The following is a 57,671-nucleotide window of genomic DNA, read 5'->3' as shown; positions in this document are numbered from 1 at the left end:
GCACCTCCATCGCATTAGGCTATTCTGATGTCCCGCCGGGACATGTGGCATCGGTCGTCACCTGTCTCGAAATGCGTTCCAAACCGCAGCAGGAAACCTTACCCCTGCCCGAGGGCATCACCCTGGCGCCGCTGGTTAACGTGGATTTGATCGCCTACCGCGCGCTGTTTCGCAAGATTGGCGCTAAATGGCTGTGGTTTTCCCGTCTCTATATGGCCGATGACAAACTGACCGCTATCCTGAACGACCCGAACGTTGAAGCCTGGGTTATTCGCGATGGCGCAGAGGATATCGGTATGCTTGAGCTGGATTTTAGTGAACCCGGCCAGTGTGAACTGGTGTTTTTGGGGCTGGTAGAGGGCACAACCGGCAAAGGGCTGGGCCGCGCCGTTATGAGCAGAGCGACAGAACGCGCCTTTGCGAAACCCATCGAACGTTTCTGGGTACACACCTGTACCTTTGACCACCCGTCGGCGCTCAATTTTTATATCCGCTCAGGCTTTGTCCCCTACGCTTTTCAGGTTGAAGTACAGGCCGACCCGCGCCTGACAGGCCATCTACCTGCCGACGCCGCACCGCACATTCCGCTGATCAGATGACGTTGTAAGCGGCGCGAAGCGTATTAAGCAGCGCCTGCGCCGCCGTGGAAAGCTGCGCATGGTCGAGGCGAAGAATCCCCACGCGCCGTTCAATCACCGGGTTTATCAAGGGTACGCACACCGCCCCCAGTTCGATCATCTGTTTTTCGCACAACGCAGGCACCGCGCTTGCGCCAAGACCACTAGCCACCATACGACCGACCGTCACCAGTTGATGACTTTCAAAGGCCACTTCCAGCTTATGCCCACTGCGGGCCAGTCTCTCTTCAAGCATGATGCGTACCGCTGAAGGCCGTTGTAGCGTAATAAAATCGAGCTTGAGCAGTTCACGCCAGCTAACCTGCTCCTTTTGTGCCAGCGGACAGTCGCGCGGCACCACGGCCAGAAAGCGATCCATGGCCAGCGGCGTAAAGTGCAGGCTGGACGCGGGCTCCGGCTCAAAGGCGATCCCCATCTCCACCCGCCCGTCGCTTATCATTTCGATAACCTGTTCGTTAATGACATCGTGCACCGTCACGTTAATGCCCGCATAGCGATCGCGAAACGCCTTAAGCACAGGGGGGAGCGCATTGGCAGCGAAAGATGGCATCGCGGCAACCGACACCTTGCCTCTCTGTAACGTAAAACGCTGACGCAGCGCCTCTTCGGCGTTATCGCAATCGGCAATAAGCTGGCGCGCCATCGGGAAAAGCGCCTCGCCTTCCGGCGTAAGGGTGACCCGCCGCGTGGTCCGCGTCAGCAATGCGCCCCCCAGAACCTCTTCCAGCCCGCGAATCGCCAGACTCAGGGCCGGTTGCGACATATTCAGCTTTTCGCTCGCATGGGCGAAGTTAAGAGTGTGAGCTACCGCTAAAAACGCGCGTAACTGTTTGATGGTCATTCTCATTTATCATTTCATTAACTTATTGAAAAAGATTAATTAACAAAAGATTAATAAGAAAAGCAAATCAATCCGTCACAAAATCAAAATTAACAAATCATTTTTCGCCCCGGATGATGCCGCAAAAGGACAACACAGGGGCAAGCGAATGGCTGGACTGGATAAACGCGTCGCAAGTTATCAAGAGGCGCTCGAGGGGCTTAGCAACAACATGACGGTACTGGCAGGCGGCTTTGGCCTGTGCGGTATTCCGGAAAATCTCATCGCCGAAATCCGCCGCCGCGATGTCCACGGCCTGACGGTGGTTTCCAATAACTGCGGTGTCGATGGCTTCGGCCTTGGCGTCCTGCTGGAAAGCCGCCAGGTACGTAAAGTTATCGCCTCTTACGTTGGCGAAAACGCCCTTTTTGAAGAGCTGGTGATCAAAGGGGAGCTTGAAGTGGAGCTGACGCCGCAGGGCAGCCTGGCCGAGAAGATCCGCGCTGGCGGTGCCGGTATTCCGGCCTTTTTCACCGCCACCGGTTATGGCACCCCTGTCGCTGAGGGCAAAGAGGTGCGTGAATTCGCCGGTCGCCCGTACATTCTGGAAGGGGCCATTACCGGCGATTTCGCCATCGTTAAAGGCTGGAAGGCCGACTGGTACGGCAATGTCATCTATCGCCACACGGCACAAAATTTCAACCCGCTGATGGCCACCGCCGGAAAAATAACCGTAGTGGAGGTGGAAGAGATTGTGCCGCCAGGTGAACTCGACCCCGCCGCCATTCACACCCCCGGAATCTATGTGGATCGCCTGATTCAGGGCCGATTCGAAAAACGTATTGAACAGCGCACGCTGCGCGCATAAGGAGCCGGTATGTTGACACGTGAACAGATGGCGCAGCGCGTGGCGCGCGAACTGCGTGATGGCTACTACGTCAATCTGGGTATTGGTATCCCAACACTGGTAGCGAACTTTGTCCCGCCTGGCGTTGATGTGATGCTGCAATCCGAAAACGGCTTGCTCGGTATGGGGGCGTTTCCCACCGAAGCTGAGTTAGATGCCGACATGATCAATGCCGGAAAACAGACGGTGACCGCCAGACCCGGCGCGGCCATTTTCGACTCGGCGCAGTCCTTCGCCATGATCCGTGGCGGCCACGTGGATTTAACCGTTCTTGGCGCTTTTGAAGTGGATGTCGACGGCAATATCGCCTCGTGGATGATCCCCGGCAAAATGGTGAAAGGCATGGGCGGGGCGATGGATCTGGTGGCGGGCGCGGAAAACATTATCGTGGTGATGACCCATGCCTCAAAAAGCGGTGAGTCCAAACTGTTGGATCACTGCACCCTTCCGCTGACCGGGGCGAACTGCATTCGCCGCGTTCTCACTGACCTGGCCTATCTGGAAATTGAAAATGGGGCGTTCGTGCTTAAAGAGCGCGCGCCGGGCGTCAGCGTGGACGAGATCGTCAGCAAAACTGCCGGGCGCCTCATCGTGCCTGATGTAGTCCCCGAGATGCGTTTTCAATGAGGAGCGAACAGATGCAGGACGTGGTAATTGTCGCAGCAACCCGCACACCCACCGGTAATTTTCATGGCGCGCTGGCCCTACTCCCGGCGGTTGAGCTTGGCGTCGTCGTGGTGAAAGCGTTGCTGGAAAAGAGCGGAATTCGTCCCGATCAGGTAGACGAGGTCATTTTTGGCCAGGTGTTAAGTGCGGGCTGCGGGCAAAACCCGGCGCGTCAGACGGCGTTGCATGCAGGGATCCCGGTGACCACACCTGCGGTGACCATCAACCAGGTTTGCGGCTCCGGGCTCAAAGCGGTGTTGCAGGCGGTGCAGGCGATCCGCAGCGGCGATGCGCACATTGTGATCGCCGGCGGTCAGGAAAGTATGAGTAACGCGCCCTATCTGCTGGACGGCGCGCGCGCCGGGTTACGCCTTGGTCATAGCAATATGCTTGATAGCGTGATTCACGACGGTTTGTGGGATGCGTTCAACGACTATCACATGGGCATTACGGCGGAAAACCTCGCAGAAAAATACGCGATTGACCGTGCGCGTCAGGATGCCTTTGCCCTTACCTCACAGCAAAAAGCGGTCGCAGCCCGTGAGGCCGGGCGATTCAGCGCGGAAATCACACCCGTTAGCGTTCCGCACGGCAAAAAAGAGCCGCTTGTGGTCAGCCAGGATGAGCCGCCGCGCCCGGAAACCTCGCTGGAATTATTAAACCGTCTGCGCCCGGCGTTTCGTCCGGATGGCGGAACGGTGACGGCGGGCAACGCGTCATCACTCAACGACGGTGCCGCGGCAGTGCTGGTGATGAGTGCGGAGAAAGCCCGCGAGCTTAACCTTACCCCAATGGCCCACATTGCCGGCTATGCGGTGGCGGGCATTGATCCGGCGGTAATGGGGCTTGGCCCGGTTCCGGCAACGCGTGCGGCCCTGAAACGCGCAGGCTGGGATATCAACGACCTTGATCTGATTGAAGCTAACGAAGCTTTTGCCGTCCAGGCGCTGGCCGTCGGCGACGAACTGGGCTGGAACAGCGAACGCGTCAATGTGAATGGCGGCGCGATCGCCCTCGGTCATCCGATTGGCGCGTCGGGTTGTCGCATTTTGGTGACGCTCCTGCATGAAATGCAGCGCCGTGATGCACATAAAGGGCTGGCGACGCTTTGCGTCGGCGGCGGTCAGGGCGTCGCGCTGGCGGTGGCCCGATGAAGGAGAACAGCATGCAGCAGCCCGTGGTCATCGGCGCAGGCCTCATGGGGATCGGCATTGCCACCCACTTCGCCCGCTTTCATCAGGACGTTCTGATCTACGATACCGACCCGGCTCGTCTGGCAGAAGTGGCAGGCGCCGCGAGCGCCATCCTCAGCGAACTGCGGGACGCCGGGCAATTCAGCGACGCAGACAAACCGGCGACGCTGGCGCGGCTTCACGTGACAACGTCACTTGACAATCTTGCGGATGCCCGCCTGCTTATCGAGGCAATTCCTGAACGCCTGGAACTTAAACACGCGCTTTATGCCGAGCTGGAAAAACGCATTGCCCCCGATGCGATCATTGCCAGTAATACCAGCGGCCTGCCACCGGATGCGCTGGCGGCAAAACTGGCGCATCCCTCGCGTCTGCTGATCGCCCATTTCTGGAACCCGCCCCACTTTATTCCGCTGGTCGAAGTGGTTCCCGGCAGCCAGACCGACCCGCAGTACGTTGAGACGGTGTATCAGCTTTTACGCCGCCTTGAACTGGAGGCGGTAAAGCTTGACCGCGCCGCTCCCGGTTTTATCGGCAACCGCCTGCAGTTTGCCCTGCTGCGGGAAGCCTTACACATCGTCCACAGCGGCATTGCCAGCGCCGGGGTGGTGGATCAGGTGATGCGTGCGTCGCTTGGTCGGCGCTATGCCATGGTGGGCCCACTGGAAGCGGCGGATATGACCGGCCTTAACACCGTACTGGACATCTATAGCCACCTGCTACCAGAGCTTGCCCAGGGCGATGCGATGCTCGAACTGATCAAGGAAAAAACGCAACGCGGCGATACCGGCGAGCGTAGCGGAGACGGATTTTATCACTGGGATGAGGCGCGACGCGTACGCATCCAACAACGACGCGCCTGGCAACTGCGTCATGCCCTAAAGCCTTAATGACCGGTTCTGTCCCCTACAAAAACAAGATTCAGGAGTCATGATGAGCGTAATAATTGCCCTGGCTGCACTGGCCTTGCTGATGGTCGCGGCTTATCGCGGCTACAGCGTCATTTTGTTCGCCCCGATTGCCGCGTTAGGCGCCGTGCTTCTGACCGACCCCGGCGCGGTTGGCCCGGCCTTTACCGGCCTGTTTATGGAGAAGATGGTCGGGTTCGTTAAACTCTACTTCCCGGTCTTTTTACTCGGCGCGGTATTTGGCAAGCTGATCGAGCTTTCGGGTTTTTCCCGTTCGATTGTCGCCGCAGCAATCCAGTTATTAGGCCGTCGCCATGCCATCCCGGTGATTGTGCTGGTATGTGCGCTCCTGACCTATGGTGGGGTCTCCCTGTTTGTGGTGGCGTTTGCGGTTTATCCGTTTGCGGCAGAACTGTTCCGCCAGAGCGGCATTCCGAAACGGCTTATCCCCGCCACCATCGCACTCGGCGCATTCAGCTTCACGATGGATGCCCTGCCCGGTACGCCGCAAATTCAGAACATCATCCCTACCAGTTTCTTCGGCACCAACGCATGGGCAGCTCCCTGGCTTGGTTTGATCGGTTCGCTATTTATTATTGTGGTCGGCCTTTTTTATCTCGAACGTCAGCGACGCAAAGCGCAGGCCAATAATGAAGGTTACGGCACCGACTTACAAAATGAGCCGGAAACGCCGGATAACATCAACCTGCCCAACCCGATTATCGCCATTGCGCCGTTGATCCTGGTGGGTGTTTTCAATTTGCTGTTTACCCGCTGGATCCCGGTCTGGTATGGCGCCACGCATGAACTGACGCTCCCCGGTCTGGCGAAGCCTATTGTCACCGAGGTGGGTAAAATTAACGCCATCTGGGCGGTGGAAGCGGCCCTGTGCGCAGGCATTTTAATGGTGGTGATCTGCGGCTTTCGCAATATTCGCGGACGGCTGGCAGAAGGCAGCAAAACGGCCGTGGGTGGCGCCATTCTGGCGGCAATGAATACCGCATCTGAATATGGATTTGGCGCAGTCATCGCCGCTCTGCCAGGCTTTCTGGTGTTGTCCAAAGGACTGGCGGCGATCCCCAATCCGCTGTTGAACGAAGCCATCAGCGTTACGGTGCTGGCCGGGATCACCGGCTCCGCGTCCGGGGGGATGAGTATCGCGCTGGCGGCCATGGCCGATACGTTCGTTGCCGCCGCTCATGCGGCCCACATTCCACTGGAGGTGTTGCACCGCGTGGCATCAATGGCCAGCGGCGGTATGGATACCCTTCCGCATAATGGCGCGGTTATCACCCTGCTCGCCATTACGGGTTTATCACACCGACAGGCGTATGGCGGCATTTTCGCCATCACCCTGATTAAAAGTCTGGCGGTCCTGTTTGTGATCGGCGTGTTCTACATGACCGGTATTGTTTAAGGAGAACAAGATGCATCTGAACGGTAAAGTCGCGCTGGTAACGGGCTCCACCAGCGGCATTGGTCTGGGGATCGCCTGCGCGCTGGCAGAAGCGGGCGCAGAGCTGATTCTCAACGGTTTTGGCGAGGTAGATCGCGCCAAAGAGAAAGTCGCTCGCTATGGGGCAAGGCCCGGTTATCACGACGCGGATCTTAGCGACCCGGCGCAAATTGAAGCCATGATGCAGTATGCGGAAAGGGAGTATGGCGGCGTGGATATTCTGGTCAATAACGCCGGGATCCAGCATGTCGCTCCTGTCGAACAGTTCCCGGTCGAAAAGTGGAACGCTATCCTGGCGATCAATCTGTCGTCGGTCTTTCACACCAGCCGCCTGGCGCTACCGGGAATGAAAGAGCGCAACTGGGGGCGCATTATCAATATTGCTTCGGTGCATGGCCTGGTGGCCTCGAAAGAGAAATCCGCCTATGTCGCCGCCAAGCACGCGGTGGTCGGCCTGACGAAAGTGATCGCCCTGGAAAACGCCCAGACCAACATCACCTGTAATGCCCTGTGCCCCGGCTGGGTGCTGACACCACTCGTACAACAGCAGATTGACCAGCGCATTGCCTCCGGGATCGCCCCCGACGTGGCTCGCGACTCACTGCTTGGGGAAAAACAGCCCTCCGGTGAGTTTGTCACCCCGGAACAACTGGGCGCGCTGACCCTCTTTTTATGCAGTGACGCCGCGTCCCAGGTTCGCGGCGCGGCATGGAATATGGACGGCGGTTGGATCGCTCAGTGATCGGAAAAGGCTCGTCCCCGCTGGTGCGCGGGACGAATCTGTGACTAACGGTGTCGGTACCCTTCAATCCCCTGAAAAAGCAGCATCCCGGCAAGCATGGCCAGCACGAAGATTAGCCCCTGCGTGAAACCAGCCCCCAGCAGCACCAGCCCGGGGCCGGGGCAGATACCCGCCAGACCCCAGCCAGTGCCAAATAACAGCGACCCACCCACCAGACGTTTATCAATGTGACTGGAGGTGGGCAGATGCATCTTATCGCCACAGAGTGGCCGTTTGCGTCTGGCCGCCGCGCGAAAGGCAAAGAAGCCAACGCTAATGGCCCCGCCCATCACAAAGGCCAGCGAGGGATCCCACACGCGGGTGATATCCAGAAAACCAATGACTTTTGCCGGATTGGCCATACCGCCGACAATCAGCCCGATACCAAACAGCAGACCCGACAATAAGGCAAAAACTTTGTTCATCAGAGCACTCCTTTTACGCTCAGCCACGCCAGAAACCGACCAGCCACACGGTAATAAACGCGGCGGCCATAAAGGTCAGCGTGGCGACCAGTGAACGCACCGACAGACGCGACAGGCCGCACACACCGTGGCCGCTGGTACAGCCGGAACCGTAACGTGTTCCCACCCCGACAAGAAGACCGGCCACGACCAGCATCGGCCAGGACGCCGTGATGCTAACCGCTGGTAGCGGCGCCACCAGACGCCAGAGCACCGGGGAAAGCACCATGCCGAGCAGAAACGCTATTCGCCAGCCCTTGTCGTTATTTGCCCGCGACAGCACGCCGCCGAGGATGCCGCTGATCCCGGCGACCCGTCCACAAAACAGAATCAGCATTGATGCCGCCGCACCAATCACCACCCCACCGATGGCGCTTTCCAGCGGCGTGAAATGTGTCCAGTCAATCATCATTCCCCCTCCTCGTTTTCCGGTGTCGGGCAATAGAGTGTGTAAAGGGTGTTGAGCAATATCAGCACATCCGGTGCCGCGACCCGGTAGAAGATCTGCTTTCCTTCGCGCCGGGTTTCCACCAGTTGCTGGCGACGCAGCACCCCCAGTTGTTGCGAGAGTGTCGGCTGCGTAATGCCCAGCGCCTGTTCTATCTCGCCCACGGACGCTTCGCCCTGGCTGAGATGGCACAGCAACAGCAGGCGGTCTTCATTGGCCATCGATTTCAGCACCCCTGCCGCTTTGGCGGCAGCGGCGTACATGTGTTGTTTATCGGGTGTCTTCACGGGTGACTTACCTTTATCTACAACCGCATACAATATACTTTTTAATATATTATTAAATTATATATTGTTCAATGGCATTTTGGACCAGCAGAAACACCTTCACTGCTGCCTCAACAACCCATGAAATACACAATTCTCCCCATTGTCGGGCTTTGTTACAGATAAAGCAGTAGGGCTAAAATTGAATAAACCGAATTAAAAACAGAAAGATAAGAAAGAAATGTCTGTTATGAGACGGTGCCATTAATGTCGGCTTAAGGTTGTTTATTTATATCTGGTTCACCGTTATCTATGAGGGACATTCCGGTGAAAAATACATTTGCTCGCAGCCAGCGCATCATGCACTGGCTGGTGTTATTGATGATTGTTATCGCCTACGCAGCAATGGAATTAAAAGGTTTTACCACCAAGGGCAGCGCGCCGCACGCGTTGCTGGTTCTCACCCATTACACGGCGGGGGTAAGCGTGCTGATATTAATGGTGGTGCGTGTTGGTCTGAAACTCACCCATCATGATCCGGACATTATTCCGCAGCCGCCGCGCTGGCAGACCATCTCCGCCAAAGCCGTACACGGTTTGCTTTATCTGATGTTTTTAAGTTTGCCGCTGTTCGGTGTGCTTTCACTCTATGTCGGGCAGGTGGAGTGGTCATTTTTGGGCCTGCAAATGCCCATCGCCGCGGCGAAAAACCCGGAGCTTCAGCACAGCCTGAAATCGGTCCATGAATTGATCGCCAACGCCGGTTATTTCCTGGTGGGCCTGCATGCCGCCGCCGCGCTGTTCCATCACTATATTGTTCGCGATAATACCCTTGAGAGGATGCTGCCTTTTATGCACCCACGCGCTAACCGAAAATAGTATCGGCTAACAGGGCTCATCACTTTCTGTCGCAGAAGGGTGATGAACCCTGTTTCAGTCTGCCTTCACCACCACGACACCGGCCTTTTCAAGCGCGGCGATTAGCCCGGCATCGGCCTCTTCTTCCACCACCATCGTATTCACCATCGCTAACTCACCGATGACATAAGAAGAAGCCGCATTTATTTTTTCTGCGGATGCCAGCACGATGGTCTCTGCCGCACGGCGGGAGAATGCCCGTTTGACGCTGGCTTCTTCGTAATCACCAGTGGTCAACCCCGCCTCGGCATGTATTCCCGTTACCCCCATAAAAAACAGATCCGCATGGATGGCGGAAATCCCTTCAATAGCGGCAGTTCCGGTAGTGACAACCGAGTGTTTAAAGAGCTTTCCGCCAATCAGAATGACATCGATGCACGGATGTTCCACCAGCGCGAGGGCAATGCTCGGGCTATGGGTTACGACGGTGATGTGCAAATCCGGCGGCAAGAAGGTGATCAGCTCCGCCGTCGTCGTCCCGCCATCAATAATCACTACCTGGCCTGGCAGGATAAGTTCAGCCCCCTTCTGCGCCACCCGCTTTTTCGAATCCAGGCGCAGGGATTTGCGCTCGGCGAAGGTGGCTGTCGCTCCCGATGCGGGGAGCGCCCCGCCGTGGACGCGCTGTAATTCCCCCTCTGCCGCCAGTTCACGCAGGTCACGGCGAATGGTGTCTTCCGATACCGCAAATTGCGTGCTGAGTGCTTTCGACAGCACCTGTCCTTCACGGGCGAGTTGTTCGAGGATAAGACGCTTGCGTTGGCTGGTAAGCATAAGGCTATTCCTGTTTTTGCACGATTGATCTTGATCATGCACGAAATTGCTGTTTATGATGCCTACTCTACGTATGGAGGTGGTATTGTGCAATCAAAACGTGCAGAAGTACGCATTAAGGACAGCAAAATCCTGTCCGACGACTGGTATACGCTCACCAAATATACCTTTGACCTGCGCCGCCGCGACGGAGAGTGGCAACGACAAAATCGTGAAGTGTATGACCGCGGCAACGGCGCAACGATCCTGCTGTATAACCGCCAGAAACGGACGGTTATCCTGACCCGTCAGTTTCGTTTTCCGGTCTTTATCAACGGACATGACGGTTACCTGATTGAAGCCGCCGCTGGCCTGCTCGATAACATGGATCCGGAAAACCGCATTAAAGCAGAGGCCGAAGAAGAGACCGGCTATCGCGTGGCGAATGTACAAAAGGTCTTCGAAGCCTTTATGAGCCCCGGTTCTGTCACTGAAAAACTGTTCTTTTACACCGCAGAATACCAATCGGGCGACAAGATAAGCCAGGGCGGGGGTATTGAAGCCGAAGGCGAAGACATTGAAGTCATGGAACTGACACTGGATGACGCCCTTGCGGCCATTGACAGCGGCCTTATCTGCGACGGTAAGACCATCATGCTGCTCTACCATGTCGCGTTAAAAAAAATACTGTGAGGGCATCATGAACCGACAAATCATTCTTATCGCTGGCCCTTATCGCAGTGGGACACAGGGCAAGGCTGACTTAATCGCGCAGAACCTTGCCAGACTTGAAGAGGCCGCGCTGGCGGTCTGGCAACGCGGCCATATTCCGGTGATTGGTGAATGGTTGGCCCTGCCACTGGCAAAAGCCGCGGGTTCCACATCGCACGGTGATGAAATCTGCGAGGCGATGCTCTATCCGGTCGCGCATCGGTTGATAACCCGCTGTGACGCACTCTATCGCATTGCCGGAGAATCCCGCGGGGCGGATATGGATATCGAGGTCGCCAGACAACACGGCCTGACAATTTACCCGTCGCTGGAGAGCATTCCTGCCGTTTAATCGACAAAACCGCTATCCGCCTCAGCGCGGGTAGCGGCTCATGCGCTTTTAGCGATTTACCGAACGTGCAATACGCGTATACGTATGTCTGACACCGCGAATGGCCACGCTATAGGCCAGAATATTTTCCGGCAGCGCCATCCCCATATAGCCCGTATCGCCAATATGATGCAGATCGGCTCCCGCCATTTTACTCATCAAGGCAATCTGGCGAATGGTGTTGATATCGGCCCCTTCCTGTGACGTTCCGATAGCCGTCATCGCCAGGACGCCTTTAGCATGTGCGCAGTCAATAAGCGCGGCGACCTTTTCCTGACTCATGCCTGGCACAGTACCGGGGGCCGGGATCAACACAATATCCGCGCCTTGCTCAGCAAACCAGCTTACATCGTCTTCGTTAATAATGGCGCTTCCACTTTCCCGTACCACACCGGCACCATGCATTTTACCGGTAATCAACACTACACTGTCGCCAATCGCATCGCGTATTTCTTTAAGCGCCAGCCCAAGCGCCTTGTTGCTCACGCCATTATTGGGGTTCCCGGTAAGTACAAGGATTTTAGCCCCCATCTCCACCAGCTTACGTGCATTATCCGCCGTCGCCGCGCGTCCCGGATTCATTTTCCAGATGTCATCATGATTGCGGGCAAAGTTGGGGTCGACCGCCTCCAGATTTACGCCAATGATTCGCCCGGTCAGATGCGCTAAACGATGTAACACCTCTTCCGGTTGGGTATCCGCAGGCATGCCCTGAATCTGTGGATGTTCGCTATCAAACATATTGATAAGCAGAATATCCGCCCCCTGTGACGCCGCAAGCTCTGCATTGGTCACGTTGTTAAGCAGCGGCTGCGTGATCGCGATCGTTTCACTGATCAACACGCGCCCTTCACTGGCACGAATCGCATACAGCAACGCCGCTTTGTCCATCTGTACCAAGTCAGAAGCACTGCAGTCCAGTAAACGTTTGGTTGTCATATCTCCACCTTTTGTTTGTGTACCATTTATGTACCACTTAACCACCTTAAATAAATCATGCGTTCAAAAACCAGCCTGAAATGTCTATTTCGCGATCAATTTCACGTTTTTATCGGCATTGATTACACGTAACCATGATGACAAGTGGCGCAATATGATTAAGGATTGGTACACTAAAGATTGATGCAGAAATTCATTCTGGAGATGCAATGCCCATTGTCTTTTCCCTCAATCCATCAGACGGCTTGCCGCTGTATATTCAATTGATCAATGTCATCAAAACAGCCATTGCAAAAGGAGAACTACAACCGGGTGATGGCATACCTTCGGAACGTGAGCTCGGGGAAACGCTGGCGATAGCACGGGGTACGGTACGAAAGGCATTCCAGCAGTTGTTTGATGAGGGGATCCTTATTCGCCAGCAAGGTGCGGGCACTTTTGTCGCCCCCCACCTGCGCCAGTCACTCCCCTTGTTGGAAAGCTTTAGCGAGATGGTCGATGCCAGCGGAGGTCAGGCACAAAGCGAGTTGGTTGGCTATCAGCGTCGGGTTGCTTCATCGCTGGAGCGTCAGATCCTGCAAGTAAGCCCAGGGCAGAACGAGGTGGTTGAGCTGACCCGAGTACGCAAAATCAATGGCATTGCCATCTCCGTACAAACGGCGCTGTTACCAGCCCAGTTGCTGGAAAAAATAACCGATCTGCCTGAATCGCTTTATCGCTACCTGGAACAAAAAGGTATGCCGGTACTTCGCGCGAATCAGCGTTTTGCCGCCGTCGCGGCTGATGACAGGCTGGCACATTATCTTGGCGTTCAACAAAAAACCCCCCTTTTATTGATCACCCGTACAGGTTACAGCCATAACGATATTCCCGTGGAACATACCTGTACCTGGTGCCTTAGCGATTACCACGACTTCACCCTCGAACTCCGCAGGGCAAATTACAATGAAAACGCATGATTTTGCGCGATAAAAAATCGCCTTAACCGGTTAATTCCGGCAAATGACGAACGCCCTGGCGTATCGCTTAAACAATGAGACACGCTCGCCTATCACCCGCCAGAATTGCGCCCATTCTGCACATTTCATAAGTGACACCGTCACATCACTTTTCCCATTATCGTCTATGATCACCTTCGTATGCATTGAGGTGTCGCGTTCTTAAGGCACTTTTTGGCCATTGATCGCTTTTGCATTAAACGAGGTAACTGAATGGAGTCAACATCATTTCATAAAAGCTGGGGTGCCGAATGGCTTGGCAACGGTACCGTCCAGTTTCGTCTCTGGGCATCCGGTCAACCCGGCATCACCCTACGGCTTGCAGGTAAAGACCTGGAGATGCGTCCGTGCGACGAGGGCTGGTTTGAACTTACCGTTGAAAACGTCGCGCCCGGCACGGAATATCAGTATGTTCTTAACGATGGTATGACGATTCCCGACCCGGCCTCTCGCGCACAGAAAGCGGATGTCAATGGTCCGTCGCTGGTCATTGACCCCACGCAGTACCGCTGGCAGCACCCGCAGTGGCAGGGGCGTCCGTGGGAAGAAACCGTTGTATACGAACTACATATCGGCACATTTACCCCGGAAGGCACCCTCCAGGCAGCCATCAGGAAACTGCCTTATCTTGCCGAACTGGGAATTACCCAAATTGAAGTAATGCCCCTGTCGCAGTTTGGCGGCAACCGGGGATGGGGCTACGATGGCGTACTGCTCTACGCACCGCATTCCGCTTACGGTACGCCGGACGATTTCCGCGCTTTTGTCGACGCCGCCCACGGTCTTGGGCTTTCTGTGGTGCTTGATATTGTGCTCAACCACTTTGGCCCGGAAGGCAATTATCTCGCCTTGCTGTCACCCGACTTCTTCGATACCTCCCGTTCCACCCCCTGGGGGGCGGGGATTGCTTATGATGTGGATGCGGCCCGTCGCTATATCGCGGAAGCGCCGCTCTACTGGTTGACCGAGTTTCGCCTTGATGGATTGCGCTTCGATGCCATCGATCAGATTAAGGATAAATCCGAAAAACACATTCTCACTGAGATCGCGCAGCGCATTCGTCAACAGGTAACCGACCGTCCCGTTCATCTCACAACAGAAGACAGCCGTAACATCACCGACCTGCACCCGCGCAATGAAGACGGTTCCGTCCCGCTTTTTACCGGTGAATGGAACGACGACCTCCACAATGCCGTGCATGTACTGGCGACGGGCGAAACCCACGCGTATTACCAGGATTTCGCAAACGCCCCTGAACAATGGGTTGCCAGGGCGCTCGCCGAAGGGTTTGCCTATCAGGGTGAAGTCTCCCCGCACAGTGGCGAACCGCGCGGTGTGGACAGCCGAAGCCAGCCACCCACCGCCTTTGTCGACTTTATCCAGAACCACGATCAGGTGGGTAACCGCGCTTTAGGTGAACGACTGATTAGCCTCGCCGGGCCGGAACGCAGCCAGTGTCTGCTTGCTGCCCTGCTGCTCTCACCGCATATTCCGCTGATCTTTATGGGTGAAGAGTATGGCGAGACGCGGCCTTTCCTGTTCTTTACCGATTTCCATGGCGATCTCGCCCGCGCTGTACGCGAAGGCCGCGCAAACGAATTTTCCGGCCACTCCGGCTATGACGGTGTCGATGTCCCCGATCCCAATGACGAACGCACCTTCACGATGTCGAAACTCAACTGGCAGGCGCAGCAAAGCGCGGAAGGCAAAGCATGGTTGTCTTTAACCCGTGAACTGTTGTTGCTGCGCCAGCAGTACATTGTGCCGTTACTCGCCCACGCGACGGGCCATAACGGTACGGTCGTGGATACCGCGCCCGGCTATCTCGCCGTACGCTGGACGTTCCCTGGCGGCACGTTATCGATGGCGCTCAATCTTGGCGAACAGGCCCGGCCCGCTCCCGAGCTTCCTGGCAAAACACTGTTTGCCCGCCCCGCTATGACAACCGAACTGCCTCCACACTCGATTGTGGTTCGCCTCGCGTCAGGAGATGCGCAATGACCATTCCAACGGCAACCTACCGTATTCAGTTTCGTAACGGCATGACCTTTGATCGCGCCGCGGCGCTGGTGCCCTATCTTAAACGCCTCGGTATGAGCCACCTGTATGCCTCGCCGGTTTTTACTGCCACCACAGGGTCCACCCACGGTTATGACGTAACAGACGCCAATGAAATCGATCCGGCCATTGGCGGGCGCAAGGGGTTTGACCGCATGGTCAACGCGCTCAAAGAGGCCGGGCTGGGTCTGATCCTCGACATTGTGCCAAACCATATGGCGGCATCGCTGGAAAACCGCTGGTGGCGCGATGTTATCGAACACGGTCCACAAAGCCGTTACGCCCACCATTTTGATATCGACTGGACGCGCCCGCTGACACTGCCTTTCCTGGGCGATACCTTTGAAAATGTGCTGGCGCGTGATGAGATCCGCGTGCAGCCGGACCCGGAAACCGGACATCCCGCCTTTGCCTATTACGACAGTTTTTACCCATTGACGCCGGAAAGCTGGCAGGACGACCCCGCCGCGATATTGAACCTGACGGATAAATCAGCCATCAGCGCGTTGCATGAGCGGCAACCCTGGCGACTCACCTGCTGGCGTGACGCGCCCCATTCGCTCTCCTACCGTCGCTTTTTCGAAATAACCGGTCTGGTGGGGGTACGCGTTGAAGATAAAACCGTCTTTGATGACACCCACCGGCTGATCCTCGAACTGGTGCATAGCGGCATTGTTGACGGGCTGCGGGTCGACCATATTGACGGGCTGGCAGACCCGAAAGGCTACCTTGACCATTTGCGCCAACAGGCCGGGCCGGACTGCTATATCACCGTGGAGAAGATCCTGGGTGAAGGCGAACAGCTACCCCAGGACTGGCCCATCTCCGGGACCACCGGTTATGAATTTATCGCCGCGTTATCCGACGCACTGGTCGATGGCGACAATATGGAGGCCCTGAGCCAGACCTACGAAGAGGTGCTGGGCAGAACGGTTGATATGGCAAACGAGCTGCGGGCCGCGAAGCTGCTGATGTCGGGGCGCAATTTTGAAGGGGAGTTCAACACCCTGCTCAGGCTCAGCCTGGAGATTGCCACGGCGGAAGGTGTCGCGCTCGATGAAACCGCCCTCAGTACGGCCCTGCGCGAATTGCTGGTCGCCTTCCCCGTCTACCGTACCTACGGCACTGACAGTGGACTGCCCCCGGCGGACCATGCTCTGCTGCAAAAAGTGGCCGATTCGGTGAGAGCGCTCGGTACCCTGCCGGATCCTGAGGCGCTGGATTTCCTGCAACGGATTCTTGTTGGCGAGGTGAAGGAGAGCACCGCTCATAATGTGCTCACCTTCCGCACCCGCTTTCAGCAACTGACCGGGCCGCTGATGGCGAAATCAGTGGAAGATACCCTCTTTTTCCGTCAGCACATGGCGCTGGCGCTCAATGAAGTGGGCTCTGAACCGCTACCGCGACCGTACGCGCTGGCCGCGTTCCATGAGGCAATGCAAACCCGCCGCGAGCGACAGCCGGATGCCCTGTCGACCACCTCCACCCATGACACCAAACGGGGTGAGGATACCCGCGCCCGGCTCTATACCCTCACCGAAGCGCCCGAACACTGGGCGCAGTGCATTGTTCGCTGGCGCGAAATGAACAAGTCCAAAGTGGTGCTGATAGATGACGGCGCCGCCCCGCGCTCCGGCAGCAAATGGATGATCTATCAGGCGCTGGCCGGTGCCTGGCCCGTTACGTTACGCCCGGACGATCATAAAGGCCTCAAAGCCCTTGAAGCCCGCTTTCTCCCCTATGTGGAAAAAGCGCTGCGTGAGGAGAAACTGCGTACAAGCTGGGGTGACACCAATGACGCCTACGAACAGGCGGTGCTCGGCTATGTCACTCATCTGCTCTCGGCGGAAAACCAGCCGTTTCTGGTCGATTTCCACCGCTCCCTGCAACCTTTTATTCGCGCCGGACTGGTGAACAGCCTGACCCAGGCAATAATTAAACTTACTGCGCCCGGTGTACCGGATATTTATCAGGGGAGCGAGGCGTTTAACTTTAGCCTTGTGGATCCCGATAATCGCCGCGAACCGGATTTCTTTGCGCTGGCCAGCGCGCTTGACGATGAGGAAAAGCCGCTCACTACCGATAAAGACGCCTGGTTTAGCGGCAGGACGAAACAGCAGGCCATCGCACTCCTTGCCCGTTTCCGTCAGCAAAAACCGCTGCTGTTTCGCACCGGTGACTATCTGCCGCTTTCAGCGTCAGGGTCGCAGGCGAAAAATGTTATCGCCTTTGCCCGTACCACTGGCAAGGAGGCGCTGGTTGTTATCGTCCCGCGCCTGGTCTTCGATTCGCTGGCCGCTCACCCCGACCGGCTCTACCCGCCAGGGTTGGAGACATCGGTCACGCTGCCGGATGCGCTTGCCGGACGGCGCTATCGGGATCTGTTTACCGGAAAAGAAGAAGACCTGAACGACGGCGTTAACCTGGCGTCAGGTGATGGCAGTCTGCCCGTACGCGTTTTGTATAGTTCATTTTAACCTTTTGTATTTATGGCAAAATCTTAATTCGCGGGAGAAGGAAAAAATGTCAGACGGAAAGTCATTTACCATTACGGCAGGAAATTATCACCAGCTTGGTGCTAATTACGATGGTGAGGGTGTCAACTTCGCGCTCTTTTCCGCCCACGCGCAGCGCGTTGAGCTATGTCTCTATGCTCCCGACGGCAAACAGGAGATTGCAAGGCTCGATCTGCCGGAGTACACCCATGAAATCTGGCACGGCTACGTTCCCGGACTGAAACCCGGCGCACTGTATGGGTTTCGCGTCCATGGGCCTTACGACCCGGAAAATGGTCACCGTTTTAACCCGCATAAACTGCTGGTTGATCCGTACGCCCGCGAACTGGTTGGCAATGTGGAGTGGAATGAATCGCACTTTGCCTACGACCTGTTACATGAAGATAAAGATCTGACGTTTGATACCCGCGACAGCGGCCCCTATATGCCCAAATGCCGGGTGATCGACCCGAATGAATTTGACTGGCAGGACCAACATCGCCCGGCCATTCCCTGGTCCAGTGCGGTTATCTATGAAACGCATGTGAAGGGCTTTACCCAGCTCAACTCCGCCTTGCCGCAGGAGCTGCGCGGCACCTTTGAAGGCATGGGCCACAAGGCGACGGTGGATTACATCAAAAATCTCGGCATCACCTCGGTTGAACTGCTGCCCATCCACTGGTTTCCGGATGATCAGCACCTTCTGGACAAGGGGCTGAAAAATTTCTGGGGTTATAACACCCTGGGCTTCTTTGCCCCGGCTTCGCGTTATTACGGTCCGAAAGGCATTCAGGGCGTGCGCGATATGGTACGCGCCTTTCATGATGCCGGTATCGAAGTGATCCTCGATGTGGTCTATAACCACACGGCGGAAGGCAACGAACTGGGCCCGACGCTCTCGTTTAAGGGGATCGATAATTTCTCCTACTACCGTACCTTGCCTGAGCAGCATCGCTATTACATTAACGATACCGGTACGGGTAATACGGTGAACACCTCGCATCCACGGGTGCTACAAATGGTGATGGATTCGCTGCGTTACTGGGCAGAGTCGATGCATATCGACGGCTTTCGCTTTGACCTGGGGACCATTCTGGGGCGTGAACCGGAAGGCTTCGACCAGCGCGGCGGCTTTTTTGACGCCATGATGCAGGACCCTTTGCTGTCACGACTGAAATTGATTGGCGAACCCTGGGATATCGGTCCGGGCGGCTATCAGGTAGGTGGGTTCCCGCCAGGCTGGGCCGAGTGGAATGATAAATATCGCGACACGGTGCGTGAATACTGGCATGGCGATAATGTCTCCAGCGATTTCGCCGCCCGCCTGCTGGGCTCCGGCGACCTGTACGATCTGCGCGGACGTCGCCCGTGGGCCAGCGTTAACTTTATTACCGCCCATGACGGCTTCACGCTTAACGATCTGGTGTCATACAACGACAAGCACAACGAAGCCAACGGCGAAGACAATAAAGACGGCCACAACGATAACCGCTCCTGCAACTATGGCGCGGAAGGTCCAACAGAGGATGAAGGCATTAACGCCGTGCGCGAGCGGCAGAAACGTAACTTCCTTGCCACACTGTTCTTCTCACACGGCACGCCCATGCTGCTTGCGGGCGACGAGTTTGGTCGCAGCCAGTTGGGGAACAATAACGGCTATTGTCAGGACAGTGAAATCTCATGGGTGCACTGGGATAACCTGCCGGAAACGGCCAGAACACTGCATGAGTTTACCCGCCACGTCATTAAACTTCGCGCCGACCAGCCGCTGCTGCGCCGTGAAAACTGGCGCGATGGCATGGTGATCGAGTGGTTTAACGCCGGGGGCGGTTTCCAGCAGCCGGAACAGTGGGATGAGGGTTCGACGCTCGGTGTCTATATCGGTCGCCCGGACCTGCAAACGGAAAAAGGTATCTGGCACGATGTTCTGATGCTCATTAACCCGTTTGAAGGCAATGTGCCGTTTCGTATTCCGCAGTTTGGCGAAGGTGGCTGGGTGCTGGAGATTTCCACCGCAGAAAACGCCAAACGTGGGCTGGTTATCACCAAAGAGATGGATTTTGAACTGGAGGGCCGCTCTATCGTCCTGTTCAGGCGTCCATAGCGATACGCACCTTCGTTTAGGGTAAAAAACACGTGACACCGTCACGTTAAAAGCCGTTGTTCTGAGCAGGCCACGCGCCTGCTCACTTTTAGCCCGCCTGCTTCCTGCTGCCGTTTACGCCCTGCCTGCAACTCTATACACTTCCAGCTTCGCACGACCATACAAGCAAAAAACAGATGAACAAAACGCGTATTAACCTTCCCGCCGGTTATTTTGGCATGGTACTGGGCATTATCGGCCTGGGTTTCTCCTGGCGATTTGCCGCCACCATCTGGCCTGTCACCACCCTGCCTGCCGATGTGCTGGTCATTCTCGCTATTCTTATCTGGGCGCTGTTGATGTTTGCGTTCATCACCCGTCTGATACGCCATACAGGCACCCTGCGTGAGGAGATCGGCCATCCGCTGAAAAGCAGTTTTGTCAGCCTTGCGCCTGCCACCAGTATGCTGGTCGCCATTGGCCTGACACCCTGGTGTTATACGCTTGCCCTGATCCTGTTTCTGGTTGCCGTTACCGCCCAGCTAACCTATTCCGCCTGGCAAACCGCTGGATTATGGCGCGGCACGCACCCGAAAGAGGCCACCACGCCGGGGCTGTACCTGCCTGGCGTGGCGAACAATTTTATCAGCGCCATGGCCTGTGGCGCGCTGGGCTTTACCGATGTCGGCCTGCTCTTTTTAGGTGCCGGTGTTTTCTCCTGGCTGAGTCTCGAACCGGCCATTCTGAGTCGCATGCGTAATCTGGAAGAGATGTCGCCTGCGGTTCGCACCTCGCTCGGCATTCAGATGGCCCCGGCGTTCGTTGCCTGTAGTGCCTGGCTGATGCTGAACGGCGGTCAGGCGGATGTCTTTGCCAAACTGCTCTTTGGTTATGGTCTGCTGCAAACGCTGTATATGATTCGCCTCATCCCCTGGTACAGCGCGCAGCCGTTTAATCCCTCTTTCTGGAGCTTCTCGTTCGGCGTGGCATCGCTGGCGACCACGACCCTTAAACTGGGGCACAGTTCTCCCGACGGCGCACTGCACTGGATCGCCTTCCCGCTGTTTTTCGCCTGTAATCTGGTGATTGGGCTACTGATGGTGAAAACCTTTATGCTGCTGGTACGCGGCAAATTGATCATCCGCGAACCACACCCATGAGTGATAACACCGCCCTTATCTATCGCACCTTTGGGGCGCCAGAATCAGTGCTGTCCCTGCAAAGGGTAGAGGCAGAGGAACTGGCGGCTGACAGGGTGCGGGTCGCAATGGCGCTTTCCCCGGTCAATGCCTCCGATCTGATCCCCATCACCGGCGCATATCGCCACCGGATCACCCTGCCCGCCATTGCCGGTTATGAAGGTGTGGGCACCGTTATTCAGGCACCACCGCAGGCCGCCCATCTGCTGGGAAAACGGGTGTTGCCGCTGCGCGGACAGGGCACCTGGCAACGTCTGGTTGACTGCCCGGCGGCCTTTACCGTGCCGGTACCGGACGATATCAGCGATACGCTGGCGGCCAGGGCGTACATCAACCCGCTTGCCGCGCTGTTAATGCTTAATCTCTACCCGCCAGCGGGAAAACATGTGCTGATTACCGCCGCCGGGTCGGATTGCGCCGCTCTGCTCGGCCAGTGGGCGCTCAAGCGTGGCGCGCTGAGCGTCACGGGCGTTCATCGCTCGCCCGTTCATCGGCAAAAGCTGGCTGAATGCGGCATTCGCCCGCTTGAGGAGACGCGCACCGCGGAAATCGAGACCCTGGCGCAAACGACAGATATTGTGTATGACGCCACCGGCGGAAAACTTGCCGACTTACTGCTCTCATCCATGCGCAAAACGGCGCTGTTTGTCAGCTATGGCCTGCTTTCCGGCCAGCCTTATCGCGTTCTTCCCCACCATCCACCGACCCAGTGGTTCCATATTCGCAACGTTCTGGATGCTGTCTCAGCGGCGCAGTGGCAGGCGCTGTTCGCTGAACTCTGGCCGTTACTGCGCCAAAGCCAGCTCAATGACGCCAGCTTCTTTCCGCTGGCTCACTGGCAAGAGGCCATCGCGTTGTATAAAACGCCGGGCAGGACGCGCAAACCCCTGCTCGCTTTTTCCGTTAAGGCGTAGCGTGACGTAAGAGGCTACCGGGCGTTGAAATACTCAATGGTTTCTCTGACTTTGCGGGCAGCACTTTTCAGGGTGTCGATGTCAACCGAGCCAATAGCCATGCGCAGCGCGTGCGGTGTGTGAATAGAAGTACTGAACGGTTCTGCGGTGGTCAGTGAAATGTTCTCTTTAAGTAACGCGCTGACCACACGATCCGCGCGCACCTCTTCCTGTAACGGCAGCCAGACAAAATAAGAAGACGGATGGCTTACGCAGTGCAGCGGCGCCAGATACTCGCGCGCCACGGCCTGCCGGTAGCGGGCATCCTCCCTTTTTAACTGCTCCAGCCGCGCCACTGTGCCATCCAGCACCCAACCGCAGACAATCGCCGTCATCAGGGCGGGCGTATTCCATGTGGTTGCCCTTATGGCACGTTCAATACCCTGCTTTTTATCCGCGGGCGCGACCACCATCCCCACGCGCAGCCCGGAGGCCACATTTTTCGAAAAGCCCGCCAGATAGAGCGTTCTTTCAGGCGCATAGTGGTGGATGGGCAGCGGCGGGTTATCCACCAGCCAGACATAGGTGGCATCTTCGATAATCAGCAGGTCGTGTTCGCAGGCGATAGCGGCTATTTCGCGGCGAAACGCATCATTTGCCACCCACCCCAGAGGATTATGCAGCGTGGGCATGGTGTAAATGGCTCTCACCCGACGCTTTTTGCACAGCTTACGCAATGCCTCAGGATCCATCGCCTCCCCGCAGGCCGGTACCGCCACCAGTTCCAGATGAAACTGTTCGGCCAGCACCTTAAAGCCGGGGTAGGTCAGCGCGTCAACCGCGACCACGTCACCGGGTTTGAGCAACCCCATCACCGCGACCGCCAGCCCGTGCTGCGTCCCGTTGACAATCATCAGATTCTCAGGGGCCGTCTTTACCCCGAATTGCGCCAGGTAATCAGCAAACACGCTACGTTCGCTGGTTTTTCCCCCGTGCGGCTGATAGCGCAGCAGCGATTCAATATCACCGCTGACCGAAAGCTGGCGCAGCGCGGTTCTCAGTAACTCCGCCTGTTCGGGCAGCGCCGGGTAGTTAAAGCTCAGATCAATCACATCGGAGGCGATCGCATGACGATCGATACCCTGCCCGCGCGGCAGCATAATCTCTCTGACAAACGTCCCGCGCCCCGTCTCACCGCTAACCAGCCCCATGGCCTCCAGTTCCGCATAGACACGGGTCGCCGTGACCAGCGAAATATGGTGCTGCGCCGACAAAACGCGGTGCGTCGGTAACCGTGTTCCGGCTACCAGTTCACCGGATTTAATGGCCCTGGCAAACTCGTCAACGAGGCTTTTGTAGCGTGCTTTCACGATTGTATCCATGACAATAATTTGATTGTCATGAATTCTCGGCCGTATGCTCAGTGCTGTCAAACAAGTTCAGATAACAATAACCACACATTGAGGTGCACTGTGCAAGAGAAGCAAGACAACCCGCCCCTGAGCGGCTGGATAAATGGCTTTGTCGGTATGATCATTTTTAGCGGTTCGCTTCCGGCCACCCGCGCCGCGGTGCTGGATTTCGATCCCCTGTTTCTCACCGTCGCCCGCGCCTCTATCGCCGGTCTGCTGGCCTTATTTCTGGTCATCACCCTGCGGGGAAAACGCCCGAACGGCGCCCAGGTTCTCTCTCTGATGGTGGTCGCACTTGGCGTGGTGGTTGGCTTTCCTCTGCTTACCGCCTTTGCCCTGCAACATGTAACCTCGGCGCACTCCATCGTGTTTCTCGGTCTGCTGCCGCTCGCTACCGCCATTTTCGGCGTCCTGCGCGGCGGTGAAAGGCCACGTCCGGCCTTCTGGATTTTTTCAGGTCTGGGCAGTTTACTGGTGACCGGGTTTGCCTTAAGTCAGGACATTGCCGTTTCGGCGGTGGGCGATTTACTGATGCTGGCGGCGGTGGTTGTCTGCGGCCTGGGCTATGCTGAAGGTGCCCGCTTAACGCGGGTACTCGGCGGCTGGCAGGTGATCAGTTGGGCGCTCATCATTGCGCTGCCGTTAATGTTAACCGTTGCCGTGTTAACCCGCCCGGCCAGCTTTTCAGGGATCAGCGAACCCGCATGGTTTTCATTGGGTTATGTCTCATTATTCAGCATGCTGATTGGTTTTGTGTTCTGGTATAAAGGGCTGGCGCAAGGGGGCATCGCCGCTGTCGGGCAGCTACAGCTCCTGCAACCCTTTTTTGCACTGGCGCTGGCAGCGACGTTTTTACAAGAGTCCGTCAGCGTCATGATGATCCTGGTCACTATGGGGGTCATTGTTTGCGTGGCAGGATCACGCAGGTTTGCACGTTAACCGGTTTATCTGAGCACTTATGCCCTGGTATAAGTGCCTTTTTCACGGCAGGAGGAGCAGTATGCTAAGAGGTCTGAGTGCCTTTCCACTCACCCCTATTACCAACAACAACGTGGATGAAGCCGCGTTTGTTCATCTGATTACTAACCTTGTCGCAGCGGGCGTGGACTCCATCGGCGCAGTGGGTTCGACAGGCAGCTATGCCTATCTCACGCGCGATGAGCGTCGCCGCGTAGCAGAGCTGGCCGTCCAGCACGCCGAAGGGATTCCGGTGCTGGTGAGCATCGGCGCGATCCGCCTGGACGATGTGCTGGCGATTGCCGAAGACGCACAGCGCGCCGGGGTGAAGGCCGTTATGATGGCCCCGGTCTCCTATCAACAGCTTAATGCGGAAGAGGTTTATACACTCTACGAAACCGTCACCCGCCACCTTTCCGTGCCGCTGTGTCTCTACGATAACCCGGCGACCACCGGTTTTGCCTTTACGGATGACTTACTCGTTGAGATTGCCGCGCTTCCCGCCGTCTCTTCAATCAAGCTTTCTGCGGTCTCTACCGATCCCACGAAAGGCAAAGAGCGCCTTGACGATTTACGCGCACGCATCCCTGCGTCCGTCACCATTGGGATCAGCGGCGACTGGCAGGCCGCAACCGGCTTTGCGGCCGGCTGCGATGTCTGGTATTCGGTGATTGGCGGGCTATTCCCACAGGTAAGCCTGGCCCTAACCCGCGCCGCGCGGGCGGGGAATCATCGGCTTGCAGGCGAACTGTCCGACCAGCTAGAACCGCTGTGGCAACTGTTTCGTATTCACCGCAGCCTGCGGGTGATGGCGGCGGCGGCGGAAATCATGGGCGTGGTCGGCCCTTCCTGTCTGCCTTTTCCTCTGCGCCCACTGGCAGGCGAAGACAAAGAGCACCTGCACGCGGTCCTCAAGTCCACCGGCCTGGTGTAGCGTTTTCTACGGGCAGGCCTGTGCGTCGGTCTGCCCGTGTAGCACCTTCGCTTGTTACACCTTCACCACCGCTTTATTTTTATCCAGTAAAAAAGGTCGCAAATACCCTACCGTGTTGGATAACAAAATAACCTCCTCAGGCAGGTCTATTTTCAGTACATCAGTGACATAGTTGCGACGCGCCTGCATACGCGCCCACACCTGCGGGTAATCCTGCGCCAGTTCATCGCGCAGCGCCTCATCGGCCAGGCCAACGGTATCTTCAATGCTACAGCCGCCATAACCCGGCACCGAGGGAATAATATCGATTTGCAGCAGCATGCCGCTTTCCAGGCGGGCTGTTGAACCGGGGTAAATCGGCGAACTTAACCACTCTTCATCGGCAACCAGATGGCCAGGATTGAGATGCCAGTGCCAGCGATCTTTAGGTAACACCGACTCCACCAGGCGGTAGACTTCTGCGCCCGTCACGCCTGGGCGGATAAACTCAAGCCACTGGACCACGGTGTGATAATAGGGAATGGCCACACGGGTCAGATAATCTGCAACCGGCTCCGCCAGCTCATTTTCACTGGCGACAATCCAGGCTGCACGGCTGGTTAACCCGCCTTTATAACCGACGGTCAGAGAAAATTTATCGCCGCGAGCGATAATCTTGTCCGTTGGGTAGAGACAGGCATTGGTAAAACGGTCGCCGGTAGCGGCAATCATCACCACATTGTTGGGCTGTCCCCAACCGGCCAGAAGGTGCCCTATCTCTTTTTCACGCCGCCCTGGCTCAACGGCATTGAGCGCCGTCAGTACCTGCGTGGAGGCGAGGTTTGCGCCGTACTCATAAAACGCAATTTCGCAGGCGCTGTTCAGCCGCCGTACGCCCCGCTCCGGGGAGATAAACAGCCCGGTGGCATTGCGCACATTGTCCCGCCCGCCTGCCGCGCTGAACACCGCATCGAGAATAAACGCCGGAACATCAAACAGCGCTGAATCACCGGTGAATAATTTCCAGCCCACGACACCCACCCTGGCCGCAGCCGTGATGCCGCACGAGGCGAGCAACCCGGCCAACGGCGCATCCCCGTCCATCGGCTGGTTGGGTAATGAGAACAGCGGCGTGTGCAGGCATTTGCCGCCGTTACGCGCAAAGGGCACCAGCTTGAGGTTTTCATTGCCCATGATGTAGCTCAGCTCGCCATCGGCATTAACGACCAGCAATGCTTCCTCGAAACGGGGAATAAACCCGGCAAGATACTCAAAATTGGCACCGTGCTCTTTGTCGGCATAGATAACCAGATGGGTAAAACCACTGGCCTGCATCGCCAGCAGGACATTACGCAAGCGCTGTTTCATGGTGTCGTCAGAAAGGACGGGGTAAGCAATATCCGGGTAGGTTTGCGGCGCGGGTATCGTCTGTACGTGATAGCGCGGAACCGTTGTCATGGCGTCATTCCTTATGCGGCGGGAAAAGATCCTGATTGCTCTACGCCGTTGTGTTGACCAGAGCATTCTGACCATCAATACGTTGTGACAACATATCATGGAACAGACGGGTCGCCATGGATAACGTCCGTTGACGGGGTAAACAGAGATCGACCTTCACTTTTCCCATCAGGGGATCGGCCAGCGGTACCGCCACAAACATTGCCTGCGCATCCGGCTCCTGATGATGTAGCTGGGGCAAAATAAGTAGCGTCCTGCCCTGCAGCGCCAGGGTCTTTTGCACCTCCATCGAACTGGTAATAAAGCGCATATCGAAGTGGACAGCTTCGCGCCGGGCGGCGGATTCCAGTAACTGGCGCACCGCATAGTTGGCGGGAGGAATGGCAATCGGATGGGCGGCAATCTCTTTGAGGGTCAAACGCGGCTTCGTCGCCAGCGGATGGTGGGCGGCCATCAGAACCTTGTGTTCCAGATGACAGCAATGCGTCACCTGAATCTCCGCGCTGACCGGGGTATAAAAGGCCAGCGCCACATCCACATGTCCGCGAATAAGCTGTTCGGCAATGTACGGGGCGCTGCCGGTGTCAATCTCGAACGACACCTCCGGGTTGTGCTGACCAAATGCCTCAATGACGGGCGCGATAAACAGCGCGACCAGGCTCTCGGCGGCGCAGATTTTTACCGTACCGGACACCACGCTGCGCCTAGAGGTGATGCGCGCCTTCACCGACTCCAGCTCACGCAATGTGGCGTGCACCGCCTGCGCCAGAAGTTCCCCTTCACGGGTCAGTTTAATCCCCCTCGGACCTCGTTCAATCAATGCCGCGCCATAATAGTGTTCCAGAATATCGATTTGTCGCGTCACTGCCCCTGGCGCAACAAACAATTTATCGGCAGCCTCCCGAAAAGAAGCAGACTTTGCGACCTGACTAAAATATTTCAGCGCCCGTAATTGCATTGTCTCTCCCGTTGGATGAATCCATTGAAGCGACCTTATTACGCTGGCGAAATATTGGCAAACATCGACATAATTAGCGCCACATTGCACTTTTAGTAAGCACGGAGCGCCATTTTTGTGCATTCACTGAGCTATTCAAATCGTCATTACGCCACAATGGCCTGAATATGCGGCATGACCGCTTATTTATCGCTGCCCCATTCGGTAATCGGGTTTACGAACCAGGCACATTTTAAGTGCACTCGACGAAGTGAATATTTACCGCAGGGAAATCTCATCTCAAACAAAAAACAAATTATATAATAAAAACAGACAATTAAATTTAATCATATTATTTTCTTATTCGCTTAGCCTGCCGTGAGTGCATACATTTTTTAAACACTGCCTTCGCCTAATTGTGATAGTGAGCGGATCTGCGCCCTGTTATATGTCTGCTATGTCTTTTCACGTTTCACTTCGCCTGAACACATTGAGGAAGGCCATACGATGACAAACGAAATAAGTCATAGCGCGATAAAACCCAAAGCATCACGCAAAGAAGTGGTGGCTGTTGTGCTTGGCGCTGCGGTTGAATTTTTCGATTTCAGTGCTTATGCCACCTTTGCCGTGATGATCGGCAATATTTTCTTCCCCTCTGATAACCCCTTCACCAGTCTTTTATTGTCGGTCTCTGTATTTGGTATCGGCTTTATTGTCCGCCCGCTGGGCGCCATATTTATTGGCAGCTATGCCGACCGTGTAGGACGTAAACCGGCGATGCTGCTCACCATGGTTTTTATGACCATCGGCACCGGCGGGCTGGTCTTTCTGCCCGGTTATGAAACGATTGGCATGGCGGCCCCTATCCTGCTGGTGATTGTCCGCATGCTGCAAGGGCTGGCCTGGGGTGGCGAAGCTGGCCCCGCGACGACCTTTATTATGGAGGCGGCGCCAGAAGGCAAACGGGCCTTCTACACCAGTTGGCAAATTGTCGCCCAGGGGCTTGCAGGTATCAGCGCCGGGGTGATTGGTTATACGCTGACGGTCATCCTGACGCCGGAGCAACTGTCGGCCTGGGGCTGGCGCGTGCCTTTTGCTTTTGGACTGATCATCCTGCCCATTGCCATCTACCTGCGCCGTAACCTTAACGAGACTTTCACTACTGAGAACAGCGACGCCAGCAAGTCCACCGGCAGTCTACTCGGTGACGTGATGCGTAACTACCGTGGCCTGATTCTGGTGGGTATTTTTATTCTTTCAGGCAGTACCATTACGCAATATTTCCTCAATTACATGACCACCTATGCCCTGAAAGAGCTGGCTTTTGCGCCAGGCACGGCCATGGCGTCGACCATTCTTATCGGCGTGTGCGTGGTGGTGTTTTCCCTGGTGGGTGGCTGGATGGCGGACCGCTTCGGGCGCAAGATGACCATTATCGCGCCGCGCCTGATTCTGCTGCTCTTGCTGCTACCGGGCCTTGAGATGATCAATGCCTGGCGCAGTGAAGGCGTTTTCTTTGCCATCATCACCCTCTTTGCCGCTCTGCAATGTATCAGCGGCGCCGGCGTGCTGGTGGTGCTGTGCGAAAACTTCCCGCGCTATATCCGCTCAACCGGTTTTTCCATCGCCTTTGCCTTTGGCATCACCCTGTTTGGCGGGACGGCGCAAATTGTCTTCTCGTGGCTGATTAAATGGACCGGCGACCCGGTTTCCCCAGGCTACTACCTCATCGCCGCCAATATCCTCTGTCTGGTGGCGACACTGATGCTCAAAGAACGTGCCCCTCATAAGGCCACCCGCCGCCTCAAAGCGCCGCAGGGCAAGATCCAGTTTGCGAAGGAGAAATCACAATGAACACCGTACTGAGCTGGGATGAGTGGGCCGCCTGCGACGCCACGGCGCTGGCAGAACTGGTCGAGCGCGGCGACGTCAGCGCCCGTGAACTGGCGCTACAGGCACAGGCCGCGACGCTGCGGGTTAACCCGCAAATCAATGCTGTCGTGGAACTGTTTGATGATGCCATCAACCAACCGGAAACCGACGGCACCTGTCTGGAGGGCGCGTTTAAAGGGGTTCCCTTCCTGATGAAAGACTTAGGGCCGGGGGTAAAGGGGCGTTTGCAGGAGCAAGGTTCCGCGTTTATGCGTGGCAATCGTCCGGATGAAGACGCCTTTTTGACCACGCAAATTCGCCATGCCGGGCTTAATATTATTGGCCGCAGCGCCACGCCGGAGTTTGGCGTCTGCGGATCGGCGGAAAACCCGGCGATTTACGTAACGCGCAGCCCGTGGAACCCGCAATACACCACCTTTGGCTCCTCTGCCGGAGCATGCGCATCGGTGGCCGCCGGGGTTATTCCCCTCGCCCATGCCACCGATGGCGGTGGCTCCATTCGCATACCGGCGGGGGCCAATGGGCTTGTTGGCCTGAAAAGTAGTCGGGGCGTCTTTTCAATTGGCCCGACACTGTCGGATATCACCGGGTATGTCTCAACGCAAGGCTGTGTGAGCCGCAGCTTGCGCGACACGGCCCGCTTTGTCGATAGCTGCCGGGGCGGCGCGCCGGGCGAGTTTATGCCTTACTGGCAGCCCCCGCAGACCTATAGCGAGATGATCACTCGCGATCCCGCGCCGCTGCGTATTGCCGTGTCCCACGAATGGGGTAATTACCGCGCAACGCCGCACTTTGTCGAAGAACTGGAGAAAACGACGCGCCTGCTTGAGGAGCTGGGCCATCAGGTGGAATGGGTGACGCCAGATATCCCCTTCGAAGAGGCCTTTGCCGCACAGACCGCCTGCTATATCAGCAATTTTGCGCAGTTTATTCAGCGGCTGCTGGAGAAAAACGATCTTAGCGTCCCGCCGGAGGATAAAATCGAGCCGATGAATATCCGCATCTGGCAAAAAGGGATTGATATGTCCTACAGCGAGCGCTGGAAAATGCAGGATGCGTTTAACCAGATCTCCCGCAAGCTGGGGGCATTTTTCCAGACATGGGATCTGATCCTGACACCGACATTTTCCAAACCGACGCCGCTGCTCGGCGAGAAAAAGTACCTGACGCTCAGCGATAATCCGGACGTGATGGACTGGTTCTATTCCCTGTGGGATATCTTCTCCTACACCCCGCTTGCCAGTTTAACCGGCACGCCCGGTATTTCGTTGCCGCTGGCCTGGCAACAATCCGGCTTGCCGCTCGGCATGCATTTCCAGACGCGCCAGGGTAACGACGGGCTGCTGCTGCAACTGGCGGCCCAGCTTGAGCGCGCCTCCGGCGGGCGATTTATCAGCAACACCACGCCGCAGGTGCATGTCACGCGCTAATCTATTGCAGGCAAAGAAAAGGCCGGAGCGCATCACTGACGCTCCGGCCTTTTTTGTTTCTGCCCGGCAAAAACCGGGCCGCTTCTCTTACTCTCCGGCCAGCCGCTTGTACTGGGCGTAGCGGTCTTTGGCATCCTGCTCGGTCTGGGCAAACAGCGTATCGGCTATATCCGGCGAGGTACGTCCCAGCGAGGCATAACGCACTTCCCCCATCAGGAAGTCACGGAAACTCTCTTCCGGCTCTTCCGAATCGAGAATAAACGGGTTTTTCCCTTTCGCCAGCAGTTGCGGATTATAGCGCCAGAGGTGCCAGTATCCGGCCTCTACCGCGCGCTTCGCCTCGCTGATACTGCGCCCCATCCCCGCTTTCAGACCGTGGTTAATACAGGCCGCGTAGGCAATCACCAGCGACGGTCCCGGCCAGGCTTCGGCTTCGGCAATGGCGCGGAGCGTCTGGGCTTTATCGGCCCCCATCGCCACCTGGGCGACATACACATTGCCATAGCTGACGGCCATCATTCCCAGATCTTTTTTGCGCGTCCGTTTGCCTTCGGCGGCGAACTTGGCAATGGCAGCCACCGGTGTGGATTTCGATGACTGGCCGCCGGTATTGGAATAGACCTCGGTATCAAACACCAGAATATTCACATCCTCACCGGAGGCCAGCACATGGTCGAGGCCGCCAAAGCCAATGTCATAGGCCCAGCCGTCCCCACCAAAAATCCACTGCGAGCGCTTGGTGAAGTAGTCCTGATTTTGATACAGGCGATTAAGCAGGTCATCGTCGCCCTTTTCAGCCGCCAGCAGCGCGCTCAGTTTTTCCGCCCGCGCGCGGGTACCTTCACCGAGATCTTTGTTCTCCAGCCAGTCGCGCAGCGCCTGTTGCAAATCCGGATGGAGCGGTTTTTCCAGCACGCTGGCCGCATCACTGGCCAGTTGTTCACGGATGGCGCGGCCTCCCAACATCATCCCCAGACCAAACTCGGCGTTATCTTCAAACAGTGAATTTGCCCAGGCCGGCCCCTGGCCTTTATGGTTTGTGGTCCACGGGATGGACGGTGCGCTGGCCCCCCAGATAGACGAACAGCCCGTGGCGTTGGCAATCATCATCCGGTCGCCGAAAAGCTGAGTAATCAGGCGCGCATACGGGGTTTCGCCGCACCCTGCGCAGGCGCCGGAGAACTCCAGTAACGGGGTTTCGAACTGACAGCCTTTGACCGTGGCTTTGCTGAACGGGTTCTCTTTGGGCGTCAAGGCCAGCGCGTGATCCCACACCGGGATCATCGGGCGCTGGCTGTCGAGGGGTTGCATCGCCAGGGCTTTGCCTTTCGACGGGCAAATATCCACGCAGTTGCCGCAGCCAGAGCAGTCGAGCGGTGAGATAGCCAGATGATATTCATAATGTTTGGCCCCCTGCGCGGGCTTGCTCAGCAACGCAGCAGGGGCCACTTCGCGCTCTTCACTGCTCAACAGCGCCGGGCGAATGGCCGCGTGCGGGCAGATAAAGGCGCACTGGTTACACTGGGTACAGCCTTCTGGCTGCCAGACCGGCACCTGCATAGCGATACCGCGCTTCTCCCAGGCGGCGGTACCGGGCGGGAATGTCCCGTCTTCCATACCCAGAAAAGCGCTGACGGGCAGTCTGTCGCCGTTCTGGCGGTTCATCGGCTCAAGGATATTGCGAATAAAGTCCGGCATCAGTTTGCCGTCCTCTTTCTCCTCCTCTTCTGCATACGCCCAGTGGTCGGGAATGATAATCTCCTGCAGCGCATCCATCCCCAGATCGATAGCGGCATTGTTCATATCCACCACGTTCTGCCCTTTGCTGCCATAGGATTTTGCCACCGCTTTCTTAAGGTGCGCCGAGGCGGTTTTGGCATCAATAATGTCGGTCAGTTTAAAAAAGGCCGCCTGCATCAACATATTAAAACGCCCACCGAGGCCGAGTTTACGTGCAATATCGACCGCGTTCAGGGTGTAAAACCGCACCCCCTGGCGGGCAATAATGCGCTTCATTTTATTGGGCAGATGGCGCTCCACCTCTTCGCCAAACCAGGTACAGTTGAGCAGGAAAATCCCGCCCGGATTGATGCCATCGAGAAGATCATATTTATCGACATAAGATTGCTGTGAACAGGCAATAAAATCGGCGTTATGAATCAGATACGGCGAAGTGATCGGGCGCTTACCAAAGCGCAGATGCGACAGGGTTATCCCACCGGATTTTTTCGAATCGTAGGCAAAATAGGCCTGCGCGAACATCGGCGTGTTATCACCGATAATTTTGATGGCGTTCTTATTGGCGCTGACCGTACCGTCGGAACCCAGCCCCCAGAATTTACAGGCGGTGATACCTTCACGGGAGACGTGAATGTCATAAACCGGTACCGGCAGCGAGGTGTGGGTAACATCGTCAAAAATCCCCACCGTAAAACCATCCATCGGCAGCGGTTTTTTCAGGTTTTCGAACACAGAAACAATGTGGCCTGGCAGAACATCTTTACCCCCCAGCGCATAGCGGCCACCAACAATCAGCGGTGGGTTTTCGTGATGATAAAAGGCATTTTTGACATCCAGACACAGCGGTTCCGCCTGGGCGCCCGGCTCTTTGGTGCGGTCGAGCACGGCAATGCGCTTCACGCTGGCGGGGATCTTCGCCATAAAATGGGCCAGCGAGAAAGGCCGGAACAGATGCACGGAAACCAGGCCGACTTTTTCACCGCTGTCGATCATCGCATCCACCACCTCCTGGATGGTGTCGCACACTGACCCCATCGCAATAATGATTTGCTCAGCATCCGGCGAACCGTAGTAATCGAACAGGTGGTATTCGCGCCCGGTGATACGGTAAATCTCCGCCATATACCCTTCGACAATCTCCGGCAGCGCCTGATAAAAGCGGTTGGAGGCCTCGCGTTCCTGAAAGTAGATGTCCGGGTTCTGCGCCGTGCCGCGAATGACCGGGTGATCCGGGTTTAAGGCATTACGGCGAAACTGGTTGAGCGCCTCCTGATCCAATAACGGCGCCAGCTCTTCATGTTCCAGCACCTCAATTTTCTGGATTTCATGCGAGGTACGAAAGCCGTCAAAGAAGTTGATAAAGGGCACGCGGCCTTTAATCGCGGCGAGGTGCGCCACCGCCGACAGATCCATCACCTGCTGGACATTGTTTTCCGCCAGCATCGCGCACCCGGTCTGGCGCACGGCCATGACATCCTGGTGATCGCCAAAGATATTCAGCGAGTTGGTCGCCAGCGCCCTGGCGCTGACATGAAACACCCCCGGCAACAGCTCGCCCGCAATCTTATACAGATTGGGGATCATCAACAGCAATCCCTGTGACGCGGTATAGGTTGTGGTCAGCGCTCCCGCCTGCAATGCGCCGTGTACGGCCCCTGCCGCACCGGCTTCTGACTGCATCTCCATCAGACGCACCGGTTGACCAAACAGGTTTTTCTTACCCTGTGCCGTCCATTCGTCGACGTTTTCCGCCATCGGTGTTGAGGGGGTGATGGGATAAATCGCCGCAACATCAGTAAAGGCATAGGAGATCCAGGCCGCCGCAGCGTTGCCATCCATCGTTTTCATCTTTCCGGACATTTCTCGTTCCTCGAATGTGAGAGGCAAAGTCGCCGCCCGCTGACGGCAAACCGTAGTACCCCTGCATTGCACAGCCTGTGCCATATCGGGAAAACGTAATATCTGCGTTCAAATTCAAGGTATTAACTAAAAGTCCTGACTTGCGAGTCTTCCGACATTGCGCGGAATAAGACAGGCAGTCCGACATCCTGTTGAACAGCTAACAAAGTGTCAGCGCCGCCACAGCAGCGGCGGGTGCGGCGGCGAATTGTCCTGTTTCCAACAATTGGTCTGCATATTGTTCAGTGTTTGTTTTGCCACCCACAGAGGCGAAAAATATAAAAATCACTAAATACAATCAATTATAGGTTCTGGCACGGCTGGTATGTTCCCTGCACTGGTTAATGGGCAAACACACAAACAGGAGAACACACCATGACCATGCGTCAATGCGCCATTTATGGCAAAGGTGGGATCGGCAAATCCACCACCACGCAAAACCTCGTCGCCGCTCTCGCGGAAATGGGTAAAAAAGTGATGATCGTCGGCTGCGACCCGAAAGCGGACTCCACCCGTCTGATCCTGCATGCGAAAGCGCAGAACACCATTATGGAGATGGCCGCCGAAGTGGGTTCAGTGGAAGACCTTGAACTGGAAGATGTGCTGCAAATCGGTTACGGCGGCGTGCGTTGTGCAGAATCCGGCGGCCCGGAGCCAGGCGTGGGTTGTGCAGGCCGCGGCGTTATTACCGCCATTAACTTCCTTGAAGAAGAAGGCGCCTATGTCAGCGACCTCGACTTTGTCTTCTATGACGTCCTCGGTGACGTGGTCTGCGGCGGGTTCGCCATGCCGATTCGTGAAAACAAAGCGCAAGAGATCTATATCGTCTGCTCCGGGGAAATGATGGCGATGTATGCCGCTAACAACATCTCCAAAGGCATCGTGAAATACGCTAAATCCGGCAAGGTACGCCTGGGCGGGCTGATTTGTAACTCCCGTCAGACCGACCGCGAAGATGAACTGATCATCGCGCTGGCAGAAAAACTGGGCACCCAGATGATTCACTTTGTACCACGCGACAACATCGTCCAGCGCGCGGAAATTCGCCGTATGACGGTTATCGAATATGACCCGAAATGCAACCAGGCCGACGAATACCGCGCGCTGGCGAACAAGATCGTCAACAACACCCTGATGGTCGTCCCGACCCCTTGCACCATGGATGAACTGGAAGAGCTGCTGATGGAATTCGGCATTATGGATGTGGAAGACGCCAGCATCATCGGTAAAACCGCCGCCGAAGAAAACGCGGCCTGAGCCGCCTTGTAACAGGAACACAGTTATGAGCAATGCAACAGGCGAACGTAATCTGGAAATTATCCAGGAAGTGCTGGAGATCTTTCCCGAAAAAACGCGCAAAGAACGCAGAAAGCACATGATGGTGACCGACCCGGAGATGGAAAGCGTCGGGAAATGCATCATCTCTAACCGCAAATCGCAGCCGGGTGTGATGACTGTCCGCGGCTGCTCCTACGCCGGATCGAAAGGCGTGGTTTTTGGGCCGATTAAAGATATGGCCCACATCTCCCACGGCCCGATCGGCTGTGGGCAGTACTCCCGTGCCGGGCGGCGCAACTACTACACCGGGGTCAGCGGCGTTGATTCCTTCGGGACGCTGAACTTTACCTCTGATTTTCAGGAGCGCGATATCGTCTTCGGCGGCGATAAAAAGCTCACCAAACTGATTGAGGAGATGGAGGAACTGTTCCCGCTGACCAAAGGCATCTCCATTCAGTCGGAGTGCCCGGTTGGCTTAATCGGTGACGATATCGAAGCGGTGGCGAATGCCAGTAAAAAAGCGCTCAACAAGCCGGTGATCCCGGTGCGTTGCGAAGGCTTTCGCGGCGTGTCGCAGTCGCTCGGTCACCATATCGCCAACGACGTGATCCGCGACTGGGTGCTGGATAACCGCGAAGGGAAGCCCTTCGAATCTACCCCCTATGACGTGGCCATCATCGGCGATTACAACATCGGGGGGGATGCCTGGGCGTCGCGCATTCTGCTTGAAGAGATGGGGTTACGCGTGGTGGCGCAGTGGTCCGGCGATGGCACGCTGGTAGAGATGGAAAACACCCCGTTCGTCAAGCTGAACCTGGTGCACTGCTACCGCTCTATGAACTACATCTCTCGCCATATGGAAGAGAAACACGGTATCCCGTGGATGGAGTACAACTTCTTCGGCCCGACCAAAATCGCCGAATCGCTGCGTAAGATCGCCGATCAATTTGACGACACCATTCGCGCCAATGCGGAAGCGGTGATCGCCAAATATCAGGCGCAGAACGACGCGATTATCGCCAAATACCGCCCGCGTCTCGAAGGCCGCAAGGTGCTGCTCTATATGGGTGGCCTGCGTCCTCGCCACGTGATTGGCGCGTATGAGGATTTGGGCATGGAGATTGTCGCCGCCGGGTATGAATTTGCCCATAACGACGATTACGACCGCACCCTGCCGGACCTCAAAGAGGGCACGCTGTTGTTCGACGATGCCAGCAGTTATGAACTGGAAGCCTTCGTGAAGGCGATTAAGCCGGACCTCATTGGCTCAGGCATCAAGGAAAAATACATTTTCCAGAAAATGGGGGTACCGTTTCGCCAGATGCACTCCTGGGATTACTCCGGCCCGTATCACGGCTATGACGGCTTTGCCATCTTTGCCCGCGATATGGACATGACGCTCAACAATCCCGCCTGGGGCGAGTTGACCGCACCCTGGCTGAAATCAGCCTGAATACTATCCTGACATCCCGTTTGTTCACCGATTTGTGGCGCGGGAGGAGAACATCATGAGCCAAACTGCTGAGAAAATTGTCACCTGTCATCCGCTGTTTGAACAGGACGAATACCAGACGCTGTTTCGCAATAAGCGCGGTCTGGAAGAGGCGCACGACCCGCAGCGCGTGCAAGACGTTTTTGAATGGACCACCACGGCGGAGTATGAAGCGCTGAACTTTAAGCGTGAAGCGTTAACCGTCGATCCGGCAAAGGCCTGCCAGCCTTTAGGATCGGTACTCTGCTCGCTGGGTTTTGCCAATACGCTGCCTTATGTGCACGGTTCCCAGGGCTGTGTGGCCTATTTCCGCACCTATTTTAACCGTCATTTCAAAGAGCCGATCGCTTGCGTTTCCGACTCTATGACAGAGGATGCGGCGGTCTTCGGCGGCAACAACAACCTTAACACCGGGTTGCAAAATGCCAGCGCCCTGTACAAACCGGAAATTGTCGCCGTCTCCACTACCTGTATGGCGGAGGTCATCGGCGATGACCTGCAGGCCTTTATCGCCAACGCCAAAAAGGACGGGTTTATCGATGCCGCCATTCCGGTGCCCTACGCCCATACGCCAAGTTTTATCGGTAGCCACATCACCGGCTGGGACAACATGTTTGAAGGTTTCGCCCGGGCATTTACCGCCGATCACGTGGCGCAACCGGGCAAACTGGCGAAGCTAAACCTGGTGACCGGTTTTGAAACCTATCTTGGCAATTACCGCGTGCTCAAACGCATGATGGCCCAGATGGAGGTGCCCTGTAGCCTGCTGTCTGACCCGTCTGAGGTGTTAGATACGCCAGCCGACGGCCACTATCGCATGTATGCGGGCGGCACAACGCAACAAGAGATGCGCGACGCCCCCGATGCTATCGACACCCTGCTGCTGCAACCCTGGCATCTGGTGAAGAGCAAAAAAGTGGTGCAGGAGTCCTGGGGCCAGCCCGCCACAGAAGTGTCCATCCCAATGGGACTGACCGGGACCGACGAACTGCTGATGGCGGTCAGTCAGTTAACCGGCAAACCGGTGGCCGATGAGCTGACGCTGGAGCGTGGGCGCCTGGTGGACATGATTCTCGATTCACACACCTGGCTGCACGGTAAGAAATTCGGTCTCTACGGCGATCCGGATTTTGTGATGGGGCTGACGCGTTTCCTGCTGGAACTGGGCTGCGAGCCGACGGTTATCCTCTGTCATAACGGTAGCAAGCGCTGGCAGAAAGCGATGAAGAAAATGCTTGAGGCATCGCCCTACGGTCAGGAGAGCGAAGTGTTCATCAACTGCGATCTGTGGCATTTCCGCTCGCTGATGTTTACCCGCAAACCGGACTTTATGATCGGCAACTCGTACGCCAAATTCATCCAGCGTGACACGCTGGCGAAAGGCGAACAGTTTGAAGTTCCGCTGATCCGTCTTGGCTTCCCGTTGTTCGACCGTCACCACCTGCATCGCCAGACCACCTGGGGTTATGAAGGGGCGATGAATATCGTCACCACCCTGGTCAACGCCGTGCTGGAAAAAGTCGACCGCGACACCATCAAACTGGGCAAAACGGACTACAGCTTCGACCTTGTCCGCTAACCATAATGCGCCCCGCCTTGTGCGGGGCAGCAAGGGGGAAACGATGCCAATAGTGATATTTCGTGAGCGCGGGCCGGATCTGTGGTGTTACATCGCCAAACAGGACCTTGAGGCAAAAGTCATCGCGATTGAACATGACACCCCGGATAACTGGGGTGGCGCTATTTCTCTGGAGGGGGGACGCCAGTATATCGTCAGCCTGCAACCTGGACGCCCCACCTTCCCCATCAGCCTGCGCGCCACGCGCGGCGCACTTTTGTGAAGGAGGTCAGATGAACGATAACGATGTCCTTTTCTGGCGCATGCTGGCGCTATTTCAGTGTCTGCCGGAACTGCAACCCGCGCAGATCCTGGCCTGGCTGACAGGAGAACGCGACGACGCCTTAACCCCGGCGTACCTCGATAAGCTCAATATCCGCGAACTGGAAGCGACCTTCCCGTCTGAAACGGCGATGATGTCGCCCGCACGCTGGAGCCGCGTTAACGCGTGCCTTCACGGTACGCTGCCCGCACACCTGCAGGTAAAAAGCACCGCTCGTCAGGGGCAATTACGGGTAGCCTTTTGTTCACAGGATGGATTGCTGATCAATGGTCATTTTGGTCAGGGGCGGCTGTTTTTTATCTACGCCTTCGATGAACAGGGCGGATGGCTGCACGCGTTACGCCGTCTTCCCTCAGCCCCGCAAACCCAGGAGCCGAATGAAGTTCGCGCGCAGCTCCTGAGTGATTGCCACCTGCTGTTTTGTGAAGCCATTGGCGGCCCTGCGGCGGCCCGGCTGATTCGTCACAATATCCACCCGATGAAAGTGTCGCCAGGGATGTCCATTGCCGCCCAGTGCGATGCCATTACCGCACTGCTGAGCGGACGTCTGCCACCGTGGCTGGCAAAACGTCTTGAGAAAGCCAACCCGCTGGAAGAGCGGGTATTTTAATCGGCGATCCCCTGCGTCTGACCTGCGGATGCAGGGGGCCTTTCCCCGTTGTCCTCAATACGCCAATTGTCTGCTTTGTCGTAAACCTGACAGAGTATTCCCTTTAAAAATCAATAACTCATTCCTGGCTTGCGAATTGCAACATTGGGCACAGCCCACCAAGTCAATGAGGTCACTATGAAGGGAAATGACATTCTCGCGCTGCTGGATGAACCCGCCTGCGAACACAATCACAAACAGAAATCCGGCTGTAGCGCCCCTAAACCCGGTGCAACGGCGGGCGGTTGCGCGTTCGACGGCGCGCAAATCACCCTGCTGCCGCTGTCGGATGTGGCGCACCTGGTCCACGGACCGATTGGCTGCACGGGAAGCTCCTGGGATAACCGGGGCAGTATGAGCTCCGGCCCCAGTCTCAACCGGCTCGGCTTTACCACCGACCTGAACGAACAGGATGTGATCATGGGGCGCGGCGAACGGCGACTTTTCCACGCGGTGCGCCACATCGTCAACCGTTATCACCCTGCCGCCGTGTTTATCTATAACACCTGCGTTCCGGCGATGGAGGGTGATGATATTGACGCCGTCTGTCAGGCGGCGGAAACCGCCACCGGCGTGCCAGTGATTGCCGTTGATGCCGCCGGGTTCTATGGCAGCAAAAACCTTGGCAACCGTCTCGCGGGTGAAGTGATGGTTAACAAGGTCATTGGACGGCGCGCGCCTGCCCCCTGGCCGGACATTACCCCCTTTGCGCCGGAACACCGCCACGATATCGGCCTGATTGGCGAATTTAATATCGCCGGGGAGTTCTGGCACGTTCAGCCGCTGCTCGATGAGCTGGGTATTCGCGTGCTGGGCAGCCTTTCCGGGGATGGCCGTTTTAGTGAAATCCAGACCCTGCACCACGCGCAGGTCAATATGCTGGTCTGCTCAAGAGCGCTGATCAATGTTGCCCGCACCCTGGAACAGCGCTATGGCACCCCCTGGTTTGAGGGCAGTTTTTACGGCGTACGCGCCACCTCCGATGCCCTGCGTCAACTGGCATCCCTGCTTGGCGACAGCGATCTGATTGCCCGCACCGAAGCCGTTATTGCCCGCGAAGAAGCCACGGCAAATCAGGCGCTGGCCCCGTGGCGCGAACGGCTACAGGGGCGCAAAGTGCTGCTCTATACCGGTGGGGTGAAATCTTGGTCGGTGGTCTCCGCATTGCAGGATTTAGGGATGACCGTCGTGGCGACTGGCACGCGCAAATCCACCGAAGAAGATAAGCAGCGTATTCGCGAATTAATGGGCGATGACGCGCTGATGCTGGAAGAAGGCAATGCCCGCACCCTGCTGGATGTGGTGTACCGCTACCAGGCGGATTTGATGATCGCCGGGGGGCGTAACATGTATACCGCGTACAAAGCGCGGCTGCCGTTTCTGGATATCAACCAGGAGCGCGAACACGCCTTTGCGGGTTATCGCGGCATCGTCACCCTCGCCCAACAGCTTTGCCAGACCATTGAAAGCCCCGTCTGGCCGCAAACACACGCCCGCGCGCCGTGGCAATAAGGAGTGAAAGATGGCAGATATCATCCGTAATCAGAAACCGCTGGCGGTAAGCCCGGTAAAAAGCGGCCAGCCGTTAGGCGCCATTCTGGCGAGCCTCGGCTTTGAGCACAGTATTCCGCTGGTGCACGGTGCGCAGGGATGCAGCGCGTTCGCCAAAGTGTTTTTTATCCAACATTTTCATGACCCGATTCCGCTGCAATCCACGGCGATGGACCCCACCTCAACGGTCATGGGGGCGGACGGCAATATCCTTACCGCGCTCAATACGCTGTGCCAGCGCAACACCCCGAAAGCCATCGTCCTGTTGAGTACCGGCCTGTCTGAAGCGCAGGGCAGCGATATCAGCCGCGTGGTACGTCAGTTCCGTGAGGATTTTCCCCGCCACAAAAATATCGCCCTCCTGACGGTCAACACCCCGGATTTTTACGGCACGCTGGAGAACGGCTTTAGTGCGGTGGTGGAAAGCGTCATTGAACAGTGGGTACCGGAAAAGCCTCAGCACGGCCTGCGTAACCGGCGGGTCAACTTGTTGTTAAGTCACCTGCTGACGCCCGGTGATGTTGAGTTGCTGCGCAGCTACGTGGAGGCTTTTGGCCTGCAACCGGTGATCGTGCCGGATCTTTCGCAGTCGCTGGATGGTCACCTGGCAAGCGGCGATTTTTCGCCGGTCACCCAGGGGGGGACGCCCCTGCGTGTTATCGAACAGATGGGACAGAGCCTGTGCACGTTTGCTATTGGCGTGTCGCTGTCCCGTGCGGCATCGCTGCTGGCACAGCGTAGCCGTGGCGAGGTGATCGTGCTTCCCCATCTGATGACCATGGAACATTGTGACCGTTTTATTCATCAACTGAAGATCATTTCCGGGCGCGAGGTTCCCGCCTGGATTGAGCGCCAGCGCGGGCAATTGCAGGATGCGATGATCGATTGTCATATGTGGTTGCAGGATACCCGGCTCGCGCTGGCCGCCGAGGGCGATCTGTTGGCGGGCTGGTGTGATTTCGCCCGTAGCCAGGGCATGCTCCCCGGCCCCGTTGTGGCGCCGGTCAGCCAGCCGGGCCTGCAACAGCTTCCCGTGGAGAAAGTGGTCATTGGCGATCTGGAAGACATGCAGGATTTACTCTGCGTTATGCCTGCTGACCTGCTGGTCGCCAACTCCCATGCCGCAGACCTGGCCGAACAATTCTCCATCCCGCTGATCCGCGCCGGGTTCCCTATCTTCGACAGGCTTGGGGAATTTCGTCGCGTGCGTCAGGGATACCCCGGCATTCGCGACACACTGTTCGAGCTGGCGAACCTGATGCGCGAACGTCATCACCACCTGCCCGTCTACCGCTCCCCCCTGCGCCAGCAATTTGCCCAGGACGCTGACGGAGGCCGCTATGCAACATGTTAATCGCCAGTTCAGCACCATCTGTTCCGGTGAATGGTCGATGAAAGTCGCCTTCGCCAGTTCCGATTACCATCACGTGGATCAGCACTTTGGCGCTACGCCACGCCTGGTGGTGTATGGCGTCAAAGAAGATGATGTCACCTTGCTGCGGGTCGTGGATTTTACCGTACTGGCTGGCCATCAAACAGAGAAGATAACCAGCCGCATCAGCGCGCTGGAAGATTGCGTCACCCTTTACTGTGTGGCGATTGGCGAAACGGTATTTCGGCAACTGCTGCAAATAGGCGTGCGCGCCGTTCGCGTGCCCGAAGACACGCCGATTGTCGGCCTGCTACAGGAAATCCAGCACTACTGGTATGACAAAGAACAGCGCAAAAGCACGCGGCTTCGCGATCCCAATCGCTTTTCGCAACTGCTGCTGGAAAGTCAGTGGCAGGACGACGATGAACGCTAAAGATTGTGTCGTTTCTGCGACAAACCTCACATAAACCACGACATTACGCGTGGGCTTATGTGAGGAGGAATTATTAACCCACTGAAAAACATCATTTTTACGCTCTGGTACTGCTTTTGCTTAATCTTCATACCCGCTGTTGATTAACGCGGTGAATTGCGCCCTGCGCTGTCCGTCATAATCCTGGGAGCTGAGAGCATGTGGAACTATTCCGAGAAAGTGAAAGATCATTTTTTTAATCCCCGTAATGCCAGGGTGGTGGCAGAGGCCAATGCGATTGGCGATGTAGGTTCGATAAGCTGTGGCGACGCCCTGCGCCTGATGCTGCGGGTCGATCCGCAAAGCGAAACCATTCTGGAGGCCGGTTTTCAGACCTTTGGCTGCGGTAGCGCCATCGCCTCCTCGTCGGCATTAACGGAACTGATCATTGGCCGCACGCTGCAAGAAGCGGAACAGGTGACCAACCAGCAAATCGCCGATTATCTCGACGGGCTGCCGCCGCAAAAAATGCACTGCTCAGTGATGGGCCAGGAAGCGTTGCGTGCGGCAATCGCCAACTACCGGGGCGAAACCCTCGATGACGATCATGAAGAAGGCAAACTTATCTGCAAATGCTTTGGCGTAGACGAAGGCCAGATTCGCCGCGCGGTATTGACCAACGGCCTGACCACCCTTGAAGAGGTGATCAACTACACCAAAGCGGGCGGCGGCTGCACGTCCTGCCACGAAAGTATCGAACTGGCGCTGGCAGATATTCTGGCCGACAAGCAGACGGCTCCGGCTGTCGCGGTGGAGGCGACAAAAGATCCGCACTGGCAAGAGGTGATCGACGCCATTACCGAACTGCGCCCGCACATCCAGGCCGACGGCGGGGATATGTCGCTGATTAATGTCGCGAATCATAAAGTGACCGTCAGCCTTTCCGGTAGCTGTAGCGGCTGCATGATGACCGACATGACGCTGGCCTGGCTACAGCAGAAATTAATGGAACGTACCGGCTGTTTTATGGAAGTCGTAGCGGCGTAAGCCACACCTCACTATCCGTTATGGGGGAATAAAGATGAAACAGGTTTATCTGGATAATAACGCCACCACCCGTATCGACCCGATGGTGCTGGAGGCGATGATGCCGTTTTTGACCGAACACTACGGCAACCCTTCTTCGATTCATGACTTTGGTCTGCCCTCGCGCGGGGCGCTGGAGCGTGCGCATCAACAGGTCGCCGCCCTGCTTGGCGCCGATCACGCCAGTGAAATCATTTTTACCTCCTGCGCCACGGAAGCGACCTCGACGGCGCTGCATGCCTGCATTGAACTGCTGCCGGAACGCCGTGAAATCATCACCACCACGGTGGAACACCCGGCGACACTGGCGGTCTGCGAACACCTGGAGCGCCAGGGTTATCTGATCCACCGTATTGCGGTCAATGCCGAGGGTGCGCTCGATATGGCGCAGTACCGCCAGGCGCTCAGCTACCGGGTGGCGGTGGTCAGCGTGATGTGGGCCAACAACGAAACCGGGGTGATTTTCCCGGTGGCAGAGATGGCGGAGCTGGCCCATGAATACGGTGCGCTGTTCCACTGTGACGCGGTTCAGGCGGTAGGGAAAATTCCGCTGGCGGTCGGTAAAACCGCTATCGACATGCTCTCCTGTTCCGCGCATAAACTGCACGGCCCGAAAGGCGTCGGCTGCCTCTATTTGCGTCGCGGCACGCGTTTTCGTCCGCTGCTGCGTGGCGGCCATCAGGAGCGTGGACGGCGCGCCGGTACGGAAAATATTGCCGGGATTGTCGGCATGGGCAGTGCGTGTGAACTGGCACAGGTTCATCTGCCCGGTATGGGCGAAATTGCCCGGCTCCGCGACTATTTGCAGGACGAACTGGTCAATAGCGTGCCGTCGGTGATGGTCATGGGCGGCAAACAGCCACGGGTGCCGGGGACCGCGAATCTGGCGTTCGAGTTTATTGAAGGCGAAGCCATTTTGTTACTGCTCAACCAGGCGGGGATCGCCGCGTCCAGCGGCAGTGCCTGCACGTCAGGCTCTCTTGAACCGTCGCATGTGATGCGCGCAATGAACATTCCCTATACCGCCGCTCATGGCAGCATTCGCTTCTCCCTGTCACGCTACACGCGGGAAAAAGAGATTGATTACGTCATCGCCACGTTGCCGCCGATTATCGCCCGGCTGCGGATGCTCTCCCCTTACTGGCAGGACGGTAAACCGCTCCCGGCGACGTCCTCATTTGCGCCGGTTTACGGCTAAACGGAGGCGGCTATGGCCAGTGTGCTGATTAACGACACAACGCTGCGCGACGGCGAACAAAGTCCTGGGGTGGCATTTCGCGCCAGTGAGAAAGTCGCCATCGCCGAGGCGCTGTTTGCCGCAGGCGTTACGGCGCTTGAGGTGGGAACACCGGCAATGGGTGACGAAGAGCGTACCCGTATCCAGCTTGTCCGTCGCCATTTACCGGATGCGATACTGATGTCCTGGTGTCGCATGAACGCCGGGGACATCCGCCAGAGCGCCGATCTGGGCATGGACTGGGTGGATATTTCGATTCCGGCATCCGACAAACTGCGGCAGTACAAATTACGTGAACCGCTGGCGGTGCTGCTTGACCGCCTGGAGAGTTTTATCGGTATGGCGCGCACGCTGGGGCTGGCGGTCTGCGTCGGCTGTGAAGATGCGTCGCGCGCGGATGACGACACGCTTCGCCAGATAGCAAGTGTCGCACAGCGGGCAGGCGCGCTGCGTTTACGTTTTGCCGATACGCTGGGGCTGCTGGACCCGTTCGCGACGGACGCGTCTATACGTTCGCTACGGAGCTACTGGAACGGTGACATTGAGATGCACGCTCATAACGACCTGGGGCTGGCCACCGCCAATACGCTGGCGGCCATCCGCGCCGGGGCAACCAGCGTGAATACCACCGTGCTGGGGCTGGGTGAGCGCGCGGGGAATGCCGCACTGGAGACGGTCGCCCTCGGTGTGCACCGTTGCCTGGCGCTTGAGAGTGGCGTCGATTTTAGCCAGTTGCCCACCCTCTGCCAGAAGGTCGCCGAGGCCGCCCAGCGCCCTATCGACGCGCAACAACCGCTGGTTGGCGAACAGGTCTTTACCCATGAATCCGGGGTGCATGTCGCCGCCTTGTTGCAGGACAGAGAGAGTTATCAGGCGATTGATCCGGCACTGATGGGCCGGGAATATCGTCTGGTACTGGGAAAACACTCTGGCCGCCAGGCGGTGGACGGCGTCTTTGCGCGTATGGGGTATCCCCTTAATGCGCTGCAAATCGACGTACTGCTTCCGGCCATTCGCCGCTTTGCGGAGAGCTGGAAGCGTACCCCGAAAGATTATGAACTGATCGCCATTTACGATGAGTTATGCGGTGAGCCGATACGCCAGGTGGGAGGATGAATATGCAGTGGTTTTATCAGATTCCCGGTGTCGATGAGCTGGAGAGCGCTGAATCCTTTTTTGATTTTTTTTCCGTCCCGTATGAGCCCGCCGTGTTGCGAAGCCGCTGCCTGCTCGTGCTGAAAGCCTTTCACCATAAACTGCGCGACAACGTCCCGCTGCGTAATCTGCTGGAAGAGGACACACGCGCGCCGTGGCTGCTGGCCCGGCGGCTGCTGGCAGAGAGCTACCAGCAACAGATTAGCGGAGGTGGGCAATGACTCCGATCTTTACCTTTGGCGATGAGGTGCGTGTGACGCGGGCCATTCGTAATGACGGCACCATGCCCGGCTATACACGCGGCCAGTTGCTGGTTCGGCGTGGCAGTACCGGGTTTGTTCGGGAATGGGGCGTGTTTTTGCAGGATCAGATTATCTACCAGATCCACTTTCTCGACGGTGACATCATGGTTGGCTGCCGTGCGCAGGAGCTGATCCCGGCAGGCCAGCCCTGGGATGCCGGGATGCTGCAATTCGGCGATCCTGTCACCGCCTTACAGCCCCTTTCGATCAATGGCGCGGTGGTAGTCAGCGCCGGCGCAATGGGTCAAATCGAAGCTACCGATCAGGGGGATGACGGCAACAGTTACACCGTCACCTTTTCCGGACGCTGGTTTCAGGTACCCGCCAGCGCCCTGCGCTTAGCGGAGGAGATTGCATGAGTACAGCCTGGGAGCAATTCGGCCGGTGGCGTCTGGCGAAGAGCCGCTGGAAGTGCGAGCCGCAGGAAATTCCCGCCGGTGAAAAAGCGGCCTTTGAACAGGCGTGGCGTCGACAGCGTTTTCTGGAACAGAGTGTCGTTCAGCAGGCCCGTGATTTACCGGTCACCGACGACCTGTTACAGCGCATTGGATCGTCGCTCGCAGAGTTACTCGCTGAGAGTGCGCTTAGCGGTGAAGAGCGCCTGGCGGTGGTGCGTCATCATGCGCTGATGGAGCTGCAATTTGCGCGGATCACCGGGCAGGCACCTAAACCTGATGACCTGGCCGTGCTCGCCTGGTATCAGCGTAATCAGGAAAAATTCAGGCGCCCGGAGCAGCGGTTAACCCACCATCTGCTGCTCACCGTTGATGACGATAGCGAGAGTGTGCGCCGCCAGGCGATGCAGTTTTACCGGGACATTCAGGCCGCACGTGAGGTATTCCCCCGCCTGGCAAAACGCTACTCCCACTGTCCGAGTGCCTTAGAAGGTGGGCGGTTAGGCTGGATCAGTCGCGGTTTGCTGTATCCCGCGCTTGAATCCGCCCTGTTTGCCTTGCCGGAAAACGGTATCGCCGCGCCGGTGGAAACGGAGCTGGGCTGGCATCTTGTCTGGTGTGAACGTATTCGCGCGCCTCAGGCGTTGCCACAAACAGAGGCGCTGGAAAAAGTACGGGCCTTTTTATGGCGCCAGCATCAGCAGCAGCGGCAACAGACCTGGTTAAAGCAGTTGATGGCCGGGATGGCGGATTGAGTGCGCTGGTTTCTGAGTTTACGCGTTTTTAAGAACCCTGTAGATACTTAGAACGTCTTCAACCTTTTTAGCCACGGCTGACTCGTTTTCCCGCATAGCAACCATAGCGACATCTTTGTGCCCCCTGGCACAGAGCGTGAACGCAGTGCGAAGCACCGATTTCTTTGCGGGGCCGCGGGGATTGTAAAGGGGAACGCGGTGTTCCCCTTTACCCGTTCACGTGTCGGGAGGTCCATTTCGCCATGAACATACGGTGATCGGAACCCACCTCCCGAGCCTCATTTTCCCCCTCACCCTGGCCCTCTCCCTCAGGGAGAGGGGACCGATCGTGCTCGCATTTTGTGTGGGGATCCCTCACCCCGGAGGAGAGGGAGAAAACCGGTTCTTTCTGGATTTTTTAATAATACAAGCCGGATAAGGCGCGCCAGGCGCCGCATCCGGGAGAAAACCGCTTACAGGATCTGCGGCTTAATCTGCTCCAGCCACGACGCTACCCGCTCTTCTGTTAAATCAAACTGATTATCCTGATCCAGCACCAACCCGACAAACTTCCCGGCTTCAAGTGCGGCGGAAAAGGAAAAATCATACCCGTCGCCTGGCCACTCACCGACAACCTGCGCGCCACTGCCCACCACCGCGTCATAGAGGGGGCGCAACGCGCTGGCAAAGTTATCCGGATATCCCTGCTGATCGCCAAGCCCAAATAAGGCAACAATTTTACCGCTCAGATTGGCATCAGCCAGTTGATCGATAAACTCCCCCCAGGATTCATTTTCACACCCGGCGGCAAGCCCCGGCAACTGCCCGTCCCCCAGCGTTGGCGTACCGAGAACCAGCACCGGGTACGACAAAAACGTCTCCAGCGACGTGCGGTTAATATTTACCGGCGCATCCGCCACATCCCCCAGTTTTTGCTGGATCAGTTTGGCGATTTTGCGGGTTTTTCCCGTGTCACTGCCAAAAAAAATACCAATGTTAGCCATGTCGCGCTCCTGTTGAGAAAGAATAAGGCCGCCTGCAAACGGCGGATATCCCTTCTCCTGTTGCGAAGGCTGTGCCAGGTTTTTTTAAGGCCTTCTGTGCACTGAAATGGGTGAAAAAATGACTCTTTTTTGTGCAGGCACCGTCCTCTCTCCGCTATCCAGACCTGCTTTGAAGGCCTGTGAGGGCCAAATCAGGGCCAAAACACGAATCAGGATCAATGTTTCGGCGCGTTACCTGTTCGAAAGGTGCACTCTTTGCATGGTTAATCACACCCAATCAGGGCTGCGGATGTCGGCGTTTCACAACACAAAATGTTGTAAATGCGACACAGCCGGGCCTGAAACCAGGAGCGTGTGATGACCTTTAATATGATGCTGGAGACCAGCGCACCGCAGCACATTGCGGGCAACCTCTCACTTCAACATCCCGGACTGTTTTCCACGATGGTTGAACAGGCTCCGATCGCGATTTCGCTGACCGACCCGGACGCGAGGATTCTGTACGCTAATCCGGCCTTTTGTCGCCAGACCGGTTATAGCCTGGAAGAGCTGCTCAACCAGAACCATCGCATACTGGCAAGCCAACAGACGCCGCGCAGCATTTATCAGGAACTGTGGCAAACGCTGCTGCAACAGATGCCCTGGCGCGGTCAGCTCATCAATCGCCGTCGGGATGGCAGCCTTTATCTGGCTGAGGTCGATATCACCCCGGTCGTCAACAAACAGGGCGAACTGGAACACTACCTCGCCATGCAACGTGATATCAGCGCCAGCTATGCGCTCGAACAGCGATTGCGCAATCACACCACCATGAGCGAGGCGGTGCTGAACAACATTCCTGCCGCCGTGGTGGTGGTCAACGAGCAGGACCAGGTGGTCATGGACAACCTCGCCTACAAAACCTTCTGTGCCGACTGCGGTGGCAAGGAGCTGCTCACCGAACTGGATTTCTCCCGGCGCAAAAGCGATCTCTATGCCGGGCAAATACTGCCTGTGGTGCTGCGTGGTGCCGTGCGCTGGCTCTCTGTCACCTGCTGGACCTTGCCGGGGGTGAGCGAAGAAGCCAGCCGCTACTTTATTGATACCGCGCTGCCCCGCACCCTGGTGGTGATCACCGACTGCACCCAGCAACAACAACAGGCTGAACAGGGCCGTCTCGATCGTCTCAAACAGGAGATGACCACCGGGAAGCTGCTGGCCGCGATCCGTGAATCGTTGGATGCCGCGCTGGTTCAGCTAAACTGCCCCATCAATATGCTGGCGGCGGCGCGACGTCTCAACGGTGAAGATAACCATAACGTGGCGCTGGATGCCGCGTGGCGCGAGGGGGAAGAGGCGCTGGCCCGCCTGCAACGCTGCCGCCCTTCTCTCGATCTGGAAGAGAGCGCGCTGTGGCCTCTGCAACCGCTGTTTGACGACCTGCGCGCCCTTTACCATACCCGCTATAACAATGGTGAAAATCTGCACGTTGAAATGGCCTCTCCGCATCTGGCGGGGTTTGGTCAGCGCACGCAGATCCTTGCCTGTCTCAGTTTGTGGCTGGACCGTACGCTGGCCCTCGCCGCCGCGCTACCGGACAGAACGCTGCATACCCAGCTTTACGCCCGTGAAGAGGATGGCTGGCTGTCCATTTGGCTGACAGATAATGTGCCGCTCATCCATGTGCGATACGCCCACTCCCCCGATGCCCTGAACGCCCCCGGCAAAGGGATGGAGCTGCGGTTGATTCAAACCCTGGTTGCCCATCATCGCGGCGCAATAGAACTGACTACCCGTCCTGAAGGCGGTACTTGCCTGACCCTGCGATTCCCGTTATTTCATTCACTGACCGGAGGCCCACGATGACCCAGCGACCCGAGTCGGGCACCACCGTCTGGCGTTTTGATCTCTCACAGCAATTTACCGCCATGCAGCGCATCAGCGTGGTGTTGAGTCGCGCAACCGAGATAAGCCAGACGCTGCAGGAGGTGCTGTGTGTTTTGCATAATGACGCGTTTATGCAACACGGCATGCTGTGTCTGTATGACAACCAGCAGGAAATTCTGAGTATTGAAGCCTTGCAGGAGGCAGACCAACATCTGATCCCCGGCAGCTCGCAAATTCGCTATCGCCCTGGCGAAGGGCTGGTAGGAGCCGTACTGTCCCAGGGACAATCTCTTGTGCTGCCGCGTGTCGCCGACGATCAACGCTTTCTCGACAGGCTTGGCATCTATGATTACAACCTGCCGTTTATCGCCGTCCCCTTAATGGGGCCAGGCGCGCAGACGATTGGCGTGCTCGCCGCGCAGCCGATGGCGCGTCTGGAGGAGCGGCTTCCTTCCTGTACGCGCTTTCTGGAAACCGTCGCCAATCTGGTCGCACAGACAGTCCGGCTGATGACCCCGCCTGCCGCCGCCACACCGCGCGCCGCGATTGCCCAGACCGAACGCCAGCGCAACTGTGGCACTCCTCGCCCCTTCGGCTTTGAGAATATGGTGGGCAAAAGCCCGGCCATGCAGCAGACAATGGACATTATCCGCCAGGTTTCGCGCTGGGATACCACGGTACTGGTGCGCGGCGAAAGCGGCACCGGTAAAGAACTTATCGCCAATGCTATTCATCACAACTCCCCTCGCGCCGCCGCGCCCTTTGTGAAATTTAACTGCGCGGCGCTACCGGATACGCTACTTGAGAGCGAATTGTTCGGCCATGAAAAAGGGGCGTTCACCGGCGCGGTTCGCCAGCGTAAAGGACGTTTTGAACTGGCCGATGGCGGCACACTGTTTCTTGATGAAATTGGCGAAAGCAGCGCCTCGTTCCAGGCCAAACTGCTGCGTATTTTGCAGGAGGGTGAAATGGAGCGCGTTGGTGGCGACGAAACCCTGCGCGTCAATGTGCGTATCATCGCCGCCACCAACCGGAATCTGGAAGAAGAGGTACGGATGGGCAATTTCCGCGAGGATCTCTATTATCGCCTCAACGTAATGCCCATCTCCCTGCCCCCGCTGCGTGAACGTCAGGAGGACATTGCCGAGCTGGCGCACTTTTTGGTGCGCAAAATCGCCCATAACCAGGGGCGTACGCTGCGCATCAGTGATGGCGCCATCCGTCTGCTGATGGGTTACAACTGGCCCGGTAACGTGCGTGAGCTGGAAAATTGCCTGGAACGTTCGGCAGTGATGTCAGAAAACGGCCTGATCGACCGCGATGTGGTGCTCTTTAACCACCGTGAAAACACGCCTAAACTCGCTATCGCCGCCGCGCCAAAAGAGGATAGCTGGCTTGATCAAACGCTGGATGAACGTCAACGGCTGATTGCCGCGCTGGAAAAAGCCGGGTGGGTGCAGGCCAAAGCGGCGCGTCTGCTGGGTATGACGCCCCGTCAGGTCGCCTATCGGATACAAATTATGGATATCAGCATGCCCAGGATGTGACGGCTCACTTTGTGACATTCAGCACATTGTCAGCCAAACGCCACATTTACGACAAACAACGACGAACAACGCTTTTATAACGTCATATTTTTCAATTAATTACATTTTATGTGAGCGGTACGGGTTTTGCAGCAGGAAGACATGACTACGCAAATTAAGGAGCGATCATGACTTCCTGCTCTTCCGCTACTGGCATGGGTTGCCAGGCGCCTGGTGAACCCTTAACTGATTTTATCGCCAACAAAGTGGCATCACACCCCTGCTACTCTCGTAGCGGTCATCACCGTTTCGCCCGCATGCACCTGCCGGTCGCCCCTGCCTGCAATTTGCAGTGTAACTACTGCAACCGAAAATTCGATTGCAGTAATGAATCCCGCCCCGGCGTCTCCTCGTCGTTGCTTACTCCCGAACAGGCAGTGGCGAAAGTACGCCAGGTCGCGACGGCAATTCCTCAACTGTCGGTGGTGGGGATCGCCGGTCCCGGTGACCCGCTGGCGAACATTGGTCGCTCCTTCAAAACACTGGAACTGATCCGTGAACAGCTACCGGATTTGAAGCTGTGTCTGTCGACGAACGGCCTGATGCTGCCCGATGCCGTTGACCGGTTGCTGGAGGTCGGCGTTGACCACGTCACCGTGACCATCAACACCCTCGATCCTGATATCGCCGCGCAAATCTATGCCTGGCTGTGGCTGGACGGTGAGCGCTACAGCGGTCGCGAAGCCGGAAAGCTCCTCGTGGCCCGCCAGCTTGAAGGGGTGCGCAGACTGACGGAAAAAGGTGTGCTCGTGAAGATCAACTCGGTGCTGATACCCGGTATCAACGATCATTCTCTGGTGGATGTCAGCCGGACATTGCAGCAATACGGTGCCTTTATTCATAACATTATGCCGCTGATTGCCCGACCAGAGCATGGCACCGTTTTTGGCCTCAACGGTCAACCTGAGCCGGATGCGGCGATGCTTGCCGCCGCTCGCGAGCAGTGTGGCGAGGTGATGCCGCAAATGACCCACTGCCAGCAGTGCCGCGCGGATGCGATAGGTATGCTGGGCGAAGATCGCAGCCAGCAATTTCTGTTTACGCCGACAGAAACGGCGCCCCAACCCTGGCTGCCGACATTACAAAAACGCGCCAGGCTACACGCCAGTATCGCCACGCAGGGGGAGTCAGACGAAGCGGATGCCTGCCTGGTCGCGGTCGCCTCCACGCGGGGAGACGTAATTGACTGTCATTTTGGTCATGCGGATCGTTTTCGTATCTACAGTCTTTCCGCTGCGGGTGTTGTTCTGGTGAATGAGCGTTTTACCCCCAAATACTGCCAGGGAAGCGACGAATGTGAACCCCAGGACAGTGAAGCACGTATGGCGGCGATCATGGCGCTGCTGGCGGATGTAAAAGCCGTTTTTTGCTCACGTATTGGCTACGGTCCCTGGCAGCAACTGGAGGCACAGGGTATTGAGCCTTGCGTTGATGACGCGTGGCAACCGGTCCTCCCGACGCTTGCGCGCTGGTGGGAAAAGGCGCGTCAACAGTGGCAACAAGCCGATTGTCACAAGGGGGTGGCATGACCCCCATCGCGCGGCACTACTGGCTTGATCGCCTGGTACATCTCTATGCGCAGGGTGAAGGTTGTTACCCCTTGCAGATGGGGCTTTCCGACGACCACTGGCTGGCGCTCAGCGCGCACAATACCGCGCCGTCGGATGTGGTTTTGCGGCGTACGTTGATGTCGGAGCTGATCGCCAGCCGTAAAGAGGAACGAACGCAACTGGCCGATTGGCTGGCATGCCATATGTTGCCGGGAGCAGAGCCGATGCATCAGATCATTGCCAGTGTGTCGCTGGCATTCAACCATCTGTGGCAGGATCTCGGGCTGAGTTCGCGTGAGGAATTGCGCGAACTGATGACCGACTGCTTTCCGCAACTGGTGGAGATGAACAGTGAAAATATGCGCTGGAAGAAGTTTTTCTATCGGCAGCGCTGTTTACAGACAGAAGGAGAGCTCATTTGTCGCTCGCCCAGTTGCGACGCCTGTTGCGAACGGCAGCTCTGTTTCGATACGTATTAGCCCTTCTGGCCCTGCCCCCATGCAGGGCCTCAATTCTTTACCTTTCACAAATTGTTAAATCACGTACTTATGCCTATATTTTTAATAATCATAAGGGAGTTTTTGCTAAGCAAGCGTGTTCATTTACCTGCGGCGTTAATGTACCTTGTATTATCGAGAATGATGTGAGGCGTACGGATTTGTGAGGTAATGAATGTTTTCTTTTGTGGCCAGACAGGCAATTTTTGATAACAAATTAAACACTGTCGGTTATGAACTGCTTTTCAGGGATAGCATGGTAAACCGTTTCCCTGATGTTTCATCGGAACAGGCAACCACGCAACTGATTGAAGAACAGTTTTTTGGCGCGCCAGTGGGCCGCAAAGATGAGAACAATTCCGTTTACGTTAATTTCCCGCATCAATTATTGGTGGATGGCCTCGCCGAAACCCTGCCCAAAGACCGTGTCATCATTGAAATTCTCGAAACCGCCAGCCCCGACCATCGCTTGCTGGAAACCGTAAAACGGATGCAAACCCAGGGTTTTCGTATTGCCCTGGATGATTTTTCGCTGAGTAGCGAATGGGATGCGTTTATTCCCTATATTAATATTATTAAATTCGATATTCAGAAAAATACGCGTGAAGAAATTGCTGCTTATATAGGCAATAAGCGCGAGATGCTCCGTCATGCGGTTTTTCTTGCCGAAAAGGTAGAAAGTTATGACGAGTTTGAAGCCTATAAAAAAATGGGTTTCCACCTCTTTCAGGGCTATTTTTTCAGCAAACCCGTAGTACATAAAAGAAACAAATTGTTACACAACCGCGCATTTGCCTTAAAGCTCATGCACGAAGTCAACGTCGAATCGCCAGATTTGAATCGCATCGAAGATCTACTTAAACGCGATGTGTCGTTGTCTTTCAAAATTATGCGTTACGCACAAAATATCCTTTATAACAAAAGGGGTATTTCAGGTTTACGCAACCAATCGTTGAAAGATATTGTGCTTTATCTCGGGATTAATGAACTGCGTCGCTTTGTACTGGTCGCCTGTTTAACTTCATTCGAAACCGTCAAGACTACCGAAATCTATTATTTAAGTCTGATTCGCGCCAAATTCTGCGAACTGGCTGCGGCCCGAACCCCCTCTTACCCGTTATCCAACGAAGCCTTTATGGTTGGGCTATTTTCGTTACTGGATGTGATCCTTGAAATGCCGCTGGAAGATCTCATGGCGCAAATTGCGGTTTCACAAGAGGTGATCATGGCTCTGCAGCACCAAAACGGCGTGCTTTATCAGTATGTTTGCCTTGCTATGCTCTACGAGCAACGCATGTGGGAAGAAGCCAGCGATATGGCGCAGGATATAGGGCTACCAGAAGCAGCAGTGACCGAGATGATGAATAAAGCGACAAAATGGGCCGATGAGTTGCCGGTGAGTTTTGCAAAATAAATAACTGAAACCATTCCTTCGGTGGTTATTTTCACTGCTAAATTATTTATGGGTGAAACATTATTTCAGTTTTTAAATAAACATATTATTTTCATTTTATTTACACTTTTAACATCCATACTGTTTCGACCAGAGCCTGTTTTTTAACCATCACAGATTTCACCGCAATAAAATAAAAATATGTGATTAAGATCAATTAAAAATAATCAATATTTTCGCGTTTATTACCGATATAGGTAAAACCTTTTCATTAAAAAAATGATCACTATGAAAAAATTTTCTCAGGCATCTGTATTAGCAAAATTGCTCACTGGCTTTTCCATTCTTATAGCGATGATGTTAGTACTTGGTATTGTCTCCATTTATCAGTTGCACATCAGTAAATCCCATATTGATAAATTCCGCGATAATCGCATGCCGGGCGTCAGATATACCCTGGAAATGCGTGGCGTATTATCAGAAATGCGCTTACAGCAAATTCAGTATATCGGTTCCGTCACACCTGCCGAGCGGGAGCAACATCGTGGCGAACTGCTGCAAAACCAGGCGACATTTTTAAATGCCCAGCGCCAGTTTGCTAAAATTTCCGCCGACGCACCGGAAGATACCCGCACACTGTTTAATACCGTTGTCGACAACTTCCGTAATTTCGTCGACGTTAACGCCAAAGTTATCGAGGCTGTTAGCGCGGGCAGACTTGAGGAAGCATCCAAAATCAGCGGCGCGGTGTCGTCTAAATACCGTACCCAGTTGATGAAAGACCTTGCTACCCTGGTGGACAAAGAAGTGGCCAGCGGTGAAGAAGCGGGTGCGATTGCGCAGTCCGGCTACGACAAAGCGCTCTACACTTTCTGTGGGTTGTTGCTACTGGCACTGATTGCCACCGGGTTCATCGCCCTGGTTATCTCCCGTAGCCTCTCTCGCCAGTTAGGCGGCGAGCCTGCTTACGCCGTGGAGATCATGAATGAAATTGCCTCGGGTAATCTGAAAGCCGACGTCAAACTGAAAGACAACGACACCCAGAGTCTGCTGGCAACCATCAAGTTTATGAATAGCAAACTGGCCGATATTATCGATGGCATCATTCATGGCAGCGAAGCTATCTCCCTTGCCGCCAGTGAAATTTCTCAGGGCAACAACGACCTGTCTCAACGCACTGAGGAACAGGCCGCCTCACTGGTGCAGACTTCGTCTAACATGCAGCAGATTACGGAAAACGTAAAAAGCAACGCCGACAACGCCCGCCGGGCCAGCGAACTGGCGCGCGAAACGTCACAGACCGCCGTAAAAGGCGGAAAAGAAGTGGACGATATGCTCAAGCGGATGCATGAAATCTCCGACAGCTCGCAGAAAATCGTCGATATCATTTCTGTGATTGAAGGGATTGCTTTCCAGACCAACATCCTGGCGCTCAACGCCGCCGTTGAAGCCGCCCGCGCCGGTGAACAGGGTAAAGGTTTTGCCGTGGTCGCCGGTGAAGTGCGTACTCTGGCGCAAAAAAGTGCCAACGCCGCGAAAGAAATTAAGCAACTTATCGAAGGGACCGTCCATAAAATTACCGACGGC

51 protein-coding genes (2 of these 51 only partly in view) are annotated in these 57,671 nt (G+C 56.4%); 40 read left to right on the top strand and 11 right to left on the bottom strand.

Features of this window, described 5'->3' with window-relative positions; translation table 11 throughout:
• A protein-coding gene (locus tag ABIB59_RS15650; protein ID WP_222556040.1) for a GNAT family N-acetyltransferase crosses the window boundary here: on the top strand, positions 1-599 show its 3' portion. The gene continues 13 nt to the left of window position 1, outside the view; only the last 599 of its 612 coding nucleotides appear in the window; the start codon falls outside the window, past its left edge; the stop codon is at positions 597-599.
• Here the strand turns inward: ABIB59_RS15650 and ABIB59_RS15645 are convergent.
• The gene (locus tag ABIB59_RS15645; RefSeq protein ID WP_039078997.1) at positions 592-1,485 is read right to left on the bottom strand and encodes a LysR family transcriptional regulator; all 894 of its coding nucleotides are present in this window, start codon (positions 1,483-1,485) and stop codon (positions 592-594) included. The two genes, ABIB59_RS15650 and ABIB59_RS15645, sit on opposite strands and share 8 nt — an antisense overlap.
• A gap of 142 nt (positions 1,486-1,627) precedes the next feature.
• Here ABIB59_RS15645 and ABIB59_RS15640 point away from each other — a divergent pair, with 142 nt between their 5' ends.
• From ABIB59_RS15640 to ABIB59_RS15615, 6 genes are read left to right on the top strand one after another with little or no spacing between them, the layout of a single operon-like run.
• Positions 1,628-2,326 carry a CoA transferase subunit A gene (locus tag ABIB59_RS15640; protein ID WP_039078996.1) on the top strand — a complete coding sequence of 233 codons (699 nt, stop codon included), beginning with the start codon at positions 1,628-1,630 and terminating at the stop codon, positions 2,324-2,326.
• A gap of 9 nt (positions 2,327-2,335) precedes the next feature.
• Positions 2,336-2,992: a CoA transferase subunit B gene (locus tag ABIB59_RS15635; protein ID WP_039078995.1), complete on the top strand. Its 657-nt coding sequence runs from the start codon at positions 2,336-2,338 to the stop codon at positions 2,990-2,992.
• A gap of 11 nt (positions 2,993-3,003) precedes the next feature.
• The gene (locus tag ABIB59_RS15630) at positions 3,004-4,185 is read left to right on the top strand and encodes an acetyl-CoA C-acetyltransferase (RefSeq protein WP_354036099.1); all 1,182 of its coding nucleotides are present in this window, start codon (positions 3,004-3,006) and stop codon (positions 4,183-4,185) included.
• A gap of 11 nt (positions 4,186-4,196) precedes the next feature.
• Positions 4,197-5,114: a 3-hydroxyacyl-CoA dehydrogenase family protein gene (locus ABIB59_RS15625; RefSeq protein ID WP_354036097.1), complete on the top strand. Its 918-nt coding sequence runs from the start codon at positions 4,197-4,199 to the stop codon at positions 5,112-5,114.
• Between the two features lie 40 nt (positions 5,115-5,154).
• On the top strand, positions 5,155-6,549 hold the full coding sequence (locus ABIB59_RS15620) for a GntP family permease (protein ID WP_172600656.1): 1,395 nt from the start codon (positions 5,155-5,157) through the stop codon (positions 6,547-6,549).
• Positions 6,550-6,559: 10 nt separating this feature from the next.
• Complete coding sequence (locus tag ABIB59_RS15615) at positions 6,560-7,330, top strand: 3-hydroxybutyrate dehydrogenase (protein ID WP_354036095.1); 771 nt, start codon at positions 6,560-6,562, stop codon at positions 7,328-7,330.
• Between the two features lie 44 nt (positions 7,331-7,374).
• Here the strand turns inward: ABIB59_RS15615 and ABIB59_RS15610 are convergent, their stop codons facing one another.
• From ABIB59_RS15610 to ABIB59_RS15600, 3 genes are read right to left on the bottom strand one after another with little or no spacing between them, the layout of a single operon-like run.
• The gene (locus ABIB59_RS15610) at positions 7,375-7,794 is read right to left on the bottom strand and encodes a YeeE/YedE family protein (RefSeq protein WP_079497403.1); all 420 of its coding nucleotides are present in this window, start codon (positions 7,792-7,794) and stop codon (positions 7,375-7,377) included.
• A gap of 19 nt (positions 7,795-7,813) precedes the next feature.
• Positions 7,814-8,245 (bottom strand): YeeE/YedE family protein, encoded by a 432-nt coding sequence (locus tag ABIB59_RS15605; RefSeq protein ID WP_107222727.1) that lies wholly within the window; start codon positions 8,243-8,245, stop codon positions 7,814-7,816.
• Positions 8,242-8,544, bottom strand: coding sequence for an ArsR/SmtB family transcription factor (locus tag ABIB59_RS15600; RefSeq protein WP_071194225.1), 303 nt, complete (start codon positions 8,542-8,544; stop codon positions 8,242-8,244). Before ABIB59_RS15600 ends, ABIB59_RS15605 begins: the two co-directional genes overlap by 4 nt.
• 330 nt (positions 8,545-8,874) lie before the next feature.
• Between ABIB59_RS15600 and ABIB59_RS15595 the strand changes: the two genes are divergently transcribed.
• Positions 8,875-9,426: a cytochrome b gene (locus tag ABIB59_RS15595; RefSeq protein WP_354036092.1), complete on the top strand. Its 552-nt coding sequence runs from the start codon at positions 8,875-8,877 to the stop codon at positions 9,424-9,426.
• A gap of 54 nt (positions 9,427-9,480) precedes the next feature.
• Here ABIB59_RS15595 and ABIB59_RS15590 read toward each other — a convergent pair whose 3' ends face one another.
• Positions 9,481-10,239 (bottom strand): DeoR/GlpR family DNA-binding transcription regulator, encoded by a 759-nt coding sequence (locus ABIB59_RS15590; RefSeq protein ID WP_039078986.1) that lies wholly within the window; start codon positions 10,237-10,239, stop codon positions 9,481-9,483.
• 87 nt (positions 10,240-10,326) lie between these two features.
• Between ABIB59_RS15590 and ABIB59_RS15585 the strand changes: the two genes are divergently transcribed.
• Complete coding sequence (locus ABIB59_RS15585; protein WP_335255593.1) at positions 10,327-10,911, top strand: NUDIX hydrolase; 585 nt, start codon at positions 10,327-10,329, stop codon at positions 10,909-10,911.
• Positions 10,912-10,918: 7 nt separating this feature from the next.
• Positions 10,919-11,281, top strand: coding sequence for an NUDIX hydrolase (locus ABIB59_RS15580; protein ID WP_079497400.1), 363 nt, complete (start codon positions 10,919-10,921; stop codon positions 11,279-11,281).
• Between the two features lie 48 nt (positions 11,282-11,329).
• Here the strand turns inward: ABIB59_RS15580 and ABIB59_RS15575 are convergent, their stop codons facing one another.
• Entirely contained in the window at positions 11,330-12,259 is a 930-nt protein-coding gene (locus ABIB59_RS15575; protein ID WP_071194228.1) for a DUF7916 family protein, read from the bottom strand.
• 209 nt (positions 12,260-12,468) lie between these two features.
• Here ABIB59_RS15575 and ABIB59_RS15570 point away from each other — a divergent pair, with 209 nt between their 5' ends.
• The 6 genes from ABIB59_RS15570 to ABIB59_RS15545 all read left to right on the top strand — a co-directional run bounded on the left by ABIB59_RS15570 (position 12,469) and on the right by ABIB59_RS15545 (position 22,006).
• The gene (locus ABIB59_RS15570; RefSeq protein ID WP_125124659.1) at positions 12,469-13,218 is read left to right on the top strand and encodes a GntR family transcriptional regulator; all 750 of its coding nucleotides are present in this window, start codon (positions 12,469-12,471) and stop codon (positions 13,216-13,218) included.
• A 252-nt stretch (positions 13,219-13,470) separates the two neighbouring features.
• Positions 13,471-15,258: a malto-oligosyltrehalose trehalohydrolase gene (gene treZ, locus ABIB59_RS15565; protein WP_354036089.1), complete on the top strand. Its 1,788-nt coding sequence runs from the start codon at positions 13,471-13,473 to the stop codon at positions 15,256-15,258.
• Positions 15,255-17,792, top strand: a complete 2,538-nt coding sequence (treY, locus tag ABIB59_RS15560) for a malto-oligosyltrehalose synthase (protein WP_354036088.1) — start codon at positions 15,255-15,257, stop codon at positions 17,790-17,792. The genes treZ and treY overlap by 4 nt, the downstream gene beginning before the upstream one ends.
• A 46-nt stretch (positions 17,793-17,838) precedes the next feature.
• Positions 17,839-19,914, top strand: a complete 2,076-nt coding sequence (gene glgX / locus ABIB59_RS15555) for a glycogen debranching protein GlgX (RefSeq protein WP_079497396.1) — start codon at positions 17,839-17,841, stop codon at positions 19,912-19,914.
• 176 nt (positions 19,915-20,090) lie between these two features.
• Positions 20,091-21,053 carry a dicarboxylate transporter/tellurite-resistance protein TehA gene (gene tehA / locus ABIB59_RS15550; protein ID WP_039078979.1) on the top strand — a complete coding sequence of 321 codons (963 nt, stop codon included), beginning with the start codon at positions 20,091-20,093 and terminating at the stop codon, positions 21,051-21,053.
• A complete protein-coding gene (locus ABIB59_RS15545; protein ID WP_354036085.1) occupies positions 21,050-22,006 on the top strand; it encodes a zinc-dependent alcohol dehydrogenase family protein in 957 nt (318 codons plus the stop codon). Before tehA ends, ABIB59_RS15545 begins: the two co-directional genes overlap by 4 nt.
• Positions 22,007-22,020: 14 nt before the next feature.
• On the opposite strand, the gene ABIB59_RS15540 is transcribed toward ABIB59_RS15545, so the two are convergent.
• Entirely contained in the window at positions 22,021-23,355 is a 1,335-nt protein-coding gene (locus ABIB59_RS15540) for an aminotransferase-like domain-containing protein (RefSeq protein WP_354036083.1), read from the bottom strand.
• 102 nt (positions 23,356-23,457) lie between these two features.
• Here ABIB59_RS15540 and ABIB59_RS15535 point away from each other — a divergent pair, with 102 nt between their 5' ends.
• On the top strand, positions 23,458-24,336 hold the full coding sequence (locus ABIB59_RS15535; RefSeq protein WP_223886911.1) for a DMT family transporter: 879 nt from the start codon (positions 23,458-23,460) through the stop codon (positions 24,334-24,336).
• A gap of 61 nt (positions 24,337-24,397) precedes the next feature.
• Entirely contained in the window at positions 24,398-25,288 is an 891-nt protein-coding gene (locus ABIB59_RS15530) for a dihydrodipicolinate synthase family protein (protein ID WP_039078975.1), read from the top strand.
• Between the two features lie 54 nt (positions 25,289-25,342).
• Here the strand turns inward: ABIB59_RS15530 and ABIB59_RS15525 are convergent, their stop codons facing one another.
• Positions 25,343-26,725 carry a M24 family metallopeptidase gene (locus ABIB59_RS15525; RefSeq protein WP_354036081.1) on the bottom strand — a complete coding sequence of 461 codons (1,383 nt, stop codon included), beginning with the start codon at positions 26,723-26,725 and terminating at the stop codon, positions 25,343-25,345.
• Positions 26,726-26,765: 40 nt separating this feature from the next.
• Positions 26,766-27,683, bottom strand: coding sequence for a LysR family transcriptional regulator (locus tag ABIB59_RS15520; RefSeq protein ID WP_354036079.1), 918 nt, complete (start codon positions 27,681-27,683; stop codon positions 26,766-26,768).
• A 381-nt stretch (positions 27,684-28,064) separates the two neighbouring features.
• Between ABIB59_RS15520 and ABIB59_RS15515 the strand changes: the two genes are divergently transcribed.
• Positions 28,065-29,516 (top strand): MFS transporter, encoded by a 1,452-nt coding sequence (locus ABIB59_RS15515; protein WP_354036356.1) that lies wholly within the window; start codon positions 28,065-28,067, stop codon positions 29,514-29,516.
• Positions 29,513-30,985, top strand: coding sequence for an amidase (locus ABIB59_RS15510; protein ID WP_354036077.1), 1,473 nt, complete (start codon positions 29,513-29,515; stop codon positions 30,983-30,985). The genes ABIB59_RS15515 and ABIB59_RS15510 overlap by 4 nt, the downstream gene beginning before the upstream one ends.
• Before the next feature lie 87 nt (positions 30,986-31,072).
• Here ABIB59_RS15510 and nifJ read toward each other — a convergent pair whose 3' ends face one another.
• Positions 31,073-34,585, bottom strand: coding sequence for a pyruvate:ferredoxin (flavodoxin) oxidoreductase (gene nifJ, locus ABIB59_RS15505; RefSeq protein ID WP_354036075.1), 3,513 nt, complete (start codon positions 34,583-34,585; stop codon positions 31,073-31,075).
• A gap of 414 nt (positions 34,586-34,999) precedes the next feature.
• On the opposite strand from nifJ, the gene nifH reads away from it, so the two are divergent.
• From nifH to nifM, 14 genes are all read left to right on the top strand, one after another.
• Positions 35,000-35,881 carry a nitrogenase iron protein gene (nifH, locus tag ABIB59_RS15500; protein WP_039078970.1) on the top strand — a complete coding sequence of 294 codons (882 nt, stop codon included), beginning with the start codon at positions 35,000-35,002 and terminating at the stop codon, positions 35,879-35,881.
• A 25-nt stretch (positions 35,882-35,906) separates the two neighbouring features.
• Positions 35,907-37,355 (top strand): nitrogenase molybdenum-iron protein alpha chain, encoded by a 1,449-nt coding sequence (gene nifD, locus ABIB59_RS15495; protein WP_039078969.1) that lies wholly within the window; start codon positions 35,907-35,909, stop codon positions 37,353-37,355.
• 55 nt (positions 37,356-37,410) lie between these two features.
• Complete coding sequence (nifK, locus tag ABIB59_RS15490; RefSeq protein WP_354036073.1) at positions 37,411-38,973, top strand: nitrogenase molybdenum-iron protein subunit beta; 1,563 nt, start codon at positions 37,411-37,413, stop codon at positions 38,971-38,973.
• Between the two features lie 43 nt (positions 38,974-39,016).
• Positions 39,017-39,235, top strand: coding sequence for a putative nitrogen fixation protein NifT (gene nifT / locus ABIB59_RS15485; RefSeq protein ID WP_039078967.1), 219 nt, complete (start codon positions 39,017-39,019; stop codon positions 39,233-39,235).
• A gap of 10 nt (positions 39,236-39,245) precedes the next feature.
• Positions 39,246-39,905 (top strand): NifB/NifX family molybdenum-iron cluster-binding protein, encoded by a 660-nt coding sequence (locus tag ABIB59_RS15480; RefSeq protein ID WP_039078966.1) that lies wholly within the window; start codon positions 39,246-39,248, stop codon positions 39,903-39,905.
• A gap of 177 nt (positions 39,906-40,082) precedes the next feature.
• Positions 40,083-41,456: a nitrogenase iron-molybdenum cofactor biosynthesis protein NifE gene (gene nifE / locus ABIB59_RS15475; protein ID WP_354036070.1), complete on the top strand. Its 1,374-nt coding sequence runs from the start codon at positions 40,083-40,085 to the stop codon at positions 41,454-41,456.
• A gap of 10 nt (positions 41,457-41,466) precedes the next feature.
• Positions 41,467-42,849: a nitrogenase iron-molybdenum cofactor biosynthesis protein NifN gene (nifN, locus tag ABIB59_RS15470; protein WP_108701257.1), complete on the top strand. Its 1,383-nt coding sequence runs from the start codon at positions 41,467-41,469 to the stop codon at positions 42,847-42,849.
• Positions 42,836-43,300, top strand: a complete 465-nt coding sequence (locus tag ABIB59_RS15465; protein WP_039078963.1) for a NifB/NifX family molybdenum-iron cluster-binding protein — start codon at positions 42,836-42,838, stop codon at positions 43,298-43,300. The genes nifN and ABIB59_RS15465 overlap by 14 nt, the downstream gene beginning before the upstream one ends.
• Positions 43,301-43,498: 198 nt before the next feature.
• Positions 43,499-44,326, top strand: coding sequence for a Fe-S cluster assembly protein NifU (gene nifU, locus ABIB59_RS15460; RefSeq protein ID WP_354036060.1), 828 nt, complete (start codon positions 43,499-43,501; stop codon positions 44,324-44,326).
• Between the two features lie 34 nt (positions 44,327-44,360).
• Complete coding sequence (gene nifS / locus ABIB59_RS15455) at positions 44,361-45,563, top strand: cysteine desulfurase NifS (RefSeq protein ID WP_125124634.1); 1,203 nt, start codon at positions 44,361-44,363, stop codon at positions 45,561-45,563.
• Between the two features lie 12 nt (positions 45,564-45,575).
• Positions 45,576-46,718 carry a homocitrate synthase gene (gene nifV / locus ABIB59_RS15450; RefSeq protein ID WP_039078960.1) on the top strand — a complete coding sequence of 381 codons (1,143 nt, stop codon included), beginning with the start codon at positions 45,576-45,578 and terminating at the stop codon, positions 46,716-46,718.
• A 2-nt stretch (positions 46,719-46,720) separates the two neighbouring features.
• Positions 46,721-46,978 (top strand): nitrogenase-stabilizing/protective protein NifW, encoded by a 258-nt coding sequence (locus tag ABIB59_RS15445; protein ID WP_071194320.1) that lies wholly within the window; start codon positions 46,721-46,723, stop codon positions 46,976-46,978.
• Positions 46,975-47,418, top strand: a complete 444-nt coding sequence (locus tag ABIB59_RS15440) for a nitrogen fixation protein NifZ (protein WP_354036058.1) — start codon at positions 46,975-46,977, stop codon at positions 47,416-47,418. Before ABIB59_RS15445 ends, ABIB59_RS15440 begins: the two co-directional genes overlap by 4 nt.
• Entirely contained in the window at positions 47,415-48,209 is a 795-nt protein-coding gene (gene nifM / locus ABIB59_RS15435; protein ID WP_354036056.1) for a nitrogen fixation protein NifM, read from the top strand. The genes ABIB59_RS15440 and nifM overlap by 4 nt, the downstream gene beginning before the upstream one ends.
• 452 nt (positions 48,210-48,661) lie before the next feature.
• On the opposite strand, the gene ABIB59_RS15430 is transcribed toward nifM, so the two are convergent.
• Positions 48,662-49,192 (bottom strand): flavodoxin, encoded by a 531-nt coding sequence (locus ABIB59_RS15430; protein ID WP_039078957.1) that lies wholly within the window; start codon positions 49,190-49,192, stop codon positions 48,662-48,664.
• A 357-nt stretch (positions 49,193-49,549) separates the two neighbouring features.
• On the opposite strand from ABIB59_RS15430, the gene nifL reads away from it, so the two are divergent.
• The 6 genes from nifL to ABIB59_RS15400 form a co-directional block, all read left to right on the top strand.
• Positions 49,550-51,037, top strand: coding sequence for a nitrogen fixation negative regulator NifL (gene nifL / locus ABIB59_RS15425; protein WP_110295279.1), 1,488 nt, complete (start codon positions 49,550-49,552; stop codon positions 51,035-51,037).
• Positions 51,034-52,605, top strand: coding sequence for a nif-specific transcriptional activator NifA (gene nifA / locus ABIB59_RS15420; protein WP_107222758.1), 1,572 nt, complete (start codon positions 51,034-51,036; stop codon positions 52,603-52,605). The genes nifL and nifA overlap by 4 nt, the downstream gene beginning before the upstream one ends.
• Before the next feature lie 167 nt (positions 52,606-52,772).
• A complete protein-coding gene (gene nifB, locus ABIB59_RS15415) occupies positions 52,773-54,173 on the top strand; it encodes a nitrogenase cofactor biosynthesis protein NifB (RefSeq protein WP_354036053.1) in 1,401 nt (466 codons plus the stop codon).
• Positions 54,170-54,673 (top strand): nitrogen fixation protein NifQ, encoded by a 504-nt coding sequence (locus ABIB59_RS15410; RefSeq protein WP_354036051.1) that lies wholly within the window; start codon positions 54,170-54,172, stop codon positions 54,671-54,673. Before nifB ends, ABIB59_RS15410 begins: the two co-directional genes overlap by 4 nt.
• Before the next feature lie 352 nt (positions 54,674-55,025).
• A complete protein-coding gene (locus tag ABIB59_RS15405) occupies positions 55,026-56,105 on the top strand; it encodes an EAL and HDOD domain-containing protein (protein WP_354036049.1) in 1,080 nt (359 codons plus the stop codon).
• A 267-nt stretch (positions 56,106-56,372) separates the two neighbouring features.
• Positions 56,373-57,671 carry the 5' portion of a methyl-accepting chemotaxis protein gene (locus ABIB59_RS15400; protein WP_039078951.1) on the top strand. The gene runs 279 nt beyond the window's last position, so 1,299 of the gene's 1,578 nt are visible here — the first part of the coding sequence; its start codon is at positions 56,373-56,375; its stop codon lies beyond the right edge, outside the window.

This window comes from Citrobacter sp. UYEF32 (assembly GCF_040546205.1).
Classification (GTDB): domain Bacteria; phylum Pseudomonadota; class Gammaproteobacteria; order Enterobacterales; family Enterobacteriaceae; genus Phytobacter; species Phytobacter diazotrophicus.
The sequence above is the reverse complement of the archived record's forward strand: the minus strand, read 5'-3'. Positions and strand labels throughout refer to the sequence as shown.

Coding starts and splice junctions, on each gene's coding strand:
- ABIB59_RS15645 (WP_039078997.1), bottom strand. CDS start 1,485: ATGAGAATGACCATCAAACAGTTACGCGCGTTTTTAGCGGTAGCTCAC.
- ABIB59_RS15640 (WP_039078996.1), top strand. CDS start 1,628: ATGGCTGGACTGGATAAACGCGTCGCAAGTTATCAAGAGGCGCTCGAG.
- ABIB59_RS15635 (WP_039078995.1), top strand. CDS start 2,336: ATGTTGACACGTGAACAGATGGCGCAGCGCGTGGCGCGCGAACTGCGT.
- ABIB59_RS15630 (WP_354036099.1), top strand. CDS start 3,004: ATGCAGGACGTGGTAATTGTCGCAGCAACCCGCACACCCACCGGTAAT.
- ABIB59_RS15625 (WP_354036097.1), top strand. CDS start 4,197: ATGCAGCAGCCCGTGGTCATCGGCGCAGGCCTCATGGGGATCGGCATT.
- ABIB59_RS15620 (WP_172600656.1), top strand. CDS start 5,155: ATGATGAGCGTAATAATTGCCCTGGCTGCACTGGCCTTGCTGATGGTC.
- ABIB59_RS15615 (WP_354036095.1), top strand. CDS start 6,560: ATGCATCTGAACGGTAAAGTCGCGCTGGTAACGGGCTCCACCAGCGGC.
- ABIB59_RS15610 (WP_079497403.1), bottom strand. CDS start 7,794: ATGAACAAAGTTTTTGCCTTATTGTCGGGTCTGCTGTTTGGTATCGGG.
- ABIB59_RS15605 (WP_107222727.1), bottom strand. CDS start 8,245: ATGATGATTGACTGGACACATTTCACGCCGCTGGAAAGCGCCATCGGT.
- ABIB59_RS15600 (WP_071194225.1), bottom strand. CDS start 8,544: ATGTACGCCGCTGCCGCCAAAGCGGCAGGGGTGCTGAAATCGATGGCC.
- ABIB59_RS15590 (WP_039078986.1), bottom strand. CDS start 10,239: ATGCTTACCAGCCAACGCAAGCGTCTTATCCTCGAACAACTCGCCCGT.
- ABIB59_RS15580 (WP_079497400.1), top strand. CDS start 10,919: ATGAACCGACAAATCATTCTTATCGCTGGCCCTTATCGCAGTGGGACA.
- ABIB59_RS15575 (WP_071194228.1), bottom strand. CDS start 12,259: ATGACAACCAAACGTTTACTGGACTGCAGTGCTTCTGACTTGGTACAG.
- ABIB59_RS15570 (WP_125124659.1), top strand. CDS start 12,469: ATGCCCATTGTCTTTTCCCTCAATCCATCAGACGGCTTGCCGCTGTAT.
- treZ (WP_354036089.1), top strand. CDS start 13,471: ATGGAGTCAACATCATTTCATAAAAGCTGGGGTGCCGAATGGCTTGGC.
- treY (WP_354036088.1), top strand. CDS start 15,255: ATGACCATTCCAACGGCAACCTACCGTATTCAGTTTCGTAACGGCATG.
- glgX (WP_079497396.1), top strand. CDS start 17,839: ATGTCAGACGGAAAGTCATTTACCATTACGGCAGGAAATTATCACCAG.
- tehA (WP_039078979.1), top strand. CDS start 20,091: ATGAACAAAACGCGTATTAACCTTCCCGCCGGTTATTTTGGCATGGTA.
- ABIB59_RS15545 (WP_354036085.1), top strand. CDS start 21,050: ATGAGTGATAACACCGCCCTTATCTATCGCACCTTTGGGGCGCCAGAA.
- ABIB59_RS15530 (WP_039078975.1), top strand. CDS start 24,398: ATGCTAAGAGGTCTGAGTGCCTTTCCACTCACCCCTATTACCAACAAC.
- ABIB59_RS15525 (WP_354036081.1), bottom strand. CDS start 26,725: ATGACAACGGTTCCGCGCTATCACGTACAGACGATACCCGCGCCGCAA.
- ABIB59_RS15520 (WP_354036079.1), bottom strand. CDS start 27,683: ATGCAATTACGGGCGCTGAAATATTTTAGTCAGGTCGCAAAGTCTGCT.
- ABIB59_RS15510 (WP_354036077.1), top strand. CDS start 29,513: ATGAACACCGTACTGAGCTGGGATGAGTGGGCCGCCTGCGACGCCACG.
- nifJ (WP_354036075.1), bottom strand. CDS start 34,585: ATGTCCGGAAAGATGAAAACGATGGATGGCAACGCTGCGGCGGCCTGG.
- nifH (WP_039078970.1), top strand. CDS start 35,000: ATGACCATGCGTCAATGCGCCATTTATGGCAAAGGTGGGATCGGCAAA.
- nifD (WP_039078969.1), top strand. CDS start 35,907: ATGAGCAATGCAACAGGCGAACGTAATCTGGAAATTATCCAGGAAGTG.
- nifK (WP_354036073.1), top strand. CDS start 37,411: ATGAGCCAAACTGCTGAGAAAATTGTCACCTGTCATCCGCTGTTTGAA.
- nifT (WP_039078967.1), top strand. CDS start 39,017: ATGCCAATAGTGATATTTCGTGAGCGCGGGCCGGATCTGTGGTGTTAC.
- ABIB59_RS15480 (WP_039078966.1), top strand. CDS start 39,246: ATGAACGATAACGATGTCCTTTTCTGGCGCATGCTGGCGCTATTTCAG.
- nifE (WP_354036070.1), top strand. CDS start 40,083: ATGAAGGGAAATGACATTCTCGCGCTGCTGGATGAACCCGCCTGCGAA.
- nifN (WP_108701257.1), top strand. CDS start 41,467: ATGGCAGATATCATCCGTAATCAGAAACCGCTGGCGGTAAGCCCGGTA.
- ABIB59_RS15465 (WP_039078963.1), top strand. CDS start 42,836: ATGCAACATGTTAATCGCCAGTTCAGCACCATCTGTTCCGGTGAATGG.
- nifU (WP_354036060.1), top strand. CDS start 43,499: ATGTGGAACTATTCCGAGAAAGTGAAAGATCATTTTTTTAATCCCCGT.
- nifS (WP_125124634.1), top strand. CDS start 44,361: ATGAAACAGGTTTATCTGGATAATAACGCCACCACCCGTATCGACCCG.
- nifV (WP_039078960.1), top strand. CDS start 45,576: ATGGCCAGTGTGCTGATTAACGACACAACGCTGCGCGACGGCGAACAA.
- ABIB59_RS15445 (WP_071194320.1), top strand. CDS start 46,721: ATGCAGTGGTTTTATCAGATTCCCGGTGTCGATGAGCTGGAGAGCGCT.
- ABIB59_RS15440 (WP_354036058.1), top strand. CDS start 46,975: ATGACTCCGATCTTTACCTTTGGCGATGAGGTGCGTGTGACGCGGGCC.
- nifM (WP_354036056.1), top strand. CDS start 47,415: ATGAGTACAGCCTGGGAGCAATTCGGCCGGTGGCGTCTGGCGAAGAGC.
- ABIB59_RS15430 (WP_039078957.1), bottom strand. CDS start 49,192: ATGGCTAACATTGGTATTTTTTTTGGCAGTGACACGGGAAAAACCCGC.
- nifL (WP_110295279.1), top strand. CDS start 49,550: ATGACCTTTAATATGATGCTGGAGACCAGCGCACCGCAGCACATTGCG.
- nifA (WP_107222758.1), top strand. CDS start 51,034: ATGACCCAGCGACCCGAGTCGGGCACCACCGTCTGGCGTTTTGATCTC.
- nifB (WP_354036053.1), top strand. CDS start 52,773: ATGACTTCCTGCTCTTCCGCTACTGGCATGGGTTGCCAGGCGCCTGGT.
- ABIB59_RS15410 (WP_354036051.1), top strand. CDS start 54,170: ATGACCCCCATCGCGCGGCACTACTGGCTTGATCGCCTGGTACATCTC.